Consider the following 56875-nt stretch of genomic DNA (forward strand, 5'->3'; position numbering starts at 1 on the left):
GGGGCTTTGTGCAACAGGCGCTGGCGACGTTTAGTGAAAATCCAGAGAACCTTCATCAGCCGGCGGTGCGCAAAGTGTTGGGTGATAACCTGCTGCTGGCGATGGGCACTATGCTGGAAGACGCGCAGCCGATTATGACTGCTGAAAGCATCAGCCATCAGAGCTATCGCCGCCTGCTGTCGCGTGCGCGTGAATATGTGCTGGAAAATATGTCTGAGCCGCTGACCGTGCTCGACTTGTGCAACCAGCTACATGTGAGTCGTCGCACGCTGCAAAACGCGTTTCACGCGATCCTGGGTATCGGACCGAATGCCTGGTTAAAACGTATTCGTCTGAATGCTGTGCGCCGGGAACTTATTAGCCCGTGGTCGCAAAGTGCGACGGTGAAAGACGCTGCGATGCAGTGGGGATTCTGGCATTTAGGACAGTTTGCTACCGATTACCAGCAGCTGTTTGCGGAAAAACCCTCGCTGACGCTGCATCAGCGCATGCGTCAGTGGGCGTGATGAAATTATTGTGCCGGATGTGACGCTTTGCGTCTTATCCGGCCTACGGGGCGGTGCTGTTGCCGTTGTAGGCCTGATAAGCGTAGCGCCATCAGGCAATTACACCCAGTCGCGGACCTGAATAAACTCGCTAAGGGCGGCTTCCGGGCTGTTCGCTTCCGGCTGCCAGTCATATTCCCAGCGTACCAGCGGCGGCATCGACATCAAAATCGATTCCGTGCGCCCGCCGGTCTGTAAACCGAATAAGGTGCCGCGATCCCACACCAGATTAAATTCCACATAGCGTCCGCGACGATAAAGCTGGAAATTGCGCTCGCGCTCGCCCCAGCTCATCGCTTTGCGGCGTTCGACGATCGGCAGATACGCCTCGGTGTAACCTTGCCCTACCGCCTGCATAAAGGCGAAGCAGTGGTCGAAATCCGGCGTATTCAGATCGTCGAAAAACAGCCCACCGATGCCGCGCTGCTCGTTACGGTGCTTGAGGAAGAAGTAGTCGTCGCACCATTTTTTGTAACGCGGGTACACGTCATCACCAAACGGCTGGCAGAGTTCAAGCGCGGTGCGATGCCAGTGAACGGCATCTTCTTCAAAACCATAGTAGGGCGTTAAGTCAAAGCCGCCGCCAAACCACCAGACTGGGGCGGCGCCCGGTTTTTCGGCGATAAAAAAACGCACGTTGGCATGGCTGGTAGGGATGTACGGATTGAGCGGATGCACGACCAGCGAGACACCCATCGCCTCAAAGCTGCGCCCGGCAAGCTCTGGCCGATGTGCGGTAGCAGAGGCTGGCATTGCGTCACCGTGTACGTGGGAGAAATTCACCCCCGCTTGTTCAAAGATACCGCCGTTACGCAACACCCGACTGCGCCCGCCGCCGCCCGCTTCGCGCTGCCAGTTATCTTCAACAAACTCGCTGCCGTCTACGGCGGATAACTGCTGACAAATTTCATCCTGCAGGCTGAGCAGGAACTGTTTAACGCGCTGTGCATCGGGCTTCATGATTAACGTTTCTTCGAATGTGCTTTCTGATTATCAAACCAGTGGAAATAGCTGATGATGCCATTGGCGATAGCGGTGGCGATTTTCTGACGAAACGCAGCCGTCCCCAGCAGTCGTTCTTCTTCCGGGTTGGTGATGAAGGAGGTTTCGACCAGGACCGACGGAATCGAAGGTGATTTTAGCACCACGAAGGCGGCCTGTTCCGTGCTGCGACTGTGCAAACGGTGTACCGGCTTGATTTTCTTAAGAATGTGCGAACCGAGCGTCAGGCTGTTTTTAATGGTGTCGGTTTGTACCAAATCGAACAGTACCTGCTGCAATAAATGGTCTTTATCGGTGGCCTTTTTACCTGCGACTTCATCGGCACGGTTTTCACGATCGGACAGGTACTTCGCCATGGCGCTACTGGCACCGCGATTGGACAGGGCGAAGACCGATGCCCCCGCCGCGCTCGGATTGGTGAAGCCGTCGGCGTGAATCGACATAAACAGATCGGCACCGTGCTTGTGGGCAATCTCAACGCGATCGTACAGTGGAATGAAGGTATCGCCAGAGCGGGTCAGGCGTGCATCAATCCCCTGATTGCGTAGGATCGAGCGCACGTTTTTGGCAATCGCCAGCACCACGTGCTTTTCTTTCGACCCGTTGCGACCGATTGCCCCGGTATCAATCCCACCGTGTCCTGGGTCAAGAACAACAACGCGCTTAGCGCCGGATTTTTTCGCTTTCGGTTTGCTGTGTCCATTACTGGTCTTTAGCGCTTCTTCTTTAGCGATGGCTTGCGACATGCCTGACAGCGTCAGGGCGGCCAGCCCGGCTTTCAGCACCTGGCGGCGCGATGTGAGTGTTTTTAGTGGTTTAAAAGTGCTCATACGGCCTGAGTTGTAAAAAAAGGTTCCAGACGTTATATCGTATCGCGTAGTCCGTTGCGACGGATCGGGATAAGAATTGTTTTACTTTTCATTTCAATACGTGACAATTCCGTATTATGCCATTTTTTCCGTCGTTTCGCGTCAGATATTGGCTAAATCAGTGGTTCGCGCCATAATCGCTTTTTAACGTCCTGAAAAGGAAACTAATACCATGGAAATACGCGTATTTCGCCAGGAAGATTTCGAAGAGGTGATCACCCTCTGGGAGCGCTGTGATCTGCTGCGTCCATGGAATGATCCGGAAATGGACATTGAGCGCAAAGTCAATCATGACGTCAGCTTGTTTCTGGTCGCAGAAGTGAACGGTGAAGTTGTCGGCACAGTGATGGGGGGCTATGACGGTCATCGTGGTTCCGCTTATTACCTTGGCGTGCATCCTGAGTTCAGGGGGCGTGGTATTGCTAATGCGCTGCTGAACCGGCTGGAGAAAAAGCTCATTGCCCGTGGTTGTCCAAAGGTTCAAATCATGGTGCGTGACGATAATGACGTTGTGCTGGGTATGTATGAGCGTTTGGGCTATGAACATACCGATGTACTCCATCTGGGTAAACGTTTAATCGAAGATGAAGAGTACTGAGTTCCATCCCGCCGACTATGACGGTCATGGACGTCTGCGCCTGCCATTTCTGTTCTGGTGCGTGCTGCTGCTCCAGGCGCGTACCTGGGTGTTGTTTGTGATTGCGGGTTCTTCCCGCGATCAAGGCAACACGTTGCTGAATTTGTTTTATCCCGATCATGACGCGTTCTGGCTGGGGTTACTTCCCGGCGTTCCGGCCGTGCTGGCGTTTTTACTCAGCGGGCGGCGTTCCGCGTTTCCCGTTTTATGGCACAGGCTGCGCGGATTACTGATTCTGGCTCAACTGGCGCTGCTCTGCTGGCAGCCGATGCTGTGGTTGGGAGGCGATCCTGTCAACGGCGTTGGTCTGGCGCTGCTGGTGGCGGATATTGTCGCGCTGGTCTGGCTGTTAACCAATCAACGTTTGCGTGCCTGTTTTTCCCCCGAGAAAGAATAACGGCACTTTTTAGTGAAACCGGACTCAAAGCAGCGTTGATAAATATGGAAGGAAGTGAAATGAAATCACTGCGTTTGACGTTATGCGCGATACCGCTGGTGCTGACCGGGTGTTCAACCCTCTCATCGGTGAACTGGTCTGCCGCTAATCCGTGGAACTGGTTTGGTTCTTCGACCGAGGTCACTGAGCAAGGCGTGGGAAAACTCACGGGCGCGACGACATTGGATGAAAAGACCATTGCTGATGCGATGGATGGCGATTATCGCCTGCGTAGTGGGATGAAAACCAATAACGGCAACGTCGTGCGCTTTTTTGAGGTGATGAAAGGTGACAAACTGGCAATGGTGATCAATGGCGACCAGGGAACCATCAGTCGCATTGATGTATTGGACAGCAATATCGCATCAGCCTCGGGTGTCGAAATCGGTACACCGTTTAGCGACCTTTACACTAAAGCTTTTGGTCATTGCCAGAAAGCAACCGGTGATGACAGTGCGCATGTTGAGTGTAAAGCCGAAGGAAGTCAGCATATTAGCTATATTTTTTCCGGTGACTGGAGCGGCCCTGAAGGCATAATGCCGTCTGACGATACGCTACAAGAGTGGAAAGTAAGCAAAATTATCTGGCGGCGTTAATTTGCGTCTGAACAAATCGACTTACTAAAAAAACAGGTAGAATAACGCCCATCAATGCCACGATGTCGTGGCAGCTTTTTTTCAGGAGGAACAATGTCTCAGGTTCAGAGTGGCATTTTGCCAGAACATTGCCGTGCGGCGATTTGGATTGAAGCCAATGTAAAAGGTGATGTTGAGGCTCTGCGAGCGGCCAGCAAAACATTTGCCGATAAGCTGGCGACCTTTGAAGCGAAATTCCCGGATGCGCATCTGGGCGCGGTAGTCGCTTTTGGCAACAATACCTGGCGCACGCTGAGCGGCGGCGTGGGTGCGGAAGAGCTGAAGGACTTCATCCCTTACGGTAAAGGCCTGGCTCCGGCGACCCAGTATGACGTATTGATCCATATCCTCTCGCTGCGCCATGACGTGAACTTCTCCGTTGCGCAGGCGGCCATGGAAGCGTTTGGCGACTGCATCGATGTCAAAGAAGAGATCCACGGTTTCCGTTGGGTGGAAGAGCGTGACCTCAGCGGCTTTGTTGATGGTACGGAAAACCCGGCGGGTGAAGAAACGCGTCGTGAAGTCGCTGTTATTAAAGATGGCATCGATGCTGGCGGCAGCTATGTATTCGTGCAGCGTTGGGAACATAACCTGAAGCAACTGAACCGCATGAGTATTCACGATCAGGAAATGATGATTGGCCGCACCAAGGAAGCCAACGAAGAGATCGATGGTGACGATCGTCCGGTAACATCCCACCTGAGCCGTGTGGATCTGAAAGAAGATGGCAAGGGCCTGAAAATTGTTCGTCAGAGCCTGCCGTACGGTACAGCCAGCGGTACGCATGGTCTCTATTTCTGCGCGTACTGTGCGCGTCTGCACAATATTGAGCAGCAACTGCTGAGCATGTTTGGTGATACCGACGGCAAACGTGACGCGATGCTGCGCTTTACCAAACCGGTCACCGGTGGCTATTACTTTGCACCGTCGCTGGATCGGCTGATGGCGCTGTAATCCCGGTGTTGCCTGGTGGCGCTAACGCTTACCGGGCCTACCGCGTTCTTATCTGTCATCGAATTGAAAATCCCCGCCCCGACGGGGATTTTTTTTACCTTAAATTAACCTGATTTAGTGAGCTATTCCTCAGCATGAATTTGTTAATGCTGTATCTTCTGCGTGAATGAAGCGAAGGCTTCATATTCAAAAGGAGAATATTGAAATGGGAAAACTCACGGGCAAAACAGCATTGATTACAGGCGCATCTCAGGGTATTGGCGAGGGGATCGCCAGAACGTTTGCCCGCCATGGCGCGAACTTAATCCTGCTGGATATCTCCGATGAGATTGAAAAGCTGGCGGATGAACTGGCTGGGCGCGGGCATCGCTGCACAGCGGTTCACGCAGACGTCAGAGATTTTGCGTCGGTCACGGAAGCGGTAAAACGCGCGAAGAAAATTGAAGGCAAAATCGACATTCTGGTCAACAATGCCGGCGTATGTCGCCTTGGCAACTTCCTTGAAATGAGCGATGAAGATCGCGACTTCCACATTGATGTCAACATTAAAGGCGTCTGGAACGTGACGAAGGCCGTTCTGCCGGAGATGATTGCACGCAAAGACGGGCGCATCGTGATGATGTCATCGGTAACAGGCGATATGGTAGCCGACCCGGGTGAAACGGCGTATGCGTTGTCGAAAGCCGCTATTATCGGCTTAACCAAGTCCCTGGCGGTTGAATACGCGCAATCGGGGATTCGTGTAAATGCAATTTGCCCAGGCTACGTTCGTACGCCAATGGCGGAAAGTATTGCACGTCAGTCTAACCCGGACGATCCTGAATCGGTTTTAGTCGACATGGCGAAAGCGATTCCAATGCGCCGTCTGGCCTGCCCGCTTGAAGTGGGTGAACTGGCGGCGTTCCTGGCGTCGGATGAATCCAGCTACTTAACTGGCACGCAAAACGTGATTGATGGCGGCAGCACACTGCCGGAAAGCGTTAGCGTCGGCATCTGATTGATGCCTGTCTCCTCCCTGGTGAACCTGGGGAGGAGGTACCCCTTAGAGCTAGCCCATTAGGCTATTTTATTTGCCAGTTTGGCCCTGGGCAGTGCTCAAAATCCTCACGTACTTCGTGTACGCTCCGGTTTTTCCGCGCTGTCCGTGTCCAAACTGCCTGCAACAATTACACCTACTGGGATAAGCTCTTATTCTCTTTTCAACTTTCAAATCATCAAACGGTATATAAAACCGTTACTCCTTTAGTGCCGGTTATAAATATGATGACCATAAGAAAGTCATTAAATTTATAAGGGTGCGCAATGGCCGTTAACTTACTGAAAAAAAGAACCCTGACGCTGGCGGCGCTGCTGTTGCTGGTGGGGCAGGCGCAGGCAACAGAGCTGTTGAACAGCTCATACGATGTGTCTCGCGAGCTGTTTGCCGCCCTTAATCCCCCGTTTGAACAGCAATGGGCGAAGGATAACGGCGGCGATAAACTGACGATAAAACAATCTCATGCCGGGTCATCAAAACAGGCGCTGGCGATTTTACAGGGACTGAAAGCCGATGTGGTGACCTATAACCAGGTGACCGACGTGCAAATCCTGCACGACAAAGGCAAGTTGATCCCGGCCGACTGGCAAACTCGCCTGCCGAACAACAGTTCACCGTTCTATTCCACAATGGGATTCCTGGTGCGTAAAGGAAACCCTAAAAATATTCACGACTGGAATGACCTTGTTCGTTCTGACGTCAAGCTTATCTTCCCTAACCCGAAAACGTCCGGGAATGCGCGCTACACCTATTTAGCGGCGTGGGGCGCTGCGGATAAAGCAGACGGCGGCGATAAAGCCAAAACCGAACAGTTCATGACCCAGTTCCTGCAAAATGTCGAAGTGTTTGATACCGGCGGCCGTGGCGCGACCACCACTTTTGCCGAGCGCGGGCTCGGTGACGTATTGATCAGCTTCGAGTCGGAAGTGAATAACATTCGCAAGCAGTATGAAGCGCAGGGTTTTGAGGTTGTTATTCCGAAAACCAATATTCTTGCCGAGTTCCCGGTTGCCTGGGTAGATAAGAATGTGCAGGCCAACGGGACAGAGAAAGCGGCTAAAGCGTATCTGAACTGGCTGTACAGCCCGCAGGCGCAAACCATCATCACCGACTATTACTACCGTGTGAATAACCCACAGGTCATGGACAAGCTGCAAGATAAATTCCCGCAGACTGAATTGTTCCGCGTAGAAGACAAGTTCGGCTCCTGGCCCGAAGTGATGAAAACACACTTTGTCAGCGGTGGTGAGCTGGACAAGCTGTTGGCGGCGGGGCGCAAGTAAATGTTTGCTGTTTCTTCCCGACGCGTGCTGCCCGGCTTTACCTTAAGTCTGGGTACCAGCTTACTGTTTGTGTGCCTGATATTGCTGTTACCGCTTAGTGCGCTGGTAATGCAACTGGCGCAAATGAGCTGGGCGCAATATTGGGATGTGATTACTAACCCGCAGGTCGTGGCGGCCTATAAAGTCACGCTGCTGTCAGCATTTGTGGCGTCGATTTTTAACGGCGTGTTTGGTCTGTTAATGGCGTGGATCTTAACCCGTTACCGTTTTCCGGGCCGCACGTTGCTGGATGCGCTGATGGACCTGCCGTTTGCGCTGCCTACGGCGGTAGCGGGTCTGACGCTGGCGTCACTGTTTTCGGTCAACGGTTTCTACGGCGAATGGCTGGCGAAACTGGATATTAAGGTCACTTACACCTGGCTGGGTATCGCGGTGGCTATGGCATTTACCAGTATCCCGTTTGTGGTACGTACCGTACAGCCGGTGCTGGAAGAGTTAGGACCGGAGTATGAAGAAGCGGCGGAAACGTTGGGTGCTACGCGTTGGCAGAGTTTCCGTAAAGTGGTGCTGCCGGAGTTATCACCTGCGCTGGTTGCTGGTGTGGCGCTCTCATTCACCCGTAGTTTAGGCGAATTTGGCGCGGTTATCTTTATCGCCGGGAATATTGCGTGGAAAACGGAAGTCACCTCACTGATGATTTTTGTTCGCTTGCAGGAGTTTGACTACCCAGCCGCTAGTGCGATTGCGTCAGTAATCCTTGGGGCTTCGTTGTTGCTGCTGTTTTCGATTAACACCCTGCAGAGTCGCTTTGGTCGACGCGTGGTAGGTCACTGATGGCAGACATTACCCAATTGAAACACTATGGGGCGCCCCGCATCAACTGGGGTAAATGGTTTCTGATTGGCACGGGCATGCTGGTGTCCGCGTTTATTTTGCTGGTGCCGATGATCTATATCTTCGTGCAGGCATTCAGTAAGGGGTTACTGCCGGTATTACAGAATCTGGCTAACCCGGACATGCTGCATGCCATCTGGCTTACGGTGTTGATTGCACTGATCGCAGTGCCAGTGAACCTGGTGTTTGGCGTGTTGCTGGCCTGGCTGGTGACCCGCTTTAACTTTCCGGGTCGCCAGCTGTTGCTGACGCTACTGGATATTCCGTTTGCTGTCTCGCCGGTGGTCGCCGGTCTGGTCTATCTGCTGTTTTACGGTTCTAACGGCCCACTCGGCGGTTGGCTGGATGAACATAACCTGCAAATCATGTTTGCCTGGCCGGGGATGGTACTGGTTACGGTCTTTGTAACCTGTCCGTTTGTGGTGCGCGAACTAGTGCCGGTGATGTTAAGCCAGGGTAGTAATGAAGACGAAGCGGCGGTTTTACTCGGCGCGTCCGGCTGGCAGATGTTCCGTCGCGTGACGTTACCGAATATCCGCTGGGCGCTACTGTATGGCGTAGTGCTGACAAATGCCCGCGCGATTGGCGAATTTGGCGCGGTGTCGGTGGTTTCTGGTTCGATTCGCGGCGAAACCTTGTCGTTGCCATTGCAGATTGAATTACTGGAGCAGGACTACAACACTGTCGGCTCCTTTACCGCCGCGGCGTTGTTAACGCTGATGGCGATTATTACCCTGTTTTTGAAGAGCATGCTGCAATGGCGCCTGGAGAACCAGGAAAAACGCGCGCAGCAGGAGGAAAATCATGAGCATTGAGATTGCCAATATTAAGAAGTCTTTTGGTCGCACCCAGGTGCTGAACGATATCTCGCTGGATATTCCTTCAGGTCAGATGGTCGCGCTGCTGGGACCCTCCGGTTCGGGTAAAACCACGCTGCTGCGAATTATTGCCGGGCTGGAGCATCAGTCCAGCGGGCATATTCGCTTTCATGGTACTGACGTCAGTCGCTTACATGCGCGTGACCGTAAAGTTGGCTTCGTGTTTCAGCACTATGCGCTGTTTCGCCATATGACCGTTTTCGACAATATCGCCTTTGGGCTGACGGTCTTACCGCGTCGCGAGCGCCCAAATGCGGCGGCCATCAAAGCGAAAGTCACTCAATTGCTGGAGATGGTGCAGCTTGCACATCTGGCGGATCGTTTTCCGGCGCAGCTTTCCGGCGGGCAAAAACAGCGTGTGGCGCTGGCTCGAGCGTTAGCGGTGGAACCGCAGATCCTGCTACTCGATGAGCCGTTTGGTGCACTTGATGCTCAGGTTCGTAAAGAGTTGCGTCGTTGGTTGCGTCAGTTGCACGAAGAACTGAAATTCACCAGTGTGTTTGTTACCCACGATCAGGAAGAGGCGACGGAAGTGGCCGATCGCGTGGTGGTAATGAGCCAGGGACATATTGAACAAGCCGATGCGCCGGACCAGGTCTGGCGTGAACCGGCAACCCGCTTTGTACTGGAATTTATGGGTGAGGTTAACCGCCTGCAGGGGACGATTCGTGGCGGACAGTTCCATGTTGGCGCACACCGTTGGCCATTGGGCTATACGCCAGCGTATCAAGGGCCGGTTGATCTGTTCCTGCGTCCGTGGGAAGTGGATGTGAGCCGTCGTACCAGCCTGGATTCCCCGTTGCCGGTACAGGTGCTGGAAGCCAGTCCGAAAGGTCACTACACCCAATTAGTTGTGCAACCACTGGGGTGGTATAACGAACCGCTGACAGTGGTCATGCAGGGAGACGATTCCCCTGCTCGTGGCGAACGCCTGTTTGTTGGGCTGCAAAATGCACGACTGTACAACGGTGACCAGCGCATTGAAACGCGTGAAGCGGAACTTGCCCTGGCGCAATCGGCCTGATAGGTTAATTCGCATAGTTATTCCCCGGTGGCGCTGCGCATACCGGGCCTACGGGCTAAAGCATGACCTGTAGGCCGGGTAAGCGTAGCGCCACCCGGCATTTTATTGAGCTGAAAACGTGAACACATTAGAACAAACGATTGGCAATACGCCTCTGGTTAAACTGCAGCGTCTTGCGCCGGAAAACGGCAGTGAAATTTGGGTCAAACTGGAAGGGAATAATCCCGCGGGATCGGTGAAAGACAGGGCTGCGCTGTCGATGATTGTCGAAGCGGAGAAACGCGGAGAAATTAAGCCGGGCGATGTACTGATTGAAGCAACCAGCGGGAATACCGGCATCGCGCTGGCGATGATCGCCGCGCTGAAAGGTTATCGCATGAAGCTGCTTATGCCTGACAACATGAGTCAGGAACGACGTGCGGCGATGCGGGCTTACGGGGCTGAACTGATACTGGTGACCAAAGAGCAGGGCATGGAAGGGGCGCGTGACTTAGCACTGGAAATGGCCCAACGTGGCGAAGGTAAGTTGCTCGATCAGTTTAACAATCCTGATAACCCGTATGCGCATTACACCACAACCGGCCCGGAAATCTGGCAGCAAACGTCCGGACGCATTACCCATTTCGTCTCCAGCATGGGCACGACTGGCACCATTACTGGCGTATCTCGTTTTCTGCGTGAACAGGCTAAACCGGTGACGATTGTCGGTCTGCAGCCGGAAGAGGGCAGCAGTATTCCGGGAATCCGCCGCTGGCCTGCGGAGTATATGCCGGGTATTTTTAACGCCTCGCTGGTGGATGAGGTGCTGGATATTCATCAGAATGATGCAGAAAACACCATGCGTGAGCTGGCGGTTCGTGAAGGCATTTTCTGCGGTGTCAGTTCTGGCGGCGCGGTGGCGGGGGCGTTACGCGTGGCGCGTGCTACACCCGGCGCTGTGGTGGTGGCGATCATCTGCGATCGCGGCGATCGCTACCTTTCGACCGGCGTTTTTGGTGAAGAGCACTTCAACCAGGGCGCAGGGATTTAATTTGTTTGCCTGATAAGCGTAGCGCCATCAGGCAAACACACGACACGATCGCCGGATAAGACGTTGCGTGTTTTATCCGGCCTTCAATGATTAATCGTTACGGTTCTCTACCAGTTTATCCAGGAACTGCCACAGTTTTTCATTCATCTGCTGGTAATCCCATTCGCGCATTTCAGCAACAGAGCGGATAAAGCGTTTTCCTTTGGCCTCTGCTAACTCTTGTTCCGAATGCTGAATCAGCCCCTCGATTGCCTCGGCGGTGAATTCCATATGACACTGGAAGCCATAGATAAAATTACCGTATTGCACGATTTGTCTCGGACAGCCTTCACTTGTCGCCAGAATTGTCGCCTGATCGGTTAATCCAGGCATATCGTTGTGCCAGTGACCGACCATCAGCGGCGATCCAAAGTGGGCGATCAGCGGGTGCGCTTTACCTGCTTCAGTCAGTGTGATGGGATAGTGACCAATCTCTTTTTCCGGGCTTTGACATACCTTCGCGCCCAGCGCCTCGCCAATCAGCTGTGAACCTAAGCAGATCCCCACCACAATTTTGCGTGCTGAAATCGCCTGATTGATCAGATGCTGTTCGGCCTGAGAATCAAAATACGGGCACTCTGCCAGCGTGGTGCGTGGAGACTGCGGGCCACCAAAGACGACCAGCATATCGAACCCATCAGCATTGGCGGGAACCGATTCTCCGGCGTAAACCCGTGACCAGGTGATGGTATAGCCACGCTGTTCTGCCCACGGCAGATACGCGCCAGCAGATTCAAAAGACTCATGAATAACAAAATGAACTCGCACTTTTTCTCTCCTGTTAGCGCTTTTGCGCCTGATGAATATCAGCCGCCAGCTTATGAATATCGCTGTCGTTCAAGGTCGACAGCGTAATGCGCAGACCGTGCGATGGTGTATTCACACCAAACACCTCACCTTCGCGCACCAGCCAACCGGATTTTGCCAGGGCAAAAGCAAGTGATTGACTGTGGTGCGTCAGAGGCAGCCACAGATTCAGACCATCACCGACGGGTAGATCAATGCCATATCCTCTGAGAGCGGTGGTCAGTTTTTGCTGCTGTGTTGCGTAAAAACGCTGAGTCTGGACCAGCTTACGTTGATACTCCTCGTCACTCAGGCAGGCGCAGGCCAAATCCTGAAGCAGATGGCTGACCCACTGACTGCCGGCGTTGAGTCGTAACCGCAGTTTTGCTGAAGTGACCGGATCGCTGGCAACGATGGCAAGGCGTAAATCCGGGCCTAATGTTTTCGACATTGAACGGACGACTGCCCAGTGCGTGGTTTGCGTGGCAATCACCGGGTGCCAACGGCATGCAGACAGCAGTGCAAAGTGGTCGTCGACAATCACCAGCACCTGCGGATAGCGGGCCAGGATTTTTTGTAACTGGGCGGCGCGTGAGGCGCTCAGGCTACATCCCGTTGGGTTGTGGGCCCGCGGCGTCAGGATCACTGCCCGCGCCCCTCTTTGTAACGCCACCTCCAGCATGTCGGGTTGCATACCTTCGTTGTCTACGGTGACCGGGCTCGCTGAGAATCCCGCATAACGCAACATATTGATGCTACTTAAAAAGCAGGGATCTTCTACCGCGACGCTATCGCCCGGCAATAAATGGGCGCACAGTAGTCGTTCAATAGCGTCAATAGCACCGCTGGTGATATCAATTTCTCCCACGCCAGGGAGGGCATCCTGCATCCAGCGTGTGGCCCAGGTTTTAAGCTCAGGCGATACGACGGCATCGCCATACAGACGTGGATTCTTATTTATTTGCGCGAAATAACGACTGAGATCGGGGAGACAAGTCGGCGCAGGGTTACCACCGGAAAGGTCGGTAAGCGGGGTATTCGGGTTCCCTCCCTCCAGCGCGATAGGGGAGGAAATTCCTTTTATTACCGTCCCGTTTCTCCCAAGACTGAGTGCCAGCCCGGAGGTGACCAGTCGTTTATAAGCCGCCGCGACAGTATTGCGGTTGACGTTCAATGTCGTCGCCAGCTCGCGCACTGGCGGAAGCGTTTCGCCTGAGGCGAGGGTGCCTGTAGCGACATGTTGACGAATACTGTCAAAAATTTCGTTAGCGGTTTTTCCGTCGATCATTATTGACCTATGACAAAATGAATTTTAGCATATGACGATAATAGTGAGGCGATAGCCCGCTGTCCAGCGAGAGGAGAAGTTTATGCAGCAGGAGAGTGAAATACAGTCAGTGCTCTTCGACGACAAGCATCGGGCGCTACAAACCGATATCGTCGCCGTCCAGTCACAGGTGGTGTATGGCAGCGTAGGTAACAGCATCGCCGTCCCGGCCATCAAAGCGCAGGGATTACGCGTCACCGCGATCCCAACGGTACTGTTCAGCAATACACCGCATTATGAGACTTTTTATGGCGGTGTTATCCCGGCCGACTGGTTTAGCGGCTATCTTCGCGCCTTAAATGAACGCGATGCGTTACGTGAGCTAAAAGCGGTGACCACGGGGTATATGGGCAGTGCGGAACAAATCGCTCTGCTGGCACAGTGGCTGGAGACCGTGCGGGCTACCCACCCGGATCTGTGTATTCTGGTTGATCCGGTGATTGGGGATACGGACAGCGGCATGTACGTAAAGGCCGAAATACCGGAGGCGTATCGCAAACATCTGCTACCGCTGGCACAGGGACTGACGCCAAATGTGTTTGAGCTGCAGATGTTGAGCGGTAAACCGTGTCGCACGCTGGATGAAGCGATATCGGCAGCCAAATCGCTGCTCACCGATACGCTGAAATGGGTGGTAATCACCAGCGCTCCGGGAGAAACCGAGGAGGTCATTCAGGTTGCAGTCGTGACGGCTGAAACGGTTGAGGTGCTAGCCCATCCGCGGGTGAAAACGGACCTGAAGGGGACCGGCGATCTGTTCTGCGCTGAACTGGTGAGCGGTATCGTGCTGGGAAAACCACTTACCGCTGCCACGCACGACGCTGCACAGCGCGTGCTGGAAGTGATGACATGGACGCACTTGTGCGGTTGTGATGAGTTAATTCTGCCACCGGCAGGGGAGGCGCGATGAAGAGTTATCGACTGGTGGTTCGTCAGCATGGACGCATCGTTGGGCATTTTGATACCAGCGGAACAGAAGCGCTGGAAGATATCTGTGTGGCGCGCGCCATGTTTGGTATTGCGGGTGGGTATGATTGTGAACTGCTAGTGGCGGATTCGGAACGGCGGATGCTGGAAAGCGGGCCGGAAGGCATGAAAATTCTGATGCGCGAGGCGTGTTACCGGCCGGTTACTTCACAAATTTAATGCTGATGGCGGCGCATACGCCTGACCTGGCCTACGTTACGGCGTTTTTCGTAGGCCGGAGAAGCGTCGCGCCATCCGGCAGGTTTTGACGTCCGTTAGATAAAAAAAATGGCGCCAGATGGCGCCATTCTTCCCTGCGGTAAGAATTACTTCTTGATGCGGATAACCGGAGTTTCACCCACGGTCACGCTACCGGACAGTTTGATCAGTTCTTTGATTTCGTCCATGTTGGAGATAACAACCGGAGTCAGGGTAGACTTGGCTTTCTCTTCCAGCAGCGGCAGATCGAATTCAATAACCGGGTCGCCCACTTTCACACGCTGGCCTTCTTCAGCGATACGCTTGAAGCCTTCGCCTTTCAGTTCAACGGTATCAATACCGAAGTGAACAAACAGCTCAATGCCGCTATCAGATTCGATAGAGAACGCATGGTTGGTTTCAAAGATTTTGCCGATGGTGCCATCAACAGGGGCAACCATTTTGTTACCGGTTGGCTTGATAGCAATACCATCACCAACGATTTTTTCAGCAAAAACTACATCCGGCACGTCTTCGATGTTGACGATCTCGCCAGAGAGCGGAGCAACAATCTCAATAGTTCCGGTGTCTTTCTTATCATCAGAAACCAGAGATTTCAGTTTATCGAACAAACCCATGATCTTCTCCTAAGCAGTAAATTGGGCCGCATCTCGTGGATTAGCAGATTGTTTTTTCTTCAATGAACTTGTTAACCAGCGTCATTAACTCGTCCGTTGTCGGTTGAGCAAGAGCCTGCTCTGCTAACACCTTCGCATCTTCGAAGTTCGTGTTACGGATAATCTTCTTAATGCGCGGGATAGAAATGGCGCTCATAGAGAATTCGTCCAGACCCATCCCCAGCAACAGAAGTGTAGCACGTTCGTCGCCTGCAAGCTCACCACACATGCCGGTCCATTTGCCTTCAGCATGAGAAGCATCAATAACTTGCTTGATCAGCGTCAGAACAGATGGCGACATCGGTTGGTAAAGGTGTGAAATCATATCATTACCACGGTCAACTGCCAGGGTGTACTGCGTTAAATCATTGGTGCCGATACTAAAGAAATCAACTTCTTTGGCTAAATGACGTGCAATTGTTGCCGCAGCTGGTGTTTCCACCATCACGCCAATCTCAATGCTTTCGTCAAATGCTTTACCTTCGTCGCGCAGTTCCTGTTTGTAGATTTCGATCTCTTTGCGCAGCGCACGCACTTCTTCAACAGAGATAATCATCGGGAACATGATGCGCAGTTTGCCGAAAGCAGAGGCACGCAGGATAGCGCGAACCTGGTCACGCAGGATCTCTTTACGATCCATCGCGATACGCACGGCACGCCAGCCCAGGAACGGGTTCTCTTCTTTCGGGAAATTCATGTACGGCAGTTCTTTATCGCCGCCGATGTCCATGGTACGTACGATAACCGCCTGAGAGCCACACGCTTCAGCAACGGCTTTATACGCAGCAAACTGTTCTTCTTCAGTCGGCAGCGATTCACGGTCCATGAACAGGAATTCGGTACGATACAGACCCACGCCTTCAGCGCCGTTACGCTCAGCGCCTTCAACGTCACGAACGGTACCGATGTTGGCACACACTTCAACCTGGTGACCGTCCAGCGTGATAGCGGGCAGATCTTTCAGCTTAGCGAGTTCCGCTTTCTCGGTAGCAACTTGCTCCTGAACGGCACGCAGTTGTTCGATAACGTCGTTAGTTGGGTTGACGTAAACCTGATTGTTTACGGCATCCAGAATCAGATAGTCGTCGTTTTTCACCTGAGAGGTGACGCTACCGGTACCTACGATGGCAGGCAGTTCCAAAGAACGCGCCATGATTGAGGTATGAGAGGTACGTCCACCTGCGTCAGTGATGAAACCCAGCACCTTCTCGAGGTTCAACTGTGCGGTTTCTGACGGGGTCAAGTCAGCGGCAACCAGGATAACTTCTTCCTGGATAGCGCTCAGGTCGATAATTGCCAGACCCAGGATGTTACGCAGCAGGCGTTTACCGATGTCACGTACGTCAGCCGCACGTTCTTTCAGGTATTCATCATCCAGCTCTTCCAGGGCTGTGGCCTGACCTTCGATAATCTCATGCGCAGCTGCGTCAGCCGTCATGTGCTTATCTTTAATCAGGGCTATGATTTCCTGCTCCAGCTCCTCATCTTCGAGTAGCATGATATGCCCTTCAAAGATGGCTTCTTTTTCTTCACCGAATGTTTCACCAGCTTTGGTTTTGATCGCTTCCAGTTGCGCAGATGCCTTGGCACGACCGCTCAGAAAACGTTCAACTTCCTGATCAACCTTGTCGGCAGAAATTTTTTTCCGGTCAATGACGATTTCGTCTTCTTTCAGCAGCAGTGCCTTGCCGAAAGCGATACCCGGGGATGCTAAAATGCCTGAAATCATAACCCTACCTTACTTGTGACTGATATTTAAAAGAACTCGTTGAACTTACTCGAGTTCAGCCATCAGTTTAACCAGATGCTCAACTGCTTTCTGCTCGTCTTCGCCTTCTGCGGAAAGGGTAACAACGGTGCCCTGAGTCAGGCCCAGAGTCTGCAGCTTAAACAGGCTTTTTGCGCTAGCGCTTTTGCCGTTGGAAGTCACAGTGATTTCAGACGTAAAGCCTTTTGCTTCTTTAACAAACTGAGCAGCAGGGCGAGTATGCAGACCGTTCGGAGCGGTAATGGTAACTTCTTGCTGGAACATTATATTTCCCCAACTTATAGGTTTAGTGTTGTGGAACTAAAGTCTAGCCTGGCGGTTCAACTTTAGCCTGTATTGTTAGCGTCGACGTAAACAGGACGCGACACAAAAGGAGTTCGGTGCAATCCGTTGCTGGCAACTTCTTGCCGCTGACGTTTCGTTCGTCATTAAACATTATGCCGCGAAAGGAAGAGTTGAACCAAATCATAAAATCGATTCAGCTAGCGCTTTTCCTGTAACGATTAATTTCGCGCATCAAAATAATTAGTTTGGTTAAATACCAGTTCCGGCGGGCTGAATCAATGCCAGGTGGGTTGAAACTTTGAAGCAGGCCACAAAAAAGCACCCAAAAGGGTGCTTTTTTACGCGTATTTAACATGCTGGCATTACTGTTGCAGTTCTTTCTCAGTGAAGAGATCGGCAAACAGTGCTGTGCTCAGATAACGCTCACCCGATGACGGTAGAATAACCACTATATTCTTATTGGTAAAGGTTTCATCTTCCTGGAGCTTAAGCGCAGCAGCAACCGCAGCACCTGAAGAGATACCCGCCAGAATGCCTTCTTCTTCCATCAGGCGGCGCGCCGTGGAAATAGCTTCATCATTGGTGATGGCAACCACTTTATCGATAAGCTTCAGGTCAAGGTTACCCGGAATGAAGCCTGCGCCAATGCCCTGAATTTTGTGCGGACCCGGTTTCAGCTCTTCACCCGCCAGTGCCTGGGCGATAACCGGCGAGTCTGTCGGCTCAACGGCAACGGTGATGAGGTCCGTTTTGCCCTTGGTCCCTTTAATGTAGCGGGTCACCCCGGTCAGCGTACCGCCGGTACCTACGCCAGAGATAAACACATCAACCTGACCGTCGGTATCTTCCCAGATTTCCGGTCCGGTGGTTTTCTCGTGGATTTCCGGGTTAGCCGGGTTGCTGAATTGCTGAAGCAGCAGGAATTTTTCTGGGTCGCTGGCAACAATCTCTTCCGCCTTTTGAATCGCGCCCTTCATGCCTTTCGCGCCTTCGGTAAGCACCAGGTTTGCACCCAATGCCTTCAGCAACTTGCGACGCTCAATGCTCATGGTTTCTGGCATCGTCAGGGTGAGTTTGTAACCACGGGCGGCAGCAACGTAGGCCAGCGCGATCCCGGTGTTACCGCTGGTCGGTTCGACCAACTCAACGCCCGGCTTCAGTACACCACGTTTTTCGGCATCCCAAATCATATTGGCACCAATACGGCATTTGACGCTGAAGCTCGGATTACGTGACTCCACCTTCGCCAGAATGCGTCCGTTACCGATACGGTTCAGTCGAACCAGCGGCGTATGACCGATAGTCAGCGAGTTGTCTTCAAAAATCTTACTCATGGCCTGTCCTTAACTGTATGAAATTGGGATACCGCTTCAGCATACCTGTTGAGAAAGTATGGGGAAGTAAGGATTTAGCATATCTATATTCAGAAAGGAAATATTCGACGTCAGTATGGAATAAGGGACGGCATAAGCCATCCCTGTTTTACACATTTTTGCATTACTTCCATAACGCGTGTTTAGCACGGTAGCAGTCTACCCACATCGCCGTGGCACCACAAACCGCAACCGGCATGATGAACAGATTGAGCACCGGGATCATCGTAAACAGACTGGTTAGCGCACCAAACTGCATGTTGGTGACTTTGCGTGTGCGCAGGGCGATACGCATCTCTTTAAAGGGCACTTTGTGGTTGTCGAATGGATAATCACAATATTGAATGGCCAGCATCCACGCACTGAACAGGAACCACAGCACCGGGGCGACGGTCTGCCCCACGCCGGGGATAAAATAGAGGAGCAGTAACACAAAGGCGCGCGGGAGATACCACGCCAGCTTTTGCCATTCACGCTTCATAATACGCGGCATATCTTTCATGATGCCAAGAACGCCAGTGTCAGGCGGTGTCGCGCCCGTCAGGCGGGCTTCGAGTTGTTCTGCCAACAAGCCGTTAAACGGTGCGGCAATCCAGTTGGCGATGGTGGAGAACAGGTAGCCAAACACCAGTAGCACGGAGATAGTCACAATCGGCCATAGCAAATAGCTAAGCCACTGTAGCCAGTTCGGGACGTGGCTCATCAGCGCGGGGATCCAACTGTCCAGTTGCGTAAACAGCCACCAGAATGCGCCACCCATCAGTAGAATATTCACCAGTAAAGGCAGGATAACAAAGCGACGAATTCCCGGTTGAGTGATGAGTTTCCATCCCTGAGAAAAGTAATAAAAACCGCTGCGAGGTACAACTGCAGATGATGAAACCATGGTCAGGACATACTCCTTGTTATAAAAGCTCTGGTAAACTTTGCGTATCTTACCGGGTTGTTGAGCGTTAGGCTGTTCAGAAATGTTCGAAAAAACAGCAAAAAGCACGTTTTTATTCATCTTTATGCCGTGAAAGCCAAGAGTACACTTGCACTTGGCGTAATCGGCAAATACTCTTAGTGAGTAAATGTTTGCCGTGGTGGCAAGGTGTTAGAACAACAGAGAATATAATGATGCAGGATTTGCGTCTGATATTAATCATTGTTGGCGCGATCGCCATAATCGCTTTACTGGTACATGGTTTCTGGACTAGCCGTAAAGAACGGTCTTCTATATTCCGCGATCGCCCACTGAAACGCATGAAGTCTAAACGTGATGACGAGGATTCCTACGACGACAACGTCGAGGAAGATGAAGGCGTGGGCGAAGTCCGCGTGCATCGTGTGAATCATGCTCCCGGCAGCGCTCAGGAACATGGTGTTCCTCCTCAGTCGCCGCAACACCAGTACCAGCCGCCTTATGCGTCTGCTCAGCCGCGTCAACACGCGCAGCAGCCCACTCAGGCGCCGCAGGTACCGCAGCCGCATCCGCAGCAGCCAGTACAACAGCCACAACCGGTGCAACATCAGCCGGTACAGCAGCAACCGGTGCAGCCTCAGCCAGCGGCTCCACAGGTACAGCAACCCGTGCAGCAAGCGCCACAACCTGCACCGCAAGCCTTTCAGCCAGTAGAGCCTGTTGTTGAACCGCAACCACAGCCTGAACCGGTTGTTGAAGAAGCGCCTGTTGCTGAAAAACCGCAGCGTAAAGAAGCGGTCATCATTATGAACGTCGCGGCGCATCATGGCAGCGAGCTCAACGGTGAGGTGTTGCTCAACAGCATTCAGCAGGCTGGTTTTAAATTTGGCGATATGAATATTTTCCATCGTCATCTCAGCCCGGATGGTAGTGGCCCGTCGCTGTTCAGTCTTGCCAATATGGTGAACCCAGGGACGTTTGACCCTGAGATGACCGGCGATTTCAGCACGCCGGGCGTTACTATCTTTATGCAGGTTCCGTCCTATGGCGACGAACTGCAAAACTTCAAGCTGATGCTGCAGTCCGCACAACACATTGCCGATGAAGTGGGTGGTGTGGTGCTCGACGATCAACGTCGTATGATGACGCCGCAGAAACTGCGTGAGTATCAGGACCGCATCCGCGAAGTTAAAGAATCTCACGCCTGATTTTCTTCTGGCGTGACCTCTCCTTTCTGAACCCCCGCCTGTCGGGGGTTTTTTATCATTGATGGTGCGATATGGAATCAATCGAACAACAACTGACAGAACTGCGAACCACGCTTCGCCATCATGAGTATCTTTACCATGTGATGGATGCGCCGGAAATTCCTGATGCGGAATATGATCGCCTGATGCGCGAACTGCGTGAACTGGAAGCGCAGCATCCTGAACTCGTCACGCCTGATTCACCCACCCAGCGCGTAGGTGCCGCACCACTGGCGGCATTCAGCCAGATCCGTCATGAAGTGCCGATGCTGTCGCTGGATAACGTGTTTGATGAGGAGAGTTTTCTCGCTTTCAATAAGCGCGTTCAAACAAGATTGCGTAAGCATGAAGCTCTAGCATATTGCTGCGAATTAAAATTTGATGGTCTTGCAGTAAACCTTTTATACGAGCATGGCATGCTCGTTCATGCAGCTACACGTGGTGATGGGAGTGTTGGCGAAAATATTACGTCTAATATTCGTACTATTAAAGCGATTCCTTTAGTTCTTAAAGGTAAACATTTCCCATCTAGGTTGGAAGTAAGAGGAGAAGTTTTTATTACTCAAAAAGATTTTGAGAAAATGAACGAAGAAGCCCGTCGTAAGGGGGCAAAAACTTTTGCTAATCCTCGTAATGCTGCTGCTGGTTCTTTAAGACAGCTAGATCCAAGAATAACAGCTAAGAGAGCACTAACTTTTAGGTGTTATGGTACTGGAGTCATTGAGGGGTTGGAATTTCCTAACACGCATATAGAAAGATTGCAGTTGTTGCGTAGTTTTGGTTTCCCTATAAGTAATGAGACTAAAATATGCTACAATCCATATGAAGTTATTGATTTTTATAGAAAAATAGAATTGGAGCGTGATGGTTTAGGGTTTGATATTGATGGATTAGTAATTAAAGTAAATCAAATTAGCTTACAAGAAAAACTTGGTTTTATAGCAAAATCACCGCGCTGGGCGATTGCATATAAATTTCCGGCCCAAGAGCAAATTACTAGGCTAAGGGGTGTTGAGTTCCAGGTAGGGAGGACAGGTGCAATTACGCCTGTTGCTCGCTTAGAACCTGTTAAGGTTGCCGGTGTTATTGTTAAAAATGCTACGTTACATAACGAAGATGAAATAAATCGATTAGGAATCAAAATTAACGATCGGGTAATTGTTCGTCGAGCTGGTGATGTAATTCCTCAAATAGTAGGGGTTATAGAATCTATGCGGCCAGAAGATGTTAAGCCCATTATGTTTCCCAAAGTGTGTCCGGTTTGTCACTCTGAAATTGAGCGTATTCCAGGCGAAGCGGTTGCTCGCTGTACTGGCGGCCTGATCTGTGGTGCGCAGCGTAAAGAGTCGCTCAAACACTTCGTTTCCCGTCGTGCGCTGGATGTTGACGGTATGGGCGACAAAATTATCGATCAACTGGTCGAGAAAGAGTACGTGCACACACCAGCGGATTTGTTCACGTTGACCGCAGGTAAGCTGACCGGTCTTGATCGCATGGGACCGAAATCGGCGCAAAACGTGGTGAACGCGCTGGAAAAAGCGAAAGAAACCACCTTTGCCCGTTTCCTGTATGCGCTGGGCATTCGCGAAGTCGGTGAAGCCACGGCGGCTGGCCTGGCGGCGCATTTCGGTACGCTGGATGCGCTGGAAGCGGCTTCCATTGAAGAGCTGCAAAAAGTGCCGGATGTGGGCATTGTGGTGGCTACTCACGTGTTTAACTTTTTTGCAGAAGAGAGCAACCGTGAGGTGATCGTCCAGTTGCTGGCGCAGGGTATTCACTGGCCAGCACCCGTCGTCGTCAATGCCGAAGAGATCGACAGTCCTTTCGCGGGGAAAACGGTCGTGCTGACCGGTAGTCTGAGCCAGATGTCGCGTGATGATGCCAAAGCGCGGCTGACCGCACTGGGTGCGAAAGTGGCAGGTAGCGTGTCGAAGAAAACCGATCTGGTTATTGCCGGCGAAGCGGCAGGCTCGAAGCTGGCAAAAGCGCAGGAGTTGGGCATTGTCGTTATCGATGAAGCTGAAATGATCCGCTTACTGGGTGCCTGAGATGGAAAAAGAGCAACTGATTGATATTGCCAACACCGTGATGCCTTTTGGAAAATATAAGGGGCGTCGACTGATTGACGTCCCGGAAGAGTATCTGCTGTGGTTTGCCCGCAAAGATGAATTTCCGCCAGGCAAACTGGGTGAGCTAATGCAAATCACGCTGCTGATTAAAACCGAGGGGCTGACACAGCTGATACAGCCCCTGAAACGCCCGCTTTAAGCTTTCGCGGCGCGGCTATTCTGCTGCGTCGCCTGTAATGCGTCCGTCTGGCGCTTGTAACGACGCGCCAATACGGCGCATACCATCAGTTGGATTTGATGGAAGATCATCAACGGCAGCACCATCATACCAATCACCGAAGTCGGGAACAGAATATTGGCCATGGGGATCCCGTTTGCCAGACTCTTTTTCGACCCACAGAAGACAATGGTAATTTCATCGGCTTTGTTGAAGCCGCATTTGCGCGCGACAAAGACGTTGATACCAATCACGATGGCCAGTAATACAAGGCTGACAATCACAATAAACAGCAGTGAACCGACCCCAACTTTGTGCCAGATTCCGTTCACGACCGCTTCACTGAAAGCGGAGTAAACCACCAGCAGAATGGATGACTGGTCTGTTTTGGCGATCCATTTTTTATGGCGTGACACCCAGTTACCAATCCACGGACGTGAAAGATGTCCCAGTACGAACGGCAGCAGCAGTTGCAGCATGATTTTCCCTACCTGCTCCAGGCTGCCTTCTGCACCATGCATATTCATCACCAGTCCGACCAACAGCGGCGAGAGGAAAATACCCAACAGGCTGGAGGCAGAGGCGGAGCACACGGCGGCGGCAACGTTACCGCCCGCAAGGGATGTAAAGGCAATTGCCGACTGCACTGTGGCCGGCAAAATGCACAGGTACAGGAAGCCCGTGTAGAGCATCGGATCAACGTTGACCGGTGCCCACCAGGCAAACAGGACACCCAGCACGGGGAAGACCACAAAGGTGCTGCACATGACCCACAGATGCAAACGCCAGTGGCTACCGCCGGCAATAATGGCTTCACGCGAGAGCTTTGCGCCGTGCATAAAAAAGAGCAGGGCAATAGCGGCGGTGGTTAGGCCTTCAAAGAAAGGAACAAAGCCGCCCTCTGCAGGGAAAAATGAGGCCAATAAAACAACGGTAATCAGCGTTATCGTGAACGGATCAAGGATACGAAAAAGTTTCATAAAAGCTCCTGAAATTCGGTAGGAACATTTTGCGTTTTTCTGTTTGAGAAATAAAATTGATTTATTGCATCTATATATGAATTGAATCGATGAATTATTCTTTGCGCCAATTACGTATCTTTGTCACCGTCGCTCAGGCCAAAAGTTTTAGCCGGGCGGGGGATATCATCGGCTTAAGTCAGTCGGCGGTCAGTCATAGTGTAAAAGAGCTGGAAGGGCAGACGGGTGTCCGGCTACTGGATCGTACAACGCGCGAGGTGGTGCTGACGGAAGCCGGGCAGCAACTCGCAGCACGGCTGGAACGCATCCTGGATGAACTGCACAGTACGCTGCGCGAAGCCGGTCAGGTTGGTACGCAGTTAACCGGTACGGTGCGTGTGGCTGCCAGCCAGACGATTTCCGCACACCTCATTCCGCAGTGTATTGCGCAGAGCAATCAGCTGTATCCGGCTATCGATTTTGTCCTGCACGACAGGCCACAACAGTGGGTACTGGAGAGTATTCGTCAGGGGGAAGTGGATTTTGGCATTGTGATTGACCCGGGAGCCGTGACCGATCTGCAGTGTGAAGCTGTGCTATCGGAGCCGTTTCTGTTGTTGTGTCGTCAGGATCACCCGCTAGCTCACCGGGAATGGATTAACTGGCAGGATCTGCAGCATGAGCGCCTGGTTTTGCAGGATTATGCCTCTGGTAGCCGACCGCTAATTGATGCGGCATTGTCTCATTTTTCTATTGATGCCAACATTGTTCAGGAGATTGGACACCCGGCAACGCTGTTCCCGATGGTCGAAGCAGGGATTGGAATCAGCGTGCTGCCCGCGCTGGCACTCCCCTTACCGCAGGGCAGCCATTTACAGGTTAAACGTTTAACGCCAGTTGTTGAGCGGCAACTGATGTTGGCGCGGCGCAAAAATCGTTCTCTCTCAACTGCCGCTCAGGCATTGTGGGACGTGGTGCGTACACAGGCCAGTGAATTAACTGCTGGGCGGGCACGCGATCCGTTGTATCAGATTTAAATGCACCTGCCAGTCGGGCAGGTGCGGTAGGTTAAAATATGTATTTGATGGAATAAATGATGCCATCCTGAAGGAAAGACTCCCCCAGTTTATTATCGGCGTAGCGATATTGAATTCCTGCGGTCAGGTGCGGTGTCGCATTCCACCACAACGCAAAGGCACCGTTGATGCCGTCTTTGCCGCCGTTTCCTGCCGCGTAGGTTGCTGCGCGGTCAAATTCGTACTCATTCCAGTTCGTGACGGAAAACGTCTCACTGCCTAACAGGAAGCTATAGCCTGCAACCCAGCCCATCACATAACCATTATCTCCGGTGTAATATGTCTGGTCAGTGTAGCGTTTGGCAAAGAAGGGTTTAAACCAGTAACCGTTGCCAGTGAAGTTATACCCTAACCCATAGAGAAACATGTCATCATGAAAATTAGCACGTTCAGGTGAGCCATAGGTGCCGTAGGCATGAAGATAGAGGTTTAACCCTGTATCACCTAAATAGATACGGTTGGTATTTTTGAAGGTGTAGCGCTGTTCACTGCCGGGTTTAGCGTGGCGGCCATTGTAGAAGTTCTCCCAGTCGAAGAATCCATACATTTCTCCCCAACTAAAATTTGCGCCACCTTCAAGTTCAAGATAACCAAAATCATCTTTGTGTGATTTCTTACTGGTTTTTTCTGTGGTATCGGATGTCCAGTCCAGGTAATGCAGACCAATATCGGCGAAGCCGCCTTTAAATTCAGCCTGTGCCAGTTGAGGTAAGGTTAATGAGGTTGCTAAACTTATTGCGATAAGTTTTTTATTCATTGAGTGTTCCATCTGCCAAATAATAAATGCACTGAATATTTGTGCGTAATTTATAATTGCTGCCAGGATGCAGCTGTTCTTATGTTATTTGTGTAAAAGATGGCTCGTCCAATATTTAAATGTTGATAATTGATAGGCATTGGATCTGAATTAATAAAGGTCAATCTATATAAAATCGATATTGAATTATGCAGGAAACGGTATTGGTAAGGTTCATGTGATTCCCGCTATAAACGAAGGGTGTCAGATTTCATTCAATTAATAAGCCCTTAGAAGGACATATCATGAGCCACTCTTTCTCGCAAAATCCCTGGTACAGTGCTGATATTATTCGTCGCTATAAACCCGACTTTACCCCACGTGTCGCCTTTATTCTGGGGTCCGGTCTGGGCGCGCTGGCTGAACAAATTGAAGGTGCTGTGGCTATCTCGTACGAAAAGCTGCCGGGTTTCCCGGTGAGTACCGTCCATGGGCATGCCGGAGAACTGGTGCTTGGTCATCTGGCAGGTGTCCCGGTAGCTTGCATGAAAGGGCGCGGCCATTTTTATGAAGGCCGTGGTATGGCGGTAATGACTGACGCCGTTCGCACGCTGAAATTACTGGGTTGTGAATTGTTGTTCAGCACTAATGCCGCGGGATCTTTACGTCCTGAAGTGGGGCCGGGGAGTCTGGTTGCACTACGCGACCATATCAATACGATGCCGGGTACCCCGATGGTCGGGCTAAATGATGAGCGTTTTGGCGATCGCTTCTTCTCATTGGCGAATGCTTATGATGCAGATTACCGCGCCATTCTCCAGACCGTTGCGGCAGATGAAGGATTCCCTCTCACTGAAGGCGTATTTGTTTCTTATCCTGGACCGAACTTCGAAACAGCAGCTGAGATTCGCATGATGCAAATTATTGGCGGCGATGTGGTGGGCATGTCTGTTGTACCTGAAGTTATTGCTGCTCGCCATTGCGACCTGAAAGTTGTGGCAGTATCAGCGATTACCAATCTGGCGGAAGGATTGGGTGATGTAAAACTGTCCCATGAGCAAACACTGGCAGCAGCCGAACTTTCTCGTCAGAACTTTATCAATCTGATTTGTGGTTTCTTACGCAAGCTGGCCTAAATACACAATAACAATAGCCCCGCATCAGGGGCTTTACCCTACGGCAAGGAATAAAAAATGGGTATTATTTCCCGATTAAAAATTATGTCGTTTTTGCAATATTTTATCTGGGGTAGTTGGTTGGTAACCCTGGGTTCATACATGATAAACACCTTACATTTTACGGGGGCCAATGTTGGCATGGTATACAGCTCCAAAGGCCTGGCGGCGATTATCATGCCTGGCATTATGGGGATCATTGCCGACAAATGGTTACGCGCGGAACGTGCGTATATGCTGTGCCATCTGGTCTGCGCCGGTGTGTTGCTGTATGCCACAACCGTCACGGATTCGGACACGATGTTTTGGGTCATGTTAGTCAATGCCATGGCCTACATGCCGACGATCGCATTATCGAATAGTGTTTCCTACTCTTGCCTGGCAAAAGCGGGTCTGGACCCTGTCACATCATTTCCACCCGTACGCGTTTTTGGCACCATTGGGTTTATCGTGGCTATGTGGACAGTCAGTCTGATGGGGCTGGAATTGAGCAGCGCACAGTTGTATATCGCCTCCGGTGCATCGTTGCTGCTTGCGCTTTATGCTCTCACGTTGCCGAAAATTCCGGTTGCAGAGAAAAAAGAATCAGCAACACTTGCCAGTAAGTTGGGACTGGATGCGTTTGTTCTGTTTAAAAACCCGCGTATGGCAATCTTCTTTTTGTTTGCAATGATGCTGGGGGCGGTACTGCAAATTACCAACGTCTTTGGTAATCCGTTCCTGCATGATTTCGCCCGTAACCCTGAGTTTGCCAATAGCTTTGTGGTGCAATATCCTTCAATTCTATTGTCGGTTTCTCAGATGGCAGAAGTCGGCTTTATCCTCACTATCCCGTTCTTTCTCAAACGCTTTGGCATCAAAACGGTGATGCTGATGAGCATGCTGGCGTGGACGTTGCGCTTTGGGTTCTTTGCGTTCGGCGATCCTTCTCCGTTTGGTTTTGTGCTGCTTCTTATGTCGATGATTGTCTACGGCTGTGCGTTTGATTTCTTCAACATCTCAGGTTCGGTGTTTGTGGAGCAGGAGGTCAGTTCCAATATACGTGCCAGTGCACAAGGGCTGTTTATGACGATGGTGAATGGTGTTGGTGCATGGGTAGGTTCGATTTTAAGCGGTATGGCCGTCGATTATTTCTCTATTGATGGAGTAAAAGACTGGCAAACCATCTGGCTGGTATTTGCTGCTTATGCACTGGCGCTGGCGGTTGTATTCGCATTGTTCTTTAAGTACCAGCATCATCCAGAAAAGTTGGCGACTAAATCATTGGCACATTAATTTATATATCACTGGCGAGTAAATACTCGCCAGTTTGCTTTATAAGCGACAGTAATACGTAAAGAAATAATTCCCTTTCAGGGTATTGAGGCTGACAATGGCACATTATTAATTTTACGCTATATATCTATTTTCATGCCTGTCTGTTCCCAACGTACGCTCTATTATCTGTATGCATATCGGATATCTGGTCGTTAAAACTCTTTTTTATCAGGTAATGTGGTAAATTCCAGACCTTATCCCTCATTCATGGAGTGCAACAGTTATGGAACGTGCCCATCGTATTGATCTGAAGTTATTGCGTTATTTCCTTGCTGTTGCAGAAGAACTGCATTTTGGTCGGGCTGCTGCCCGGTTAAATATGTCGCAACCCCCTTTGAGTATTCATATCAAAGAACTTGAACATCAACTTGGCACTTTGCTGTTCATCCGTCACTCCCGTAGTGTTGCGTTAACCCATGCAGGGACTATTTTGATGGAGGAGTCCCGTCGTTTGTTAGCCAGCGCCAATCAGGCATTGGCACGCGTAGAGCAGATTGGTCGTGGTGAAACAGGGCGAATTGAACTTGGTGTTATCGGTACGGCAATGTGGGGAAAAATGCGCCCGGTCATGCGGCGTTTTTTGAAGGAAAATCCCAACGTTGAAGTGCTATTTCGCGAGCATATGCCGGCAATGCAGATGACGATGCTGGAGCGCCGTGAGTTGGATGCAGGAGTATGGCGGATGGCGACTGAACCTTCGCCTGGATTCACCAGCTTGCGTTTGCATGAGTCCTCTTTTCTGGTAGCGATGCCAGAAGAGCACCCACTGGCCGCGCTTGCAGCGATACCATTGGAAGCGTTACGGAACGAATATTTTGTCACGATGCCTTCCGTTCATACTGACTGGACATTTTTGCAGCGTGTTTGCCTGAGCGTCGGCTTTACGCCAATGATTATTCGCGAGGTGAGGGAGCCGCAAACGGTACTGGCGATGATCAGTATGGGGATTGGGATTACCTTAATCGCAGACAGTTATGCGCAGATGAATTGGCCGGGAGTGGTGTTCCGCCCGTTAGAGGAACGTATTCCGGCGGATTTGTACATTGTGTACGACCAACAACAGGCAACGCCCGCGCTGGAGAAACTGGTAGCGGCATTGACGATGTGATGTCTGTGCCGGATGGCGACTAACGTCTTATCCGGCCTACGCGTGTGCGGTATTGTCTGTAGGCCTGATAAGCGCAGCGCATCAGGCAAGACCCGAACCTGCTGCAGGTTCGAATCGTTAAATTTTGCGCATAGCAAAAAGGCGCCTTTAGGGCGCCTTTTTACATTGGTGGGTCGTGCAGGATTCGAACCTGCGACCAATTGATTAAAAGTCAACTGCTCTACCAACTGAGCTAACGACCCGAAGTGGTGGGTGATGACGGGATCGAACCGCCGACCCCCTCCTTGTAAGGGAGGTGCTCTCCCAGCTGAGCTAATCACCCACTTCGGTACTTCATTTTATTGTAAGAAATCCAGCTGGCGAGAAAGTGGTGGGTGATGACGGGATCGAACCGCCGACCCCCTCCTTGTAAGGGAGGTGCTCTCCCAGCTGAGCTAATCACCCACTTCTCAATTTCTTACTTTACACGGCGGAGACTACTTAAAGTAGTTGGTGGGTGATGACGGGTTCGAACCGCCGACCCCCTCCTTGTAAGGGAGGTGCTCTCCCAGCTGAGCTAATCACCCCCGCTGTGTGGAGTCGCATTATAGGGAGAGTTGAAAATGAGTCAACGCATTTTCTAAAGAAATTGTTCGTTCGTCGTAAATTTAAGCAAAACGATCGCAAAACAATCCATGCCGCATGATTTGTATACGAAAATGGCAAAGCGTGATGTTCCAACCTGAACAACATTGAGGAATCAGACCACAGTGATAGAATACCAGCCTGATAATCTTTCCAGGATTTGCCGGTTGTCGGCATCTTTATAAACGTAAGGCCATTTCATGAAAATCAAAACTCGCTTCGCGCCAAGCCCGACAGGTTACCTGCACGTCGGCGGTGCGCGTACTGCTCTTTATTCCTGGCTTTTTGCACGTAACCATGGCGGTGAGTTTGTGCTGCGTATTGAAGACACCGATCTCGAACGCTCCACTCCGGAAGCTATTGAAGCCATTATGGATGGCATGAACTGGCTGAATCTGGAGTGGGATGAAGGCCCGTATTTCCAGACTAAACGTTTTGATCGTTACAATGCTGTCATTGATGAGATGCTGGAAGCAGGTACGGCATATAAATGCTATTGCTCCAAAGAACGTCTGGAACAGCTGCGTGAAGATCAGATGGCAAAAGGTGAAAAACCACGTTACGACGGTCGCTGCCGTCATAGCCATGAACACCACGCGGATGACGAACCTTGCGTCGTACGCTTTGCGAACCCGCAGGACGGGTCCGTTATTTTTGATGACCAGATCCGTGGGCCGATCGAATTCAGCAACCAGGAGCTGGACGACCTGATCATCCGCCGTACTGATGGTTCCCCGACCTATAACTTTTGCGTTGTAGTTGATGACTGGGATATGGAAATCACCCACGTCATTCGTGGTGAAGACCATATCAACAACACCCCGCGTCAGATCAACATCCTCAAAGCGTTGAACGCACCGGTTCCGGTTTATGCTCACGTATCGATGATCAACGGCGACGACGGCAAAAAACTCTCTAAACGTCACGGTGCGGTCAGCGTTATGCAGTATCGCGACGACGGCTACCTGCCAGAAGCGTTGCTGAACTATCTGGTACGTCTGGGGTGGTCCAGCGGCGATCAGGAGATCTTCACCCGTGAAGAAATGATCAAACTGTTCTCTCTCGGTGCGGTGAGCAAGTCTGCAAGCGCGTTCAACACCGAAAAACTGCAGTGGCTGAACCACCACTACATCAATGCACTGGCGCCAGAATATGTGGCGACACATCTGCAGTGGCACATCGAGCAGGAAAATATCGATACGCGCGTTGGCCCGCAGTTGTCTGAGCTGGTAAAACTGCTGGGTGAACGCTGTAAGACGCTGAAAGAGATGGCGCAGAGCTGCCGCTACTTCTACGAAGACTTTGCTGAGTTCGATGCCGATGCAGCGAAGAAACACCTGCGTCCGGTTGCCCGTCAGCCGCTGGAAGTGGTTCGCGATAAACTGGCTGCTATCAGCGAATGGACCGCGGAAAACGTGCACCACGCGATTCAGGCAACCGCTGACGAGCTGGAAGTGGGTATGGGTAAAGTCGGGATGCCGCTGCGCGTAGCCGTAACCGGTGCGGGTCAGTCTCCTGCGTTAGACGTTACGGTGCATGCGATTGGTAAATCTCGCAGCATTGAACGTATTAACAAAGCGCTCGCGTTTATTGCTGAGCGTGAAAGTCAGCAGTAAGACAGGTTAAGAGATAAAAAAACGGCAGGCGCATAGCCTGCCGTTTTTTTTGGTATTTATTCAGACTCATCAATGCCCAGACGGGTCAGGAAAGTGCGAATACCTTCGCGCGAAATATACATCGCCAGCTTTTCCTGTTCCGTTGGCGACATGTTATCCAGTGCGCTGATTATCTGACGGCAGGCGTGACTGCGAACCACGTGTGTATACTCGGCAATAGGTTCTTCTGCCTGATAAAATTCCGGTACCTTGCGAAAAGCTGGAATGTTGAGAAGAAACTCTCGGACGCCGGCATCAATATGAATAAGCCTTGCGCGACCACCTTTAACACCGGGAAATTTTTCGGTTGTCCAGTTTTGCTCTCTGATCCAACGATTGACGGTTTGTTTGGCGACACCGAGACATTCAGCCAGCTCTTCGGTGGTCATTTTACTGCGTAATTTTTTCATATTATTTGTTGTCGCGAATCCCTAAGCGTTGTAACAAACCCGTAATGCCTTCACGCAGGATCAGCGACGTAAACATTTTCTGTTCTGATGGCGTCATTTCTTTGGCGAGTCTTATCAGTAGAGCTTCGATGGAGGTGTCACCTGATAAAGATAAATTATCTGATAAGCCTTCCGCTGAACGCTCAGCGCTGCGAATGTATTCACGAACTTGTTCGGTAACGTGAACCAGACGGGCTTTACCGCCCTGAACGCCGGGTTTGGGCGAGGTAGCCCAACCTTCCTTGCGCACCCATTTATTGATGGTCTGTCGGCTGTATCCGGTCAGATTAGCAAGTTCTTCTGGCGTCATCCGTTCCTTGAACATAACGATTCCCTGAATAGTCGTGGGGTTAATTAGTGGCTCATTTTATAGCACCATTTTAGTAGAAACCGTGACGCGTTTAACTACTGAATGCGAGTTGTTGCGCAATGTTCTTCATTTGCCTGCTTTTTCAGCGATTGAATTCTATGAGTTAATTTTGCCGTTGACACACGCGAAGGGAATTCATATGATGCCGCCCGTCAACTCGACAAGCTTTACGTGACGGGGCTATAGCTCAGCTGGGAGAGCGCTTGCATGGCATGCAAGAGGTCAGCGGTTCGATCCCGCTTAGCTCCACCAAATTTAATCCCAATGAATTTGGTACGTAAAGGCATCGTGGGGCTATAGCTCAGCTGGGAGAGCGCTTGCATGGCATGCAAGAGGTCAGCGGTTCGATCCCGCTTAGCTCCACCAAAATTGAAACCCTCGCTGAAAAGCGGGGGTTTTTCGTTTCTGTATCCTGTCCGTTCTTACCCTATATCCCTTCGGTTTGCTGAATAGCAGGCATAAAAAAGCCGAGGAAAATCCCCGGCATTTTTACAACGATATTGTCTTACGCTTACAGTACCAGTGCTGCAATGGAAGCAGACAGTACGCTCACCAGCGTAGAACCGTATACCAGTTTCAGACCAAAGCGGGAAACCACGTTACCTTGCTCTTCGTTCAGGCCTTTAATTGCGCCAGCAATGATACCGATAGAAGAGAAGTTCGCGAAGGAAACCAGGAACACAGAGATAATGCCTTCAGCGCGCGGAGAGAGCGTAGAGGCGATTTTCTGCAGGTCCATCATTGCGACGAATTCGTTGGAAACCAGTTTGGTTGCCATGATACTGCCTACCTGCAGCGCTTCGCTGGACGGCACACCCATCACCCATGCAATCGGGTAGAAGATGTAACCCAGGATGCCCTGGAAGGAGATGCTGTAGCCAAACCAACCGGTAACGGTAGCGAACAGGGCGTTCAGGGCAGCGATCAGCGCGATGAAACCAATCAGCATTGCCGCAACGATAATCGCAACTTTGAAGCCTGCCAGAATGTATTCACCCAACATTTCGAAGAAGCTCTGACCTTCGTGCAGATTGGACATCTGAATATTTTCTTCGCTGGCATCAACGGTATAAGGGTTGATCAGTGACAGAACGATAAAGGTGCTGAACATGTTCAGAACCAGCGCAGCAACAACGTATTTTGGTTCCAGCATCGTCATGTACGCGCCGACGATAGACATGGAAACGGTAGACATCGCCGTTGCTGCCATGGTGTACATGCGGTTGCGAGACATTTTACCGAGGATATCTTTATAGGCGATAAAGTTCTCGGACTGACCCAGGATCAGGGAGCTAACGGCGTTGAAAGATTCCAGTTTGCCCATACCGTTCACTTTGGATAACAGGAAACCAATCGCGCGGATGATAACCGGCAGAACACGGATATGCTGCAAAATACCGATCAGGGCGGAAATGAAGACGATTGGGCAAAGCACTTTCAGGAAGAAGAATGCCAGGCCTTTATCGTTCATGCTGCCGAAGACAAAGTTAGTCCCTTCATTAGCGAATCCGAGCAGTTTTTCAAACATTTCGGAGAAGCCTCTTACAAAGCCCAGGCCGACATCAGAGTTCAGGAAGAACCATGCCAGTAACACTTCGATAACAAGCAATTGAATAACATAACGAATGCGGATTTTTTTACGGTCACTGCTTACCAGCAGTGCGAGTACCGCAACCACGGCAAGGGCCAGGACAAAGTGAAGAACGCGGTCCATATTTGCTCCAAATTTGAGGCAGATTTAGTTTTCGTGCACATTCTATGTAACAACAGTAAAGAAAACGAGATCAAACACACACTATAATAAGGACCTGTGACGAGATTCAAAATTAGTGATCGGTGATACACTTCCGTTATGTTTAGTATGGAAGTGAAAAGTTATGTCACTGTGCTAATCTCATAACAATAATCAAACATCTTACCGGCATTTCCAAATTTCTTACCATTCCATAGACAAACGCTATCAGAGAAATCAACTTCACCCATCAAAATGAATTTGATAATCATTCTCAACAAGCGTAGCTTAAAACATAGCAAAGGCTATGTTTCTGAGGCACTAAAATGACTAACGATCGCGTTGAGAGTAGCAGTGGACGGGCAGCGCGCAAGTTGAAGCTCGCATTAATGGGACCTGCGTTCATCGCGGCTATCGGATATATCGATCCCGGTAACTTTGCTACGAATATCCAGGCAGGGGCTAGCTTTGGCTACAAACTGCTGTGGGTTGTGGTCTGGGCAAACCTGATGGCAATGCTGATTCAAGTGTTGTCGGCCAAGCTTGGCATTGCCACCGGCAAAAACCTGGCGGAACAGATCCGTGATCACTATCCTCGTCCTGTGGTTTGGTTTTACTGGGTACAGGCCGAAATTATTGCGATGGCGACCGATCTTGCAGAATTTATTGGCGCTGCGATTGGCTTTAAACTCATCCTTGGCGTTTCGCTGCTGCAGGGGGCTGTGCTCACGGGTATTGCGACATTTTTAATTCTGATGCTGCAGCGTCGCGGGCAGAAACCCCTGGAAAAAGTGATCGGCGGTTTGTTGCTATTCGTGGCCGCGGCATACATTGTCGAGCTGATCTTTTCCCAACCGAACCTTGCGCAGCTTAGCAAAGGAATGGTTATACCAAGCCTGCCCAATTCTGAAGCGGTGTTCCTGGCGGCCGGTGTGCTTGGCGCTACCATCATGCCGCACGTCATTTATCTGCACTCCTCCTTAACCCAGCATTTGCACGGTGGTACGCGCCAACAGCGTTACGCAGCGACGAAATGGGATGTGGCTATCGCCATGACGATTGCCGGATTTGTGAATCTGGCGATGATGGCGACCGCAGCAGCCGCGTTTCACTTTAGCGGGCATACCGGTATCGCAGACCTGGACCAGGCCTATCTGACGCTTGAACCGCTGCTGAGCCATGCTGCTGCTACCGTATTTGGTTTAAGCCTGGTGGCAGCAGGGCTTTCCTCTACCGTGGTTGGCACGCTGGCGGGGCAGGTGGTTATGCAAGGTTTTATCCGCTTTCATATCCCGCTCTGGGTGCGTCGTAGCGTCACCATGATGCCGTCATTTATTGTGATTCTAATGGGGCTTGATCCCACCCGGATTCTGGTGATGAGTCAGGTATTACTCAGCTTTGGTATCGCCCTGGCGCTGGTACCGCTACTGATTTTTACCAGCAACAGCCAACTGATGGGGGATTTAGTTAATCGTCGTTGGGTGAAACAGGTAGGCTGGGTGATTGTGGTGCTGGTCGTGGCACTGAATATTTGGCTGCTCGTCGGAACCGTGCTCGGATTGTAACAGGGCTTTCATCTGCTGTGGTTACCCGGTCAAGCCGGGTAACCCTCATGATTATTTTTTATTTAAGTGGCTACGGTATGTATCAAGTACCACTGCAACGATTATCACGGCTCCTGTTATAAAACGTTTTGTCGGCTCGCTTGCGCCAATTTGCGCCAGTCCCGCTGCCAGAACGGAAATAATCAGCGCGCCAAGAAACGTACAAATAATAGAGCCACGTCCTCCCATCAGGCTCGTGCCACCAATCACAACGGCGGCAATCACCTGTAGTTCCATGCCAACGCCGCTATTGGGGTCGGCGGCTTCAAGACGGGCAACCTGAAACAGCGACGCCAGGCCGGATAATCCCCCCATCAAAGCAAAGACTGCGATCTTATAAGGACCAGGATTTATACCTGACAATCGAACGGCTTCTTCATTGGTGCCAATACCGATCAAATGGCGACCAAATACGGTTCGCGTCAGCACCAGATGCCCAGCGACAATGACAACGATCGCGATAATAAAAGAAGGGGAGACGCCAAAGAGAATGGGGTCGGCTAAATAATCATAAATAGAACCGATATACGCGGTCCGCGAGTCAGTTAACTGATACGCTGCTCCGCGGGCCATTTCCAGAACGCCCAGTGAGACGATAAACGCCGGAATACGCCAGGCAACGGTAATCAGGCCTGTTAGCGCCCCAACGAATGTGGCGAGTGCTACGCCGGAAAGCGCGGCCAGCCAGGGCGTCCAATGAAAATTTAAATAGGTGACGCTGACGACTGCAGCAGCAAGCGCCAGCAACGATCCAACGGAAAGGTCGATGCCGGCAATGATTAAGATAAATGTCATCCCCACCGACATGACGATTAAATCGGGGATCTGATTCGCAATAGTGCTGAAAGTGTTCATGCTCCAGAAATGAGAACTGAGGCATGAAAATAGGACGATCATTGCGGCTAACGCTCCGAGCAACCCGATATAGCTACTTAGACCTTTCCATGACGTCGGTGTATTTCGTTTCTCTGCTGCCGCTTGTTTTGTCGCAAAATTGTTTTTCATTTTTTATCCCCGGCTACTCGCTGACAGTCTCTTCTGAATGCTGATAGGCCGAAAATGCAGCCGCTAAAATGCGATCCTGGCTCCAGTTATCACGTGTAAATGTGTTCACTAACTTGCCATCGGAAATGACCGCAATACGATCGCAAACCAGCATCAGTTCGCGCAGGTCGCTGGAAACGACAACAACGCCTTTTCCCTTCGCCGTTAACGTATTCAGTAATTGATAAATATCTTGCTTGGCACCTACATCAATACCGCGAGTCGGCTCATCAAATAAGACGACTTCACAGTCTCGCTCCAGCCAGCGGCTAATGAGAACTTTCTGCTGGTTACCACCTGACAGGCTTTCCACAGCCTGTGAGGTGTTCGTTGTACGAACGCCTAAACTTTTGATGTGCTTATTCGCTAATGTGGTTTCACTCAATGTGTTGACGACCGACAGATGGCTAATTTTGCCGCTGTTACCCAACGAGATATTTGCGGCAACCGACTGTGGTAGCAGAAGCCCTTCACCTTTACGATCCTCAGTGACTAAGGCGATACCGTGTCGGATAGCTTGTGCAGGCGAACGGATCACCACCGGTTTTAGTGGAGTGCCAATCAGTAATGTGCCACTGTCTATTTTGTCCGCGCCAAAAATAGCGCGTAGCAGCTCTGTCCTGCCAGAGCCGACCAGGCCACTAATGCCGAGCACTTCGCCACTGTGCAAGGTAAACGACGTGTCGCGAATGATTTTCCCACGCTTAAAATTTTCCACTTTCAGGATGGGCTGACCTGCCTGGCGTCCACTTAAATCAAATGAACTTTCTAAATCGCGGCCGACCATCAACGAAACAAGTTGATCGCGGGTATAACGTTTAATATCGTCCACGCAAACCAAATGGCCATCACGTAGCACCGCGATGTCATCGGCTATCATCGCAAGCTCATCCAGTCGGTGAGAAATATAAATTATTGAAACGCCTCGGGCTTTGAAGAGCGCTATTTGTTTAAACAGCAGTTCGACCTCACGACTACTAAGCATGGCCGTCGGTTCATCCAGAATAAGTATCCGGCTTTCACCAATCAGGTTTCTGGCGATTTCGATCATCTGTTGGTGACCAATACCCAATTCGCCCACCAGCGTATTTGGATCGACTGATTGCAGCCCAACCATTGCCATTACCGGACGGGCCATTTCTGCTAGCTTTTTTCGATCGATCCAGCCGAATCGATGCGGAAGTTTTTCGAGAAATAAATTTTCTGCAACCGACAACGTAGGCAGTAAATTGAGTTCTTGCATAACCATGCGAACACCCAGCTTTTCTGCATCTTTTCGGCTCGCAGGTGCGTAAGGCTGCCCCTGATAAACCATTTTCCCGGTCGTTGCGTTGGTTAACCCGCCAATAATTTTTGATAACGTACTTTTCCCGGCACCGTTTTCTCCCGTCAGGGCCAGTACTTTTCCTGGATATAATGCTAGCGTCACATCCACCAGAACAGGTTCACTGTAGGTTTTACCTACCCCCTGTATTGTGAGGATTTCTTGCCCACTTTTCATATTCTGGCCTTATCCGGTAAGCCGCTCTGATACTCAATTGATGGCAGTACCACAGCGGCGCACTGTAATCCGCTTATTGTTTGACGATCAGTTTTATTGGTGTTTCTACGTTGCTGGAGAGCTCACTCTGTTTTTTGCCATTTTTTAAGGCATCAAGGGCGGCATCAATACCAAATACAGCTTGTTGAGAGGCAAATTGGTCCGCGGTTGCTAAAACACGACCGTCATTTAACATAGGCTTAATCGCTTCGATATTGTCATAGCCGACAACCAGAACCTGTCCTTTTTTCCCGGCAGAACGGATGGCGGAAACGGCACCTAATGCCATATTATCGTTATCGGCTAACAGTGCTTTGATATCAGGATACTCACTTAACATTGCCGCAGCGACCGCATTGGCGTTGTTAATTTCCCACTGGCCAGATTGAACAGAGACGACTTTCATACCGCCCTGCGCCATTGCATTTTGGAAGCCCAGAGTACGTTGCTGAGAGTTGCTGGAGGTAGGGATGCCCTCAATAATACCAACCTGATCGCCGGCCTTAAGATGCTTCGCTAAATAATCGCCAATTTCTTTTGCACCTTTTTGGTTATCCGGGCCAACAAAAGGAATATTCAGGTTTTTATCTTTAAGTACACCGTCATCAAATTTGTTATCAATGTTGATGACAATAATACCGGCATCAATTGCCTTCTTAATGACTGGTACAAGGGCTTTCGAATCTGATGGTGCAATGATAATCGCATCGGCTTTTGAGACAATCATTTGTTCAACGATCTGGATTTGATTTGCCGTATCTGTTTCGTTTTTGATGCCGTTAGAAATCAAATCAAACTTGTCGGCATTTTTTTTCTGATACTCTTTTGCTCCGGTTTCCATGGTCAGGAAAAACTCATTTGCCAGTGATTTCATCACCAGCGCGACTTTAGGTTTATGCGTCTGAGTATCGGCGGCAAAAGCAGGGGCGGTGAAAGTGGCGGAAAGCGCTAAACCGACTGTGGCACCGATAACACGATAAAACATTTTATTTTTCATGAAATTATCCTATAGGTGTAGGGGGCTGAATGATGCTCTAAACAGCTACTGCATACGATGATAAACGAGTGAATTGTTGGGCATATTTGATGCACCTTTACGTTCAACTTTCAACGAGGCAAACGCAGAAGCATACTGCGCTGCATTGATGAGTCCTTTACCGTTTGCAATGCATGCAGCCAGTGCCCCGGTAAAGGCATCGCCTGCTCCACTGGTATCGACCACGGCTGATTTATAGGCAGGAATATGCGTGAAAACTGTGCCATCAAAGATCAGACAACCGTCGCTACCTAACGTGATAATGACGCATTTTGCGCCTTGCACATAAATGCTCCTGGCGGCATTTTTGGCCGAATAGATATCAACAATGTTGATACCAGATAACGCTTCAGCTTCAATTTTGTTCGGTGTAATAATGTCAATTAAATGCAATATTTCTTTGATCTCTGAAACATAAGGCGCCGGGTTCAGGACAACCAGCGATTTTCCGAGTTTTGCCTGCATGATAGCGAAACGCGTGATTGGAAAATTATTCTCCAACTGAGTTAAAAAAACTTTGCAATTACGGATGGTATCAATATCCAATAGAATATCTTCCTGGGTAAATGTTTCATTGGCCCCAAGATCGATACTGATCATATTGTCACCCGTGGCACCTGAAACCCATACCATTGCAATGCCCGTGGATGACATTTCATTTTCAAAAAAAGAAAAAGAAGAAATTTCAGTATTGGTTAAATATCTTTTGGCTTTTTTGGAAAACTCATCAGCTCCTAACTTAACGGTAAGATGAACATTGTTATTGATTTTAGCCGCGGCAACCGCCTGGTTTGTGCCTTTTCCTCCGGCATAAAAACGGGTTGCAGAGGCTCGGATGGTCTGGCCAATCTGAGGAAATGTCGTCGTTTCAGAAACAATATCTATGTTAAATGAACCAAGTATGTAAATGCTATCATCTATATAGCTATTTTGTTTGGCATGAGTAGAAACCGATACAATTTCTTTGTGGCTTTTGAACCCATTCAATATGGTGTTGGTGAAAGACTGTTCAAATAATGATTCATCAGATGCGCTTTTTAATTGTGCACCACCATGAAATAACGAGAAAAGACTATTCTGACTTAATTCATTTAAGTCATTACGGATCGTGCGAGTTGTGACAGATAATTCCTTTGCTAATTCGCTAACATAAACCTTTTTATCGGTTACTAACTTAACCCGAATGGCCTTTTGTCTTTCTTGTTTTTTCATTAGCGCTCACCCCAGGTTTTATAATATTAAATTAATGTTAATATTTATCGCGCAAAGTTCAAAAAAAACACGATAAATCGGAATTTTTTTTTCCGATTTTGCGAATTTGTGAAATGAACAGGAAATTTACGGGAAAACAGGGGAGAGCGGATGTGACTGCTCGTCATCTGGCGATTGGCAAAGCGTGATGCAAAAAGGGCCTGGGTATAGACACAGGCCCTGGCTAACTCGATGATTTGTGTGAACAGTACTCCCCGCATGATGGGGATTTGTTACATTAATGGCGGTGCCCGTGGCCACGTCCACGCCCGCGATGGTCATCGCGATCGTTCCAGCCTTCACGATAGCCGCGCTCATAAGCTTTGCGCTTATCCCAGCCGCGATGATAGCCGTTGTCATGACGCCACCAACGATTTTTGCGCCATTCATAATTATGGTGCCAGTAATCCCGGTCACGCCAGCGCCCACCGTCCCAGTAGTTGCCGTAGTTATCGCGATCGCCAATTTGTAATTTAATCGACGGCAGCAGGGTAATTTCGCCAGCGTTTGCGGCCAGCGGTGCAAAAGCCAATAAGACTGCCGCCAGAATCAGTGACCTGAACATTCTTTCTCTCCTTCACGATCGAGCCGTAGCCGGCCTGTTAACGCAATATTACGGGGCAGTAAAGCCCCGTTTCATCGCCTTAACTCTTAAATCGTCAGAGAGCGCACTTTTTGTTAATAAATGTGTCTTTATTTCCATCAACCCAGGATGGCGTCGATCTCCGCACACTCTTCGGCAGAGAAATGACGGTTTGCCAGCATGCCAACGGCATCTTCAATTTGCGCAGGTTTGCTGGCGCCAATCAGTACTGACGTCACTTTATCATCGCGAAGAACCCAGGCTAACGCCATCTGGGACAGTTTTTGTCCCCGGCGCCCGGCCAGCGCATTAAGGGCACGGACTTTTTCCAGTTTTTGTGGGGTGATCTGGTCTGGGTTGAGAAAACGACTGGCGCTCGCTGCCCGGGAATCCGCCGGAATACCGTTCAGATAGCGGTCAGTTAATTGCCCGCCAGCCAGCGGGGAAAAGGCGATGCTGCCAACGCCTTTTTCCTGCAAGAGTGACAGCAGTCCCCCCTCAACCCCGCGCTCAAACATGGAATATTTCGGCTGGTGGATGAGACACGGTGTCCCTAAATCATCGAGTATTTCGATCGCCTGCCTGGCGAGATCCGTCGGATAGTTAGAGAGTCCTACGTACAACGCTTTCCCCTGACGCACAATATGATGCAGCGCGTTCATGGTTTCTCTGAGCGGTGTTTGGGGATCGGGGCGGTGATGATAGAAGATATCAACATACTCCAGCCCCATACGTTTCAGGCTTTGATCGAGGCTGGCAATCAGGTACTTGCGCGATCCCCAGTCACCGTAGGGACCTTCCCACATGGTATAGCCCGCTTTGGTCGAGATTATCAGTTCATCCCGGTACGATAAAAAATCTTCCTGCAGGATGCGACCGAAGTTTCGTTCAGCCGAACCCGGCGGTGGGCCGTAGTTATTCGCCAGATCAAAATGGCTGATCCCCAGATCGAAGGCGTGCTGTAATAAGGCCCGGCTGTTTTCGACCTGAGTGGTGTCACCAAAATTGTGCCACAGACCCAGGGAAATAATCGGCAGTTTAAGGCCGCTCTGACCGCAGCGGCGGTATTCCATTGTGTGATAGCGATTTTCGTTAGCCTGATAAGCCATGTCGCCTCCTTCCAGAATATATGTGCCTTTCAGTGTATACGGTTACACAATCGATTCTTCAAGGACATTTTGATCGTCAAAACTGTACACCCTGCTTTCCACCTCCTTCGCAGCGACATTCCTGGACAGTCATCACAGTTCTTCGATACTCAACATGAGGTTACCGTCAGAAGGATAGCTGTCATGCAAACCCCGTATTCCGTTGCTGATTATCTGCTGGACAGGCTGGCAGGCTGTGGCATTGACCATCTGTTTGGTGTGCCGGGCGATTACAATTTGCAGTTTCTTGACCACGTTATTGACCACTCAAGCGTGCGTTGGGTCGGGTGTGCAAATGAATTGAATGCGGCGTATGCCGCGGATGGCTATGCCAGGGTAGTCGGAGCGGGAGCGCTGCTTACCACTTTTGGTGTGGGCGAGTTAAGCGCAATTAATGGCATTGCAGGAAGTTACGCGGAATACGTTCCTGTCCTGCATATTGTCGGGGCACCATGTCGCAGCGCTCAGCGTCGTGGCGAGTTAATGCATCACACCCTCGGCGACGGTGACTTTCAGCATTTCTACCGTATGCAACAGTCAGTGACGATAGCCAGTGCAGTGCTGGATGAACAAAATGCCTGCTATGAAATTGACCGCGTGTTGCAGGCGATGTTAACCGAAAGACGACCGGGTTACCTGATGCTACCTGCTGATGTTGCGAAACAACCCGCCACACCACCGAGTGACATACTTATTGTTCCCTTGAGCGAGCCGGAAAGTAGTGTAGCTGCTGCGTTTCGCTATCATGCGCGTGAGCAGTTACTGGACAGTTCGCGCGTGTCGCTATTAGCCGATTTTCTCGCGCTACGCTTTGGCTTGCAGCCCGTTTTACAACGCTGGATGACGGAAACGCCGATGGCTCATGCCACGCTGTTGATGGGCAAAGGATTGTTTGACGAGCGACATCCGGCGTTTGTGGGTACCTACAGCGCGGGGGCCAGCAGCGATTATGTGCGTCAGGCGATAGAAGATGCCGATACGATTATTTGCGTCGGCACCCGGTTTGTTGACACCCTGACCGCCGGGTTTACGCAAAACTTACCTCTTGAGCGAACGATTGAGGTTCAACCCCATGCGTCGCGGGTTGGGGGAAGCTGGTTTAACATCCCGATGGAACAGGCGGTTACTACGCTACGGGAACTGTGCCTGGAAATGTCGTTTTCGCTTCCGCCTGAACGTCCTTGTGCCGGGCGTCTGCAGGTTGAGAAAGGCCCTCTGACGCAGGGAAATTTCTGGCATACGGTGCAACAGTATCTGGCCCCCGACGATATTATCCTTGTCGATCAGGGGACCGCAGCATTTGGCGCAGCTTCGCTGTCACTTCCTGCCGGGGTGGAAGTACTGGTCCAGCCGTTGTGGGGGTCAATCGGTTACGCTTTGCCTGCTGCATTCGGGGCGCAAACAGCCTTCCCGCACCGTAGGGTGATCCTGATTATTGGCGATGGCGCGGCACAGCTCACCATTCAGGAGTTGGGAACCATGCTTAGGGATGGGCAAACTCCTGTTATTTTGCTGCTCAATAATGACGGTTATACCGTGGAACGAGCCATTCATGGTGCGAACCAACGATACAATGATATCGCCGGATGGAGCTGGACGCTGGTGCCGCAGGCGCTAAGTCGTGAATGTCAGGCGGAATGCTGGCGCGTGAAGCAGGCTGTCCAACTGGAAGAGGTTCTGGCTCGTCTGGCAAAACCGCAACGCCTCTCGTTGATAGAAGTGGTGTTGCCGAAAGCTGACCTTCCCGAACTCTTGCGCACGGTGACCCGTGCGCTGGAATCCCGCAACGGGGGGTAGCTATTTATCGGGACGGTCAGCAATCATCATTGGTTTTCCGGCTAATAGCAGCCAGGCCGGAAGCATGACGATGCACAACAGCGGTAGTAGGGTGGTGTCCGGCACCACCACTGCCGCCATAAACAGGCTCAGCCATGCATCACGAGTGACGACCAGTACCAATCCCAGAATGGCGCAGGAGACCGTAATCGCGGCAGGAACGGCTTCGACATGGGCGTGCAGCATCAGCCCCAGCGCGACGCCAACGAATACCGCGGGGAAAATCCGCCCACCGCGAAAACCACTCGCTGCAGCCACGACCAGCGCCGCCAGCTTTATCACCGCCAGCATGAAATAGTCCGAGGCTCCCAGCGTCTGGCTAAATGCCATTTGCTGCATCTCATCCAGGCCCTTAAACAGAGTCAGTGGTCCTCCGATAACACCCAAAATACCGAGGATAAAGCCTCCCGCGCCGAGGATCAGCACCGGGTGTTTGAGGCGATGTATCAGATGGTGCAAACGAGGCAGACACCATACGGCCACCATCCCCGCCGCGATAGCAATGGCCGCAACGACCGCGCCACTGAAGATATCGACCAGATGCATCTGCGTATAGTGCGCGATAGGCAGCGAAAAGTGGGGATGAAAGAACAGGCTGGTGGTAAGTGATCCTGCCGCGGCGGCCATTAACGGTGCGAACAGACGGTCCCATAAGGGGACATCGTTGGAGCTGTTCAGCGTTTGTGAAAAGACCAGCGCAGCGGCAACCGGGGTACCAAATAGCGCCCCGATGGTGCCAGCAGAGGCGAGGATGGTCCAGTCCAGCTTCGCAATTCGCGGAAACATGCGGCTACCCATCGCCACTGCCAGCGCAATGTTAACGGTCATGATGGGGTGCTCTGGACCCAAACTGACGCCCCCCGCGAGGCCAATAATCAGAGCGGCCAGCAGTCCTGGCAATGCAGAGGTCGAGACGGGCATACCGATTAAGGGTTCGCAGGCTGGGTCAGGGCCAGCATGACCATGACTGTAGCGGATGATGAGCCCGACCATGACCCCGGTAAGCGTGAGCATAGCAATAATCCAGAATGGAGAATCCTGGGCAATACCGATGCTTATGGGCAGACGTTCCCACAAAAATTGCTGTAAAACGGAGGCCACTTTCATCACAGCAATCAGCACCAGGCTGGACGCTACCCCAATCAGTAACGCAGGCGTTGATAGCAAGAGCATCGTTCTGGCTCGCGGATGGAGCATTTTCTATTCCTTAATGCAGAGTCATAGACGTAGTTTGCACAGCCTGCCCAACGGCATCGCTGCAAATGGTGCTGAAACGATAAAGTAATTCTGTGACCTGGATCGATATTCCACGGGCATCAGCCTTCAGGGCGTTGTTGTTATGCCCCCATGAATTTACAGTGTGACAAAGATTTATTCTGACTTTAGCGGAGCCGTGGAAGAATGACAAAATATGCTTTAGTGGGTGATGTTGGCGGCACCAACGCGCGTCTTGCTCTGTGCGATATTGCCAGTGGCGAGATTTCGCAAGCGAAAACCTATTCCGGGCTGGATTACCCGAGCCTTGAAGCCGTTGTGCGCGTGTACCTGGATGAGCATAGCGTTAGCGTCAAAGATGGCTGTATCGCTATTGCCTGCCCAATAACCGGTGACTGGGTGGCTATGACCAACCATACCTGGGCATTTTCTATTGCTGAGATGAAAAAGAATCTGGGCTTTAGCCATCTGGAAATCATCAATGATTTCACTGCCGTATCAATGGCAATCCCAATGCTGAAAAAAGAGCATTTGATCCAGTTTGGCGGCGCTGAGCCTGTCGAGGGCAAACCTATTGCGGTCTATGGTGCAGGCACCGGTCTCGGCGTAGCGCATCTGGTACATGTGGATAAACGCTGGGTGAGCCTGCCAGGCGAGGGAGGGCATGTAGATTTTGCGCCGAACAGCGAGGAAGAAGCTATTATCCTGGAGGTGTTGAGGGCTGAGATTGGTCACGTTTCGGCAGAGCGCGTGCTGTCCGGTCCTGGGCTGGTAAATCTGTATCGCGCGATTGTCAAATCCGACGGACGTCTGCCGGAAAATCTGCAACCGAAAGATATTACGGAACGCGCACTGGCCGATTCCTGTATTGACTGTCGTCGTGCCCTGTCGCTGTTTTGCGTCATCATGGGTCGGTTTGGCGGCGATCTGGCATTAACGTTAGGGACGTTTGGCGGGGTGTACATTGCCGGTGGCATCGTGCCGCGCTTCCTGGAATTCTTTAAAGCATCGGGTTTTCGCGGTGGTTTTGAGGATAAAGGGCGTTTTAAAGCCTATGTGCAGGATATCCCGGTCTATCTGATTGTGCATGAGAATCCCGGTCTGCTTGGTTCCGGCGCGCATTTACGCCAGACGCTGGGGCATATTCTGTAAGACTCGTGCCGGATAGCGCTTTGCGCTTATCCGGCCAACAACGAAAATAATTCCGTTGACGGTTAAAACTGAAACACCCTGAGGATGTGGGCGATTTTTTGTATTATCAATTATTACAAATGTCATTATGTTGACATTAAATATCCTGGCACAACCGCAAAAGGTTGCCGCAATAATAAGAAAAAGTATAAATATCACTCTTGTGGATAACGTGTCGAAATATCATTAAGTTAGCGTAAATTTAATGCTTTTCACTTTATGAGAACGGACATCTTATTTAGAGTAATACGTCGGGATAGTATTGCATTATCCAGGCCAGATTGCTGCAATAAGACTCGATTTATCGTGAGGAATTCTTTTTAGTATATTTAGTAAGCGGTAAAAGTGATGGAGCTTAAAGAGGCTGGTGAGCTAGAATAAACGTCCTGATTTATTGGTAATGCATTTCAGCCTGGCGAATTTTTAAATATGTTTATTCCTTCTGTTAGTGCGACGGCCTTTGTTGCTTCGATTGCCACATTGGGCATTCTTTCTCCCGGCCCGGACTTCTTTATGGTGATTAAAAATGCGGCGCGCTACAAGCGTCTTCAGGCCATGATGACGGCTCTTGGCATCGTCGGTGGTGTGGCAACCCATATGTCCTACTGTGTGGCTGGACTGGCGGTTGTTATTACCACGACACCCTGGCTATTCGATATTCTGAAATATGCGGGGGCTGCGTATCTGATTTGGGTGGGGCTGCAAGCTCTGCTGTCACGCGGACACAACAGTATGGATATGACCCAGGTTGCGCGCCAGGAAGTGACGTTAGGTAAAGCATTTCTGCAGGGTTATTTGTGCAACCTGCTCAATCCAAAAGCGACGCTGTTTTTCCTGTCGATCTTCACTCAGGTGCTGAGCGTCCAGTCTGGTTTTCCAGAAAAAGCCTGGTATGCCGGCGTTATTTTGATGGTGTCAGTGATTTGGTGGCCGGTACTCGTGATCCTTATCCAAAGTGCGCCAGTTCGCGCTGGCCTGGCAAAGGCGCAGAAAATCATCGATAAAATGCTGGGCGGTCTGCTGATTGCTCTCGGTATTAAGGTTGCTCTTAGCTAATTCGGTTTAGCCTGTAGCATGTCCTGCACACTAAGTGGCCGCGAGCTAATGGTTTAGTTAGCTCGCGACCTGTTATTGTCAGTGAGATGTCGTGCTTGTTGCGTTTTGTATCGGCAGTTTCCCGGCTCTCAGTAGCACCATCTCTTGCTTACATAGCAGTACGATAGCCTGACGAGCCTTCATTCTACGTGAGGTGAGGGCTTTTTTCACCGCACGGCGATCTGCACCCAGTTCCAGCATCTGAAAACATAACTGGGATAGCGCATGTCTGTATTTCATTGAAAACTCACTTTATTACGTTTTATAGCACCGGCAGTAGATCGCCATTTTACAACGATCCGCATGGTCATGACTAATCGCACTATAAATGCATTAATTGCCTGAATTCTTTTACTTTGCTCCGGCTAACCGGGATTTCAAATTCCAGATCTTTCAATCGCAAAATATAGGTGTTGTTAAACCACGGTTCGATCTCGCGGATTTTGTTCAGGTTTACGCAGAATGAGCGGTGGCAGCGGAAAAAATGTGAGGCAGGCAGTTTGCTGCAAAATTCGGTGATGTTCATCGGCATGACATACGATTCGCGCCGCGTGTAGACGAAGGTCATCTTTTCATGGGCTTCAGCGTAGTAAATATCGTTGATTGGCGTAACGATAATCCGCTCGTCTTTGATCAGGTTGATCGTATCGTTTTCACGCGTCACCGGGCTGCTAAGGGGGGCTCCTGTTTGCTGCTGCTGCCAGGCTGCCTCCAGTTTTTGCAACATGCCGACAATTCGTGATTCCTGGTACGGTTTCAGAATATAGTCAAACGCTTCCAGTTCAAAGGCTTCAACAGCGTGTTCTTTCCAGGCTGTAATAAACACAATAAAGGGCTTATGCGCAAACTGACTGATGTTTTGCGCCAGCAGCACACCATCCAGTGACGGAATATTTATATCCAGAAAAATAGCGTCAACGCGGTTGTGCTGCAGGTATTTAAGCACATCCAGACCGTCGTCAAATGTACCGACAATCTCCATCTGGCTGTGCTCTTTTATCAGCCAGCTAAGTTCCTGTTGGGCCAGGAATTCATCTTCAACAATGATGACTTTCACAACTTTACTCCTGGTTAAAGCAATAATGTGGCCGGGGCTGCTGCAGGTGAGTGCTGGTTTGGCACGTAAAACGCAATCTCTGTGCCAGGTTCAAGACGACGGATATGTAGCCCTTCACCGTACAGGAGCTTAACGCGGTGATGCACATTCAACAGGCCAATTTTATTGCCCGGCATTTCATTGGACTCAACGCGTTCAATGACTTTCGGATCGATACCATGGCCAGTATCTCTGACGGCAATGCGTACCCGATTACCACATTCCGCCACGCTGATCGTGACCACACCTTTCCCTTTGCAGGGTTGGATCCCATGGACGATGGCATTCTCAACCAATGGCTGAATCAGCAGGCTGGGAATAAAACAGCTGACCTCTTCATCAATATCATAAATAACCGTCAACTTATCGCCAAAACGGGCCTGTTCAATAGCAATGTAATCCTTAATTTGATACAGCTCTTTCTTGATGTCGATCTGCTCATCATCTTTTAATTCAATATTATAGCGAAGATAGCGTGATAAATTAAAAATGAGCTGGCGTGCAGTGTCCGGGTTCAGTCGCACTGACGATGAGATCGCGTTTAGCGCGTTAAACAGAAAATGGGGATTTATTTTACTTTGTAGTGCCCGCAACTCTGCCTTATTTGCCATTTCGCGTAGCTGCTCGGCGCGGGAAACCTCAAGCTGAGTCGAGATAATTTGTGACAGACCGATAGCCATTTCTTGTAATGAAGAGGTGATCTGGTGGGCATGGCAGTAGTAGATTTTCAGCGTGCCAGTGACCACACCTTTTTCCCACAACGGTATTACCAGCATGGAGTGTATTTCCGGCGTGCGATGTGCTTCATCATTGTTCTTTATGATGATTTTTCCGTAATTTATCGCCTGCTGGGTGGTCGGGCTAACGAAATCATCGTTATCGCGGTAGTTCAGTTCGCCAACGCCGACATAGGCCAGAACGTGCTGGGTATTGGTGATCGCGACGGCATCTGCATGAATATCATGGCGAATAATTTCGCACACCTGGCGTAGCGACTCGCTATTGACCTGACGAAAAAGCGGCAGGGTTTTGTTGGCGATATCCAGCGCCAGTTTAGCCTGTTTTGCCGCACTGGCTTCTTTCTCTCCTTCCACGCTTTGTACCAGCATGACGATAAAGCCGATACAGACGCTGCCAAGGATCATTGGGATACCGATTTTCGAGACGATATCCAGCCCCAGTTCGGTTGTGGGAGCCCAGGCGACCACCAGAATCATGGTCAATGATTCGCACAGCATCCCGCCTAAAATACCGGCGCGCCAGTGTTGTGCCTTAGGGATTTTTCGGTTGATCCAACCCGCAATACAGCCAGCAAGGATGCTGGTAATAAAACAGGGAAGGGCGGTAACACCTCCAATATCAATCAGATAACGGTGTGTACCCGCGATGAGTCCGGTAATGATACCGACCCATGGGCCGAACAGAATTCCGCCTGACATCACGGCAATAATACGCACGTTCACCAGTGAGCCTTCTACTGGTACACCAGACCAGGTGCTGAACAGGGCAAACATGGAGAAAATGGCCGTAACGGCGAGCAGTTCTTTCACCGAGTGGGCTGACTTGTGCAACAGTTCGCGGAACAGGCGGATACGAATCAGGAAAAACAGACAGAACAGCATCAGCGCTGCCCGATCAAAGACCGCCAGCAGCATATTGAATATTTCGTGCACAGGTGACTCTTGCGAAGGGGTTAAACCCCTATGATAGGTAACCTGAGGCTGGATGACCAGCATCCCTGTCAGCACAGGTTAATGAGGAAAAACCACAATATTAAAAGGGGATTGTTGCATGATTGTTGTATTTACAATATCCCTCCAGAGAAGGTGAACTTCAACGTAATGTATTTAACAACAAAATGTTAAAAAATGGTGATTTCATGAGGGTTAGATATTCATGCATTTCCCGTTTTAGAAACGCTGTTCCTCTTTTATGCCGATAAAAAATATTTTGCTGTACCTCTCGACAGAAGGAAATTAATCAGGCTATTTTCTAAACGTGCCACCATCGTGGCAGCGTCGCTCGGACGGTCCGGGCGCTAACGTACATCTGAGGATATTATGGCTGACTCCCGCCCTGAACGTCGTTTTACGCGTATTGATCGTCTCCCCCCTTACGTTTTTAACATTACCGCTGAACTGAAGATGGCTGCGCGTCGGCGCGGCGAAGATATTATCGATTTCAGCATGGGGAATCCGGACGGTGCTACGCCTCCTCACATTGTCGAAAAACTGTGTACCGTGGCGCAGCGCCCGGATACCCACGGTTATTCAACGTCGCGCGGTATTCCTCGTTTACGTCGGGCGATTTCTCGCTGGTATCAGGAACGCTATGACGTCGAGATCGATCCTGAATCCGAAGCGATTGTAACGATTGGCTCCAAAGAGGGGCTGGCTCACCTGATGTTGGCGACATTGGATCACGGCGACACCGTCCTGGTGCCGAATCCCAGTTACCCAATCCATATTTATGGTGCCGTTATCGCCGGAGCACAGGTGCGTTCCGTGCCGCTGGTGGAAGGGGTCGACTTCTTTAATGAACTGGAGCGTGCGATTCGCGAAAGCTATCCGAAACCGAAGATGATGATCTTAGGCTTCCCGTCCAACCCGACGGCGCAGTGTGTCGAGCTGGAGTTTTTCGAAAAGGTCGTCGCGCTGGCTAAACGCTACGATGTGCTGGTGGTTCACGACCTGGCCTATGCCGATATTGTCTACGATGGCTGGAAAGCGCCATCGATTATGCAGGTTCCGGGGGCCCGTGATGTTGCCGTTGAATTTTTCACCTTGTCGAAAAGCTATAACATGGCGGGGTGGCGCATTGGTTTTATGGTTGGCAATAAAACGCTGGTAAACGCACTGGCGCGCATTAAGAGCTATCACGATTATGGAACGTTTACACCGCTGCAGGTAGCCGCTATTGCCGCGCTGGAAGGTGATCAGCAGTGTGTACGGGATATCGCTGAGCAATATAAGCGTCGTCGCGATGTGCTGGTCAAAGGGCTGCATGAAGCGGGCTGGATGGTTGAAATGCCAAAAGCGTCGATGTACGTGTGGGCGAAAATTCCGGAGCAGTACGCCGCAATGGGGTCGCTTGAATTTGCCAAAAAATTGCTGAATGAGGCGAAGGTTTGTGTTTCGCCGGGGATTGGCTTTGGGGACTATGGTGATACACACGTGCGTTTTGCGTTGATTGAGAACCGTGACCGTACCCGCCAGGCAATCCGCGGAATCAAAGCCATGTTCCGCGCAGATGGTTTACTCCCGGCCAGCCCGAAATCAGCCACTGAAAGTACCGACTAGCAAAACTTTCACCTTACAACGCAAACAGGAGCCAAATGGCTCCTGTTTTTTTGCTGCATCTTTCAATTTAGATCATCAGGGCAAAAGTACCGGCCCATACGATGACCATAAAAGAAATGCCCATAAAGAAATATTTCACTTTTCATCTCTCCGCATACGATGAGTACGCCTAAATGAACATATGCTTACCTGACAGAGAGCTGATGCGAGCATAAACGAAAGGGAGAATACCCCGCGTTTGCTTGGCTGCATCACCTCAGAATTCTGAGCTTTAATGCTCCAGACGGCGCTAATGTACGCCTAAAAATGAGGTGAAACAAGAGGCATTTTTTTATTTAATTTTAGTAACTTACAAGTGTCGTGATTCGGCGACAGTTTAATTTCTGACGGTAATAAATTGCTATTGAGCGACGTAGTTGTTACTCAGAGAATTCTCATATCACCTTGAGGTTAATGCGGTTAATTTTCTCGCGGAATTTGATAATGAAAAGGTTAAAAATGACCAGATTAATGATGTTAGCACTTGTTCTTGCGCCATTAACGTCGATGGCAGCTGCACCACAAGCGTTCAATTTCAGCTGCGCAAGTATTGGTGGCGTGAATAGTGATGGTAAAGGCAATGTATGGATTAATGGCACAAAAGCGACCATTAAGACCTTTAATGAAAATTATTGGGAGGCGAAGAGCGGTAAAAATACCGTCTCAATTTCCAGAAAAGATGACGGAAACCCGGAAGTGTCCTGGGCTGGCCCAAACCGCAAGCATGGGATTTGTCAGCCTGAAGATAATGTTGATTTCTCCCCAGCGAAAAAATCGACCCATGCTGGTCCATCGTTCTCCTGTTCTGCAGTGGAAAAGGGAAGCATGGAAGAGATTATCTGTCAGAGCCCGTCGCTTTCCGCAATGGATTTAAAATTGAACGGGATCTACAAGCAGGCGCTGACTAAATCGAAAAATGACCCGACGCTAAAAGCAGAGCAACGAGGCTGGATCAAAGGACGTAATGAATGCTGGAAAGAGCAGGATAAGCCCGCCTGCCTTGCCAGAGAATATAGCGAACGAATGACTGAATTACAGAACAAGTGGGGTGTTAAGTAATTCAAGTGCAGAAATAAAGAAAGGCCATTCGGCCTTTCTTTTTAGACATATAGCGAGGCTTCACCCATCGGGCGGGTTTTGAAACGACGATGGATCCAGAGATACTGCTCGGGTGCCCGCATGATCTCTTTCTCAATGATTTTGTTCATATAGGCCGCGGCCTGGTTTTCATCTTCCGGGTAGCCTTCCATTTCTGGCGTGATAAACAGACGGTAGCCGGAGTTATCAGATTTTCTCACCATGGTGACGGTCAGCATTTTCGCCCCTGACAAGCGTGACAGCACGTAGGTACCGTTGGTTGTCGCAACATCTTTGACGGCGAAGAATGGCGCAAATGAGCTGCCTTTACGGCCATAATCCTGATCGGGTGCAAACCATACGGCTTCCCCTTTTTTCAGTGCGCCGACAATGCCGCGCAGATTATTTCTGCCGATCATGGCTTTGTTCGAGCGCATACGGCCACGGGTTTGTATCCACTCCATTAATTTGTTGTTGTGCGGGCGGTAGGTTGCCATCATTGGCTGGCAAAGCCCCATCACACGGCCCCCCAGTTCCAGCGACATAAAATGCACGCCGACTACCATTACGCCACGGTTATGCGCCTGAGCGCGTTGCAGGTTGTCCAGGCCTTCAACATCAAACCATTTACGCACCCGGCGATCTGGCCAGAACCAGGCCATTCCGGTTTCAAGCAGTGCCATGCCGAGTGAGCGGAAGTTCTCGTCGACCAGTTTGTTCCTTTCTTCTTGTGACAGATTCGGGAAACAGAGTTCGAGATTTTTATGGGCAATGGATTCCCGGCGCTTTAAAAATGGGCGCGCCAGCGTACCTGTACGGGTGCCCAGAAAACATAAAACAGGATAAGGGAGTTGCACCAGTAACCAGAGCACACCGACACCGAACCATGTGAGCCAGTAGCGCGGATGCAAAAACGCGCGCGAAAATTTACATTGGGGGAACATAAGCACCTGTTGTTGGTACGAAAATAATGTATCGCGAAGATTCTTTGTCTACAGCGTTACTCTCTGACACTGAACAGTTAGGTCACTATGAGCGACAATGGTTCCTGTAAAGAGTGTAAAACTGAGTCAGGACAAACCACGAGGGGTATGAATGATCGGACGCACAATGTACACCCGAAGATTAATGTCATCCAGAAATAATTCCTCAAGTTTCGTAAATGTTTTTTGGTCGATAAAAAGCAAGAATAGGTTTATAGATAATTTGTTGTTTTTATGACGATTAAATAAAGGCCAACAGAGAATGCTCTGTTCAGAAGGTGAACAGTTATTGTAGCGAAAATGTTGCTTGAATTGCGAACGGATAGGAATTGTCTTAGACTATAAAATCAAGGAAGTGTAAGGACTTACGTCGATTTTTACGGCAGACAGGAGGTAACGCTATGTTCTATTTTTGGACTTTCCTCGCATTGAGCATTCTGTGCGTCAGTTGCTATATTTGGCAGGTAATGGGCGCTGCCGCGTCAATTAGTTCTTTTTTCGGCATGGCTATCCTTACGGCATTAATTTATTTCTTTACCATACGGTTGACTGATGGAAACGAAATGGTAACGGGACTATTTCTTTTTCTTGCCCCGACATGCGGATTGATCATTCGCTTTATGGTGGGGGATGATAAGCATTAAATCGAAGGTTCATAACTGAAAACGCAATTGTGTACCCCATTGACTGATTTTCTGGCTTCCATCTGAGCAAACTAAAGTGCCAGCATCGCTGGCACTTTTTTCTCTCTAAAGCAGATTACCTTGCATCAGCAAGCTGCAGCTCGGTGTCCTGTTGTTGGGCATTTTTTCGTTGTTGTTCGAGTTCCAGCGCCCCGCGGTGAGACAGATAGCAGAACAGAATGCAGCAGACAATCCCGCCCATCAGCAGATAGAAACCGCCATGCCATCCCATTTTATCGACCATGACACCAAACAGACTGGTTCCCAGCGATGCACCAAAAATGTAGCTCATAAAACCACGTAATCCGACCGCCGAACCGACAGCAAAGCTAGGGACGATTTCCATGGTCTGAACAGACGCCAGGAACTGGGGAACATAGATCAAGCACCCGACGATGGCAGCAAAAATAGTGACCATCAGCAGAGATTCACTTTTCCAGTAACCAATCAGGCAGACGAAGATCAGCGCCATACAAATCATGGCCAACGGCATGCGACGACCTTTAAACAGTTTGTCGGTCAGCCAGCCTGCCAGCAATGTGGAAGGAATTGCCGCCCATTCGAAAAACAGGAACGCCACACTCATTTGCTCTTTCGAGAAATGTTTTTCAGTTAACAGATAAATCGGTAACCAACTGATCATGCCAAAACGCACCATATAGACAAAAACGTCTACCAGTGAAACATACCAGGCATTTTTGTTACGCAGCACGTAGGTGCAAAAAATCTGAAAGGCGCTCATGTTTTCCGGTGCCTGGGTTACGTGCCGGGCATTTAACACGACTTTTTCTTCCGGCATCATCTGTTCCAGAGCAGGCAAGCCTTCTTCGCGTGGTGAGCCTTTGCCCAACATCAGAACAATAAAAGCAAATAGCACCGCAACACAGGCTGGGACGATATAGCTGGCGCTTTGCCAGTGTTCGCTGCCGAGAATAGCAAAGGCGGCGCCAACAATGGGGGCGACAATACCGCCACCGACGTTGTGTGAGATATTCCAGAATGCGCCAACGCGTCCACGCTCTTTGCGTGGGAACCAGTTGGCGATGGTAATAAACGAGGGACCGACGCCCATCCCCTGGAACAACCCGTTGAAGACCACCAGCGCGGCAAAAATCCAGAATCCGGTGCTGAACCCTAAGCCAACGTTGACAATGGCGCACAGGATCAGACCGCAAGCCATAAAGACTTTCGGGCTGGCTTTGTCTGCCAGGCTGCTCATGATGCCTTTACTGATCCCATAGGCAATAAGCATACAACTGCTGAGTAAACCAATCTGTGTTGCGCTGAGATCCAGATGTTCTTTCAGGTACGGGGTCGAGAGGGTGAAGTTATTGCGTACAATATAATACGCAAGATAACCAAGAAATACGCTAAGTAACGCCTGAATGCGGTATCGACCGTAAGTCTCCTGAATTTTTTCTTCCGGGACTTTATTTGCCGATGGCCCTGTCTTGAATATTGATAACATATCATCACCTAAATTTATATTGATGTGAATATCAGGATTTTTCGCAGTGAAGAGTGAAATAGGTGGCGAAGAAATTCAAATTGAAGAAATGTGTCACTATTGACTCAATTTGCTGAAAGTGGGACTGATTTTGACCCTTTTGAATTATGGTGAGGTCAGAACTATTATTCTGAATGCGTTTTTATCATCAGCATGTGCGGGTATTAACAAATTCAAACGACATTTTCGGGTATTCTTTATCTCTGTTATCGCATTCCGTCTGGTTATTCTGATAGCGGTTTTATCTTTTTCACCTGTCATGATAAACGGGTAAGTTTTGTCTCAATATTATTTTTCGACGATGTTGGTATTTATGAACAGGATCACAAACAGACTTTTCTGCCGGGGTAGTTTGTTGGCGCTCTCAC

At 50.4% G+C, this 56875-nt stretch carries 56 protein-coding genes and 6 tRNA genes (1 of these 62 running past the window's edge); 31 read left to right on the forward strand and 31 right to left on the reverse strand.

The window, feature by feature from the left end; translation table 11 throughout:
- Positions 1-506, forward strand: partial view of an HTH-type transcriptional regulator EutR gene (gene eutR, locus NNN64_RS01065; protein ID WP_271440178.1) — the end only. 547 nt of this gene lie to the left of the window's left edge; the window shows 506 of its 1053 coding nt (coding positions 548-1053); its start codon lies beyond the left edge, outside the window; its stop codon occupies positions 504-506.
- Between the two features lie 99 nt (positions 507-605).
- Here the strand turns inward: eutR and hemF are convergent, their stop codons facing one another.
- Positions 606-1505 carry an oxygen-dependent coproporphyrinogen oxidase gene (gene hemF / locus NNN64_RS01070; RefSeq protein WP_271440179.1) on the reverse strand — a complete coding sequence of 300 codons (900 nt, stop codon included), beginning with the start codon at positions 1503-1505 and terminating at the stop codon, positions 606-608.
- A gap of 2 nt (positions 1506-1507) precedes the next feature.
- The gene (gene amiA / locus NNN64_RS01075; protein WP_003038046.1) at positions 1508-2377 is read right to left on the reverse strand and encodes an N-acetylmuramoyl-L-alanine amidase AmiA; all 870 of its coding nucleotides are present in this window, start codon (positions 2375-2377) and stop codon (positions 1508-1510) included.
- Between the two features lie 211 nt (positions 2378-2588).
- On the opposite strand from amiA, the gene NNN64_RS01080 reads away from it, so the two are divergent.
- The 10 genes from NNN64_RS01080 to cysM all read left to right on the forward strand — a co-directional run bounded on the left by NNN64_RS01080 (position 2589) and on the right by cysM (position 11223).
- Positions 2589-3014, forward strand: coding sequence for a GNAT family acetyltransferase (locus NNN64_RS01080; RefSeq protein ID WP_271440180.1), 426 nt, complete (start codon positions 2589-2591; stop codon positions 3012-3014).
- The gene (locus NNN64_RS01085; protein ID WP_271440181.1) at positions 3001-3450 is read left to right on the forward strand and encodes a DUF2919 domain-containing protein; all 450 of its coding nucleotides are present in this window, start codon (positions 3001-3003) and stop codon (positions 3448-3450) included. Before NNN64_RS01080 ends, NNN64_RS01085 begins: the two co-directional genes overlap by 14 nt.
- Before the next feature lie 59 nt (positions 3451-3509).
- Positions 3510-4085 (forward strand): RpoE-regulated lipoprotein, encoded by a 576-nt coding sequence (locus NNN64_RS01090; RefSeq protein WP_271440182.1) that lies wholly within the window; start codon positions 3510-3512, stop codon positions 4083-4085.
- A 93-nt stretch (positions 4086-4178) separates the two neighbouring features.
- On the forward strand, positions 4179-5078 hold the full coding sequence (yfeX, locus tag NNN64_RS01095; RefSeq protein WP_271440183.1) for a porphyrinogen peroxidase: 900 nt from the start codon (positions 4179-4181) through the stop codon (positions 5076-5078).
- Positions 5079-5283: 205 nt separating this feature from the next.
- On the forward strand, positions 5284-6075 hold the full coding sequence (ucpA, locus tag NNN64_RS01100; RefSeq protein WP_271440184.1) for an SDR family oxidoreductase UcpA: 792 nt from the start codon (positions 5284-5286) through the stop codon (positions 6073-6075).
- A gap of 305 nt (positions 6076-6380) precedes the next feature.
- Positions 6381-7397 carry a thiosulfate/sulfate ABC transporter substrate-binding protein CysP gene (gene cysP / locus NNN64_RS01105; protein WP_271440185.1) on the forward strand — a complete coding sequence of 339 codons (1017 nt, stop codon included), beginning with the start codon at positions 6381-6383 and terminating at the stop codon, positions 7395-7397.
- Positions 7398-8231, forward strand: a complete 834-nt coding sequence (gene cysT, locus NNN64_RS01110) for a sulfate/thiosulfate ABC transporter permease CysT (RefSeq protein ID WP_003038061.1) — start codon at positions 7398-7400, stop codon at positions 8229-8231.
- A complete protein-coding gene (gene cysW / locus NNN64_RS01115) occupies positions 8231-9106 on the forward strand; it encodes a sulfate/thiosulfate ABC transporter permease CysW (protein WP_271440186.1) in 876 nt (291 codons plus the stop codon). Before cysT ends, cysW begins: the two co-directional genes overlap by 1 nt.
- On the forward strand, positions 9096-10193 hold the full coding sequence (gene cysA / locus NNN64_RS01120; RefSeq protein ID WP_271440187.1) for a sulfate/thiosulfate ABC transporter ATP-binding protein CysA: 1098 nt from the start codon (positions 9096-9098) through the stop codon (positions 10191-10193). Before cysW ends, cysA begins: the two co-directional genes overlap by 11 nt.
- Positions 10194-10311: 118 nt before the next feature.
- Positions 10312-11223: a cysteine synthase CysM gene (gene cysM, locus NNN64_RS01125; protein ID WP_271440188.1), complete on the forward strand. Its 912-nt coding sequence runs from the start codon at positions 10312-10314 to the stop codon at positions 11221-11223.
- A gap of 90 nt (positions 11224-11313) precedes the next feature.
- On the opposite strand, the gene NNN64_RS01130 is transcribed toward cysM, so the two are convergent.
- Both NNN64_RS01130 and ptsJ read right to left on the reverse strand, forming a co-directional pair.
- Positions 11314-12030, reverse strand: coding sequence for a type 1 glutamine amidotransferase (locus tag NNN64_RS01130; protein ID WP_271440189.1), 717 nt, complete (start codon positions 12028-12030; stop codon positions 11314-11316).
- A gap of 13 nt (positions 12031-12043) precedes the next feature.
- The gene (gene ptsJ / locus NNN64_RS01135; protein ID WP_271440190.1) at positions 12044-13336 is read right to left on the reverse strand and encodes a MocR-like B6 salvage transcription factor PtsJ; all 1293 of its coding nucleotides are present in this window, start codon (positions 13334-13336) and stop codon (positions 12044-12046) included.
- An 82-nt stretch (positions 13337-13418) separates the two neighbouring features.
- Here ptsJ and pdxK point away from each other — a divergent pair, with 82 nt between their 5' ends.
- Together pdxK and NNN64_RS01145 are read left to right on the forward strand one after the other, a co-directional pair.
- Positions 13419-14285 (forward strand): pyridoxine/pyridoxal/pyridoxamine kinase, encoded by an 867-nt coding sequence (gene pdxK / locus NNN64_RS01140; protein ID WP_271440191.1) that lies wholly within the window; start codon positions 13419-13421, stop codon positions 14283-14285.
- Positions 14282-14521 carry a cytoplasmic protein gene (locus tag NNN64_RS01145; protein WP_271440192.1) on the forward strand — a complete coding sequence of 80 codons (240 nt, stop codon included), beginning with the start codon at positions 14282-14284 and terminating at the stop codon, positions 14519-14521. Before pdxK ends, NNN64_RS01145 begins: the two co-directional genes overlap by 4 nt.
- Positions 14522-14667: 146 nt before the next feature.
- Here the strand turns inward: NNN64_RS01145 and crr are convergent, their stop codons facing one another.
- The 5 genes from crr to cysZ all read right to left on the reverse strand — a co-directional run bounded on the left by crr (position 14668) and on the right by cysZ (position 19528).
- Positions 14668-15177 (reverse strand): PTS glucose transporter subunit IIA, encoded by a 510-nt coding sequence (gene crr / locus NNN64_RS01150; RefSeq protein WP_000522253.1) that lies wholly within the window; start codon positions 15175-15177, stop codon positions 14668-14670.
- A gap of 40 nt (positions 15178-15217) precedes the next feature.
- Positions 15218-16945 (reverse strand): phosphoenolpyruvate-protein phosphotransferase PtsI, encoded by a 1728-nt coding sequence (ptsI, locus tag NNN64_RS01155; RefSeq protein ID WP_005121951.1) that lies wholly within the window; start codon positions 16943-16945, stop codon positions 15218-15220.
- Between the two features lie 45 nt (positions 16946-16990).
- Positions 16991-17248, reverse strand: a complete 258-nt coding sequence (gene ptsH / locus NNN64_RS01160; protein ID WP_002913505.1) for a phosphocarrier protein Hpr — start codon at positions 17246-17248, stop codon at positions 16991-16993.
- A gap of 383 nt (positions 17249-17631) precedes the next feature.
- A complete protein-coding gene (gene cysK / locus NNN64_RS01165) occupies positions 17632-18603 on the reverse strand; it encodes a cysteine synthase A (protein WP_003038091.1) in 972 nt (323 codons plus the stop codon).
- Positions 18604-18766: 163 nt separating this feature from the next.
- Positions 18767-19528, reverse strand: a complete 762-nt coding sequence (cysZ, locus tag NNN64_RS01170) for a sulfate transporter CysZ (protein ID WP_271440193.1) — start codon at positions 19526-19528, stop codon at positions 18767-18769.
- A 230-nt stretch (positions 19529-19758) separates the two neighbouring features.
- Between cysZ and zipA the strand changes: the two genes are divergently transcribed.
- The 3 genes from zipA to NNN64_RS01185 all read left to right on the forward strand — a co-directional run bounded on the left by zipA (position 19759) and on the right by NNN64_RS01185 (position 23061).
- A complete protein-coding gene (gene zipA / locus NNN64_RS01175; RefSeq protein WP_271440194.1) occupies positions 19759-20754 on the forward strand; it encodes a cell division protein ZipA in 996 nt (331 codons plus the stop codon).
- 71 nt (positions 20755-20825) lie between these two features.
- Positions 20826-22841 carry an NAD-dependent DNA ligase LigA gene (gene ligA, locus NNN64_RS01180; protein WP_271440195.1) on the forward strand — a complete coding sequence of 672 codons (2016 nt, stop codon included), beginning with the start codon at positions 20826-20828 and terminating at the stop codon, positions 22839-22841.
- A 1-nt stretch (position 22842) separates the two neighbouring features.
- Positions 22843-23061, forward strand: coding sequence for a DUF3820 family protein (locus NNN64_RS01185; protein ID WP_271440196.1), 219 nt, complete (start codon positions 22843-22845; stop codon positions 23059-23061).
- Here NNN64_RS01185 and NNN64_RS01190 read toward each other — a convergent pair.
- Entirely contained in the window at positions 23058-24059 is a 1002-nt protein-coding gene (locus tag NNN64_RS01190) for a bile acid:sodium symporter family protein (protein WP_271440197.1), read from the reverse strand. The genes NNN64_RS01185 and NNN64_RS01190 overlap by 4 nt on opposite strands.
- Before the next feature lie 89 nt (positions 24060-24148).
- Between NNN64_RS01190 and NNN64_RS01195 the strand changes: the two genes are divergently transcribed.
- Positions 24149-25075 (forward strand): LysR family transcriptional regulator, encoded by a 927-nt coding sequence (locus NNN64_RS01195; RefSeq protein WP_202038129.1) that lies wholly within the window; start codon positions 24149-24151, stop codon positions 25073-25075.
- Between the two features lie 31 nt (positions 25076-25106).
- Here NNN64_RS01195 and NNN64_RS01200 read toward each other — a convergent pair whose 3' ends face one another.
- Positions 25107-25871, reverse strand: coding sequence for a nucleoside-specific channel-forming Tsx family protein (locus tag NNN64_RS01200; protein ID WP_271440198.1), 765 nt, complete (start codon positions 25869-25871; stop codon positions 25107-25109).
- 284 nt (positions 25872-26155) lie between these two features.
- On the opposite strand from NNN64_RS01200, the gene xapA reads away from it, so the two are divergent.
- The 3 genes from xapA (at position 26156) to NNN64_RS01215 (ending at position 29450) form a co-directional block, all read left to right on the forward strand.
- Positions 26156-26986, forward strand: a complete 831-nt coding sequence (gene xapA / locus NNN64_RS01205) for a xanthosine phosphorylase (protein WP_271440199.1) — start codon at positions 26156-26158, stop codon at positions 26984-26986.
- 57 nt (positions 26987-27043) lie between these two features.
- On the forward strand, positions 27044-28300 hold the full coding sequence (locus tag NNN64_RS01210) for a nucleoside permease (RefSeq protein ID WP_271440200.1): 1257 nt from the start codon (positions 27044-27046) through the stop codon (positions 28298-28300).
- A gap of 265 nt (positions 28301-28565) precedes the next feature.
- Positions 28566-29450 (forward strand): LysR family transcriptional regulator, encoded by an 885-nt coding sequence (locus NNN64_RS01215; protein ID WP_271440201.1) that lies wholly within the window; start codon positions 28566-28568, stop codon positions 29448-29450.
- Between the two features lie 166 nt (positions 29451-29616).
- Here NNN64_RS01215 and NNN64_RS01220 read toward each other — a convergent pair.
- The 4 genes from NNN64_RS01220 to NNN64_RS01235 all read right to left on the reverse strand — a co-directional run bounded on the left by NNN64_RS01220 (position 29617) and on the right by NNN64_RS01235 (position 30016).
- Positions 29617-29692, reverse strand: a tRNA-Lys gene (locus NNN64_RS01220).
- Positions 29693-29696: 4 nt separating this feature from the next.
- Positions 29697-29772: transfer RNA gene (locus tag NNN64_RS01225), tRNA-Val, on the reverse strand.
- Positions 29773-29818: 46 nt separating this feature from the next.
- Positions 29819-29894, reverse strand: a tRNA-Val gene (locus NNN64_RS01230).
- Between the two features lie 46 nt (positions 29895-29940).
- A tRNA-Val gene (locus NNN64_RS01235) sits at positions 29941-30016 on the reverse strand.
- A gap of 258 nt (positions 30017-30274) precedes the next feature.
- Here NNN64_RS01235 and gltX point away from each other — a divergent pair.
- Positions 30275-31690 (forward strand): glutamate--tRNA ligase, encoded by a 1416-nt coding sequence (gene gltX, locus NNN64_RS01240; RefSeq protein ID WP_271440202.1) that lies wholly within the window; start codon positions 30275-30277, stop codon positions 31688-31690.
- Positions 31691-31746: 56 nt separating this feature from the next.
- On the opposite strand, the gene NNN64_RS01245 is transcribed toward gltX, so the two are convergent.
- Together NNN64_RS01245 and NNN64_RS01250 are read right to left on the reverse strand one after the other, a co-directional pair.
- On the reverse strand, positions 31747-32139 hold the full coding sequence (locus NNN64_RS01245) for a MerR family transcriptional regulator (RefSeq protein ID WP_271440203.1): 393 nt from the start codon (positions 32137-32139) through the stop codon (positions 31747-31749).
- Position 32140: 1 nt separating this feature from the next.
- Positions 32141-32503 carry a YfeC-like transcriptional regulator gene (locus NNN64_RS01250; protein ID WP_003028277.1) on the reverse strand — a complete coding sequence of 121 codons (363 nt, stop codon included), beginning with the start codon at positions 32501-32503 and terminating at the stop codon, positions 32141-32143.
- Positions 32504-32724: 221 nt separating this feature from the next.
- Here NNN64_RS01250 and NNN64_RS01255 point away from each other — a divergent pair.
- A tRNA-Ala gene (locus tag NNN64_RS01255) sits at positions 32725-32800 on the forward strand.
- A gap of 38 nt (positions 32801-32838) precedes the next feature.
- Positions 32839-32914: transfer RNA gene (locus NNN64_RS01260), tRNA-Ala, on the forward strand.
- Between the two features lie 145 nt (positions 32915-33059).
- Here the strand turns inward: NNN64_RS01260 and nupC are convergent.
- Complete coding sequence (gene nupC, locus NNN64_RS01265) at positions 33060-34262, reverse strand: nucleoside permease NupC (protein ID WP_048210997.1); 1203 nt, start codon at positions 34260-34262, stop codon at positions 33060-33062.
- Between the two features lie 273 nt (positions 34263-34535).
- On the opposite strand from nupC, the gene NNN64_RS23265 reads away from it, so the two are divergent.
- Complete coding sequence (locus NNN64_RS23265; protein ID WP_420808581.1) at positions 34536-34610, forward strand: hypothetical protein; 75 nt, start codon at positions 34536-34538, stop codon at positions 34608-34610.
- Positions 34607-35845, forward strand: a complete 1239-nt coding sequence (locus NNN64_RS01270; RefSeq protein WP_271440204.1) for an Nramp family divalent metal transporter — start codon at positions 34607-34609, stop codon at positions 35843-35845. The genes NNN64_RS23265 and NNN64_RS01270 overlap by 4 nt, the downstream gene beginning before the upstream one ends.
- Before the next feature lie 51 nt (positions 35846-35896).
- Here NNN64_RS01270 and NNN64_RS01275 read toward each other — a convergent pair whose 3' ends face one another.
- From NNN64_RS01275 to mgrA, 6 genes are all read right to left on the reverse strand, one after another.
- Entirely contained in the window at positions 35897-36889 is a 993-nt protein-coding gene (locus NNN64_RS01275) for an ABC transporter permease (protein WP_271440205.1), read from the reverse strand.
- A 13-nt stretch (positions 36890-36902) separates the two neighbouring features.
- Positions 36903-38429: a sugar ABC transporter ATP-binding protein gene (locus tag NNN64_RS01280; RefSeq protein WP_271440206.1), complete on the reverse strand. Its 1527-nt coding sequence runs from the start codon at positions 38427-38429 to the stop codon at positions 36903-36905.
- Between the two features lie 73 nt (positions 38430-38502).
- A complete protein-coding gene (locus NNN64_RS01285; protein WP_137384263.1) occupies positions 38503-39465 on the reverse strand; it encodes a sugar ABC transporter substrate-binding protein in 963 nt (320 codons plus the stop codon).
- 45 nt (positions 39466-39510) lie between these two features.
- Positions 39511-40716 (reverse strand): PfkB family carbohydrate kinase, encoded by a 1206-nt coding sequence (locus NNN64_RS01290; protein WP_271440207.1) that lies wholly within the window; start codon positions 40714-40716, stop codon positions 39511-39513.
- A gap of 277 nt (positions 40717-40993) precedes the next feature.
- On the reverse strand, positions 40994-41320 hold the full coding sequence (ypeC, locus tag NNN64_RS01295; RefSeq protein ID WP_005122377.1) for a DUF2502 domain-containing protein YpeC: 327 nt from the start codon (positions 41318-41320) through the stop codon (positions 40994-40996).
- 137 nt (positions 41321-41457) lie between these two features.
- Positions 41458-42447: an L-glyceraldehyde 3-phosphate reductase gene (gene mgrA / locus NNN64_RS01300; RefSeq protein ID WP_271440208.1), complete on the reverse strand. Its 990-nt coding sequence runs from the start codon at positions 42445-42447 to the stop codon at positions 41458-41460.
- A gap of 183 nt (positions 42448-42630) precedes the next feature.
- On the opposite strand from mgrA, the gene NNN64_RS01305 reads away from it, so the two are divergent.
- Positions 42631-44283, forward strand: a complete 1653-nt coding sequence (locus NNN64_RS01305; protein WP_271440209.1) for an alpha-keto acid decarboxylase family protein — start codon at positions 42631-42633, stop codon at positions 44281-44283.
- On the opposite strand, the gene NNN64_RS01310 is transcribed toward NNN64_RS01305, so the two are convergent.
- The gene (locus NNN64_RS01310) at positions 44284-45519 is read right to left on the reverse strand and encodes an ion channel protein (RefSeq protein ID WP_271440210.1); all 1236 of its coding nucleotides are present in this window, start codon (positions 45517-45519) and stop codon (positions 44284-44286) included.
- A gap of 204 nt (positions 45520-45723) precedes the next feature.
- Here NNN64_RS01310 and glk point away from each other — a divergent pair, with 204 nt between their 5' ends.
- Positions 45724-46689, forward strand: coding sequence for a glucokinase (gene glk / locus NNN64_RS01315; protein WP_271440211.1), 966 nt, complete (start codon positions 45724-45726; stop codon positions 46687-46689).
- Positions 46690-47157: 468 nt separating this feature from the next.
- Positions 47158-47784, forward strand: a complete 627-nt coding sequence (locus NNN64_RS01320; RefSeq protein WP_271440212.1) for a LysE family translocator — start codon at positions 47158-47160, stop codon at positions 47782-47784.
- A gap of 78 nt (positions 47785-47862) precedes the next feature.
- On the opposite strand, the gene NNN64_RS01325 is transcribed toward NNN64_RS01320, so the two are convergent.
- The 3 genes from NNN64_RS01325 to NNN64_RS01335 form a co-directional block, all read right to left on the reverse strand.
- Entirely contained in the window at positions 47863-48063 is a 201-nt protein-coding gene (locus NNN64_RS01325; protein ID WP_271440213.1) for a hypothetical protein, read from the reverse strand.
- An 82-nt stretch (positions 48064-48145) separates the two neighbouring features.
- Positions 48146-48880, reverse strand: a complete 735-nt coding sequence (gene ypdB, locus NNN64_RS01330) for a two-component system response regulator YpdB (protein ID WP_271440214.1) — start codon at positions 48878-48880, stop codon at positions 48146-48148.
- 14 nt (positions 48881-48894) lie between these two features.
- The gene (locus tag NNN64_RS01335; protein WP_086523807.1) at positions 48895-50592 is read right to left on the reverse strand and encodes a sensor histidine kinase; all 1698 of its coding nucleotides are present in this window, start codon (positions 50590-50592) and stop codon (positions 48895-48897) included.
- A 387-nt stretch (positions 50593-50979) separates the two neighbouring features.
- Between NNN64_RS01335 and alaC the strand changes: the two genes are divergently transcribed.
- Positions 50980-52218, forward strand: coding sequence for an alanine transaminase (gene alaC, locus NNN64_RS01340; RefSeq protein WP_137384255.1), 1239 nt, complete (start codon positions 50980-50982; stop codon positions 52216-52218).
- A 67-nt stretch (positions 52219-52285) separates the two neighbouring features.
- Here the strand turns inward: alaC and ypdK are convergent, their stop codons facing one another.
- A complete protein-coding gene (ypdK, locus tag NNN64_RS01345) occupies positions 52286-52357 on the reverse strand; it encodes a membrane protein YpdK (protein WP_010723117.1) in 72 nt (23 codons plus the stop codon).
- Positions 52358-52701: 344 nt separating this feature from the next.
- Here ypdK and NNN64_RS01350 point away from each other — a divergent pair, with 344 nt between their 5' ends.
- Positions 52702-53316: a lysozyme inhibitor LprI family protein gene (locus tag NNN64_RS01350; RefSeq protein ID WP_271440215.1), complete on the forward strand. Its 615-nt coding sequence runs from the start codon at positions 52702-52704 to the stop codon at positions 53314-53316.
- Between the two features lie 41 nt (positions 53317-53357).
- Here the strand turns inward: NNN64_RS01350 and lpxP are convergent, their stop codons facing one another.
- Positions 53358-54278 carry a kdo(2)-lipid IV(A) palmitoleoyltransferase gene (gene lpxP / locus NNN64_RS01355; RefSeq protein WP_005129779.1) on the reverse strand — a complete coding sequence of 307 codons (921 nt, stop codon included), beginning with the start codon at positions 54276-54278 and terminating at the stop codon, positions 53358-53360.
- A gap of 440 nt (positions 54279-54718) precedes the next feature.
- Between lpxP and NNN64_RS01360 the strand changes: the two genes are divergently transcribed.
- Positions 54719-54961 carry a YfdY family protein gene (locus NNN64_RS01360; protein WP_271440216.1) on the forward strand — a complete coding sequence of 81 codons (243 nt, stop codon included), beginning with the start codon at positions 54719-54721 and terminating at the stop codon, positions 54959-54961.
- Between the two features lie 115 nt (positions 54962-55076).
- Here the strand turns inward: NNN64_RS01360 and pgtP are convergent, their stop codons facing one another.
- Positions 55077-56468 (reverse strand): phosphoglycerate transporter PgtP, encoded by a 1392-nt coding sequence (gene pgtP, locus NNN64_RS01365; protein ID WP_040231431.1) that lies wholly within the window; start codon positions 56466-56468, stop codon positions 55077-55079.
- Positions 56469-56875 lie beyond the last annotated feature (407 nt).

Source organism: Citrobacter sp. Igbk 14 (assembly GCF_028069825.1).
Classification (GTDB): Bacteria; Pseudomonadota; Gammaproteobacteria; order Enterobacterales; family Enterobacteriaceae; genus Citrobacter.

Bases quoted from the DNA above. Each gene is read 5' to 3' on its own strand.
- NNN64_RS01080 (WP_271440180.1), top strand. From the start codon at position 2,589: ATGGAAATACGCGTATTTCGCCAGGAAGATTTCGAAGAGGTGATCACC.
- NNN64_RS01190 (WP_271440197.1), bottom strand. From the start codon at position 24,059: ATGAAACTTTTTCGTATCCTTGATCCGTTCACGATAACGCTGATTACC.
- NNN64_RS01245 (WP_271440203.1), bottom strand. From the start codon at position 32,139: ATGAAAAAATTACGCAGTAAAATGACCACCGAAGAGCTGGCTGAATGT.
- crr (WP_000522253.1), bottom strand. From the start codon at position 15,177: ATGGGTTTGTTCGATAAACTGAAATCTCTGGTTTCTGATGATAAGAAA.
- nupC (WP_048210997.1), bottom strand. From the start codon at position 34,262: ATGGACCGCGTTCTTCACTTTGTCCTGGCCCTTGCCGTGGTTGCGGTA.
- pdxK (WP_271440191.1), top strand. From the start codon at position 13,419: ATGCAGCAGGAGAGTGAAATACAGTCAGTGCTCTTCGACGACAAGCAT.
- NNN64_RS01195 (WP_202038129.1), top strand. From the start codon at position 24,149: ATGAATTATTCTTTGCGCCAATTACGTATCTTTGTCACCGTCGCTCAG.
- NNN64_RS01290 (WP_271440207.1), bottom strand. From the start codon at position 40,716: ATGAAAAAACAAGAAAGACAAAAGGCCATTCGGGTTAAGTTAGTAACC.
- cysP (WP_271440185.1), top strand. From the start codon at position 6,381: ATGGCCGTTAACTTACTGAAAAAAAGAACCCTGACGCTGGCGGCGCTG.
- NNN64_RS01325 (WP_271440213.1), bottom strand. From the start codon at position 48,063: ATGAAATACAGACATGCGCTATCCCAGTTATGTTTTCAGATGCTGGAA.
- cysA (WP_271440187.1), top strand. From the start codon at position 9,096: ATGAGCATTGAGATTGCCAATATTAAGAAGTCTTTTGGTCGCACCCAG.
- ptsH (WP_002913505.1), bottom strand. From the start codon at position 17,248: ATGTTCCAGCAAGAAGTTACCATTACCGCTCCGAACGGTCTGCATACT.
- pgtP (WP_040231431.1), bottom strand. From the start codon at position 56,468: ATGTTATCAATATTCAAGACAGGGCCATCGGCAAATAAAGTCCCGGAA.
- NNN64_RS01215 (WP_271440201.1), top strand. From the start codon at position 28,566: ATGGAACGTGCCCATCGTATTGATCTGAAGTTATTGCGTTATTTCCTT.
- amiA (WP_003038046.1), bottom strand. From the start codon at position 2,377: ATGAGCACTTTTAAACCACTAAAAACACTCACATCGCGCCGCCAGGTG.
- cysW (WP_271440186.1), top strand. From the start codon at position 8,231: ATGGCAGACATTACCCAATTGAAACACTATGGGGCGCCCCGCATCAAC.
- xapA (WP_271440199.1), top strand. From the start codon at position 26,156: ATGAGCCACTCTTTCTCGCAAAATCCCTGGTACAGTGCTGATATTATT.
- NNN64_RS01305 (WP_271440209.1), top strand. From the start codon at position 42,631: ATGCAAACCCCGTATTCCGTTGCTGATTATCTGCTGGACAGGCTGGCA.
- NNN64_RS01275 (WP_271440205.1), bottom strand. From the start codon at position 36,889: ATGAAAAACAATTTTGCGACAAAACAAGCGGCAGCAGAGAAACGAAAT.
- NNN64_RS01185 (WP_271440196.1), top strand. From the start codon at position 22,843: ATGGAAAAAGAGCAACTGATTGATATTGCCAACACCGTGATGCCTTTT.
- NNN64_RS01360 (WP_271440216.1), top strand. From the start codon at position 54,719: ATGTTCTATTTTTGGACTTTCCTCGCATTGAGCATTCTGTGCGTCAGT.
- NNN64_RS01090 (WP_271440182.1), top strand. From the start codon at position 3,510: ATGAAATCACTGCGTTTGACGTTATGCGCGATACCGCTGGTGCTGACC.
- NNN64_RS01270 (WP_271440204.1), top strand. From the start codon at position 34,607: ATGACTAACGATCGCGTTGAGAGTAGCAGTGGACGGGCAGCGCGCAAG.
- NNN64_RS01200 (WP_271440198.1), bottom strand. From the start codon at position 25,871: ATGAATAAAAAACTTATCGCAATAAGTTTAGCAACCTCATTAACCTTA.
- lpxP (WP_005129779.1), bottom strand. From the start codon at position 54,278: ATGTTCCCCCAATGTAAATTTTCGCGCGCGTTTTTGCATCCGCGCTAC.
- cysT (WP_003038061.1), top strand. From the start codon at position 7,398: ATGTTTGCTGTTTCTTCCCGACGCGTGCTGCCCGGCTTTACCTTAAGT.
- NNN64_RS01285 (WP_137384263.1), bottom strand. From the start codon at position 39,465: ATGAAAAATAAAATGTTTTATCGTGTTATCGGTGCCACAGTCGGTTTA.
- glk (WP_271440211.1), top strand. From the start codon at position 45,724: ATGACAAAATATGCTTTAGTGGGTGATGTTGGCGGCACCAACGCGCGT.
- NNN64_RS01145 (WP_271440192.1), top strand. From the start codon at position 14,282: ATGAAGAGTTATCGACTGGTGGTTCGTCAGCATGGACGCATCGTTGGG.
- ucpA (WP_271440184.1), top strand. From the start codon at position 5,284: ATGGGAAAACTCACGGGCAAAACAGCATTGATTACAGGCGCATCTCAG.
- NNN64_RS01250 (WP_003028277.1), bottom strand. From the start codon at position 32,503: ATGTTCAAGGAACGGATGACGCCAGAAGAACTTGCTAATCTGACCGGA.
- NNN64_RS01085 (WP_271440181.1), top strand. From the start codon at position 3,001: ATGAAGAGTACTGAGTTCCATCCCGCCGACTATGACGGTCATGGACGT.
- NNN64_RS01280 (WP_271440206.1), bottom strand. From the start codon at position 38,429: ATGAAAAGTGGGCAAGAAATCCTCACAATACAGGGGGTAGGTAAAACC.
- NNN64_RS01350 (WP_271440215.1), top strand. From the start codon at position 52,702: ATGAAAAGGTTAAAAATGACCAGATTAATGATGTTAGCACTTGTTCTT.
- gltX (WP_271440202.1), top strand. From the start codon at position 30,275: ATGAAAATCAAAACTCGCTTCGCGCCAAGCCCGACAGGTTACCTGCAC.
- ptsI (WP_005121951.1), bottom strand. From the start codon at position 16,945: ATGATTTCAGGCATTTTAGCATCCCCGGGTATCGCTTTCGGCAAGGCA.
- ptsJ (WP_271440190.1), bottom strand. From the start codon at position 13,336: ATGATCGACGGAAAAACCGCTAACGAAATTTTTGACAGTATTCGTCAA.
- hemF (WP_271440179.1), bottom strand. From the start codon at position 1,505: ATGAAGCCCGATGCACAGCGCGTTAAACAGTTCCTGCTCAGCCTGCAG.
- NNN64_RS01210 (WP_271440200.1), top strand. From the start codon at position 27,044: ATGGGTATTATTTCCCGATTAAAAATTATGTCGTTTTTGCAATATTTT.
- yfeX (WP_271440183.1), top strand. From the start codon at position 4,179: ATGTCTCAGGTTCAGAGTGGCATTTTGCCAGAACATTGCCGTGCGGCG.
- zipA (WP_271440194.1), top strand. From the start codon at position 19,759: ATGATGCAGGATTTGCGTCTGATATTAATCATTGTTGGCGCGATCGCC.
- ypeC (WP_005122377.1), bottom strand. From the start codon at position 41,320: ATGTTCAGGTCACTGATTCTGGCGGCAGTCTTATTGGCTTTTGCACCG.
- mgrA (WP_271440208.1), bottom strand. From the start codon at position 42,447: ATGGCTTATCAGGCTAACGAAAATCGCTATCACACAATGGAATACCGC.
- cysZ (WP_271440193.1), bottom strand. From the start codon at position 19,528: ATGGTTTCATCATCTGCAGTTGTACCTCGCAGCGGTTTTTATTACTTT.
- ligA (WP_271440195.1), top strand. From the start codon at position 20,826: ATGGAATCAATCGAACAACAACTGACAGAACTGCGAACCACGCTTCGC.
- NNN64_RS01310 (WP_271440210.1), bottom strand. From the start codon at position 45,519: ATGCTCCATCCGCGAGCCAGAACGATGCTCTTGCTATCAACGCCTGCG.
- cysK (WP_003038091.1), bottom strand. From the start codon at position 18,603: ATGAGTAAGATTTTTGAAGACAACTCGCTGACTATCGGTCATACGCCG.
- NNN64_RS01320 (WP_271440212.1), top strand. From the start codon at position 47,158: ATGTTTATTCCTTCTGTTAGTGCGACGGCCTTTGTTGCTTCGATTGCC.
- alaC (WP_137384255.1), top strand. From the start codon at position 50,980: ATGGCTGACTCCCGCCCTGAACGTCGTTTTACGCGTATTGATCGTCTC.